Here is a 50,776-nt window from a genome sequence, read left to right as displayed (position 1 = left end):
CCACCCCAACCCCCCCGTCGCCCCCCCGGCCCCCCCCCCCCCCCCCCCACCCCCCCCCCCCCCCCCCCCCCCCCCCCCCCCCCCCCCCCCCCGGGGGGGGGCCCCCCCGGGGGGGGGGGCCCCCCCCGCGCCGGGGGAGGACAGACACAGCAATGACCGTCAGTGTGGAGCCGGGGGCACTGGTACCCGGCCCGGGGGGATTCGCCACCTCCCTCACGGGTGTCCCGTGCCAGGACGACACCCGGGAGTTCATCGATTACCTGGACCCGCAGGCGGAGCCGCGTCGGTTCGCGGCCGTGGACTCCGTACCCGTGTTCCCCGTGCCGCGGTTGAGCTCGGGGCTCCGCCTGCACGGCGAGTACCAGGGCTCCGGGTTCACCGAGCCCAAGTACATCGCGCGCCGAGGGGACGGCCAGGTGGTGCAGCTCTCCAGGCTGCTCCACCTGGTCGCCGGCGCCGTCGACGGCGTCCGCGACACCGAGCGCATCGCGCACCGGGTCAGCGGGCTGTACGGACGCGAGGTGAGCGAGGAGAACATCGCCTACCTGGTCGAGCAGAAGCTGCAACCCCTCGGCGTCACCGTCCCGTTCGGGCAGGAGGACGACGAGGTCAGCGGCGCGCCCCGGTCCGATCTGCTGCTGGCCCTCAAGGGCCACAAAGTCATGTTCGACGCCAAGCGCGCCAACACCATCGGCCGTTCGCTGGCCTGGCTGCACCGTCCGCTGATGGTGGTGCTGGTGCTGGCGTCCATGGTGCTCATGGACGTCTGGCTGTTCGGCTTCTACGGCGCGATCACCCCGGTGCTGGAGGTGCTCAACCAGCCGGTGCTGCTGCTGGCGGTGTTCGCGCTGACCGTCGCCTCGGTGGTGTTCCACGAGTTCGGCCACGCCTCCGCCTGCCGCTACGGCGGGGCCCGCCCCGGCTGCATCGGCTGCGGGTTCTTCCTGATCTGGCCGTCGATGTACACCGACGTCACCGACGTCTACCGGATCGGCCGGGGCGGGCGGATCAGAACCGACCTCGGCGGCGTCTACTTCAACATCGTCTTCATGCTCGGCATGGGCGGCGCCTACTTCCTGACCGGCCAGCAGTTCTTCCTCAGCGCCGTCTACCTGGGCCACTTCGAGGTGCTGGAACAGCTGATGCCGGCCGTCCGGCTGGACGGCTACTACATCCTGGGCGACCTGGCCGGGGTGCCCGACCTGTTCGGCAAGATCAAGCCGATCCTGCTCAGCATGGTGCCGGGGAAGCCGGTCCGCCCCGAGGTCGCCGGACTCAAGCGCTCCGCCCGGATCATCGTCACCGCCTGGGTCGTCACCATGGTGCCGCTGCTGCTGGGCGACCTGGGCTACGCCCTGTGGAACCTGCCGCGGATCCTGACCACCGGCGCACGCTCGCTGGTCACCCAACTCAGCGGCACCGCCTCGGAGTTCGCCGACGGACACCTCGCCGCCGGCCTGGTCGGCGTGCTCGGCAGCTTCATGCTGGTCTGCCCGCTCGCCGGGATGGCCTACCTCTCGGTCAGGCTGGGCGGACGGCTGCTGCGCACCGCGCTGCGGGCCACCGGCGAGAGCCCCCGGCTGAGGCTCGCCTTCTGCGCCGTCGCCGTCAGCGCGGTCGCCGGACTCGGCGTCGCCTGGGCCGGGGGCGCGACCCCGAAGCCGCTGCCGCAGCAGCCGCCGCTGGTGCCGGTACTGCAGCCGGGCGTCCCCACCACCGAGCCGGCCGCCCCCGGCCAGGGGTCCGGAAAGCCGACGTCAGGAGGGTCCGGCGGATCGGCCCAGCCCGGCGGCGGGATGAGCAGCGGGGCAGGCGTCATCCCCGGGGCCACCCCGTCGGCCTCGGCGACGGCCTCCGGCACCGCGTCCTCGGCCGCCTCGAAGCCCGCGGCCGGCCTCACCACCGCCCCGGCGACAGCGCAGACCACCACGGCAGGAAAGCCGGCCGGAACGCCGGCCGCCACCGCGGCACCGATCACACACGCGCCGAGCACGCCGGCGGCCACCACGGCCGCGCCCACCACCGCAGCACCGACCACCACCGGCCCGTCGACGACCGCCTCGGCGACGACGGCCCCGACAGCCACGACCAGCGCCGCAGCCTCCCCGGCCACGCCAACCAAGTGATCCGCTGCGCACGGTCGCTACCCGCAGAACATCCGTCAGTCAGGACATCCGTCAGGAGAGAACGCATGAATCTCAATGAGCACCGCAGAGTGACACGACGTACCGGCCCCGGCCGCAAGGCCGTCCGCCTCAGCCTGCTGGCCACCGTGGGCCTGGGCGCCATCGCCACGGCGGCGAGCGCGCAGGCCGCCGCACCCGGCACCTTCTCCAGCAACGGGCACGGCGTGGCCATCGCCGACGACGCCGCCCTGGCCTACGCCAACCCGGTCCAGCGGACCGCCTTCGACGACTCCTTCACCGTGCACCAGTACGGCACGGTGTTCGCGGCGGCGGCCCACAACGACGCCCACGCCACCTCCTCGGCCTGCACCGCGGCCTCGCCGTGCCGGTCGGTGGCGCTGTCCTTCCAGATCATCACCATGGCCGGGGAGAACATCCACCTCAACGCCCAGAACCTGAGCCGGGCGACCAACAACCACTGCACGGACTGCCAGACCTTCGCCGGGGCCTACCAGTTCGTCGTCTCGACGGCCAACCCGTTCACCCTCAGCCCTTCGGCGCAGCGTCAACTGGCGGAGATCCACCGCAAGTTGGACGCGCTTGGGCGTTCCAGCGCCTCGATCGCCTCGATCCAGGCCCAGGCCGACGCGCTGGCCGCCCAGGTCACCTCGATCCTCAAGGCCGGTGCCGCCACCGCCCCGAAGGGACCGGGCGTCGACGCCCTGGCCGCGATGGCCCCCACGGTCACCATGCACCGCATGCTGACGCACTGACGGACCGTCATTGAAGCACCGTCGCTGACGGGCCGTCGGCCCCCGGAGGGGCCGGTCGAGAATCCCTCGGCCGGCCCGTTCGGCGCGCATATATTTCATAAGTAAATTACCTGCTAATATTGACGGCATGGCGACAGAGACGGAGACAGGAACCCCCAGGCCGGCCCGACAGCTTCCGGTACGCAGCGCACTGCGGCTGAACCGCGTGGTGGCGGGCTGGCACCGGCAGGCGCTCAGCGCCGTGATCGCCCTGGGAGCGGCCGATCTGCTGCTGCTGACGCTGGGACGGCTCGACCTCGCCCTCTACACCTCCGCCGGCGGACTCTGCGCCCTCTACGCCCATGGACTGCCGTACGCGGCCCGCGCCCGCACCCTCGGATGGGTGGTGCTCGGCATGACCGCGAGTGTCGCCGTCGCGCTCAGCACCGCCGCTGCCACCGACTTCACCGTGGTCCGGGTCGCCGTCGCGGCCCTGCTCGCAGCCGTCCACAAGATGCTGTGCGACGTCACCAGGATCGGGCCGCCGGCCAATCTGATCCCCACCTTCATCGCCGCCAGCTGCGTCTTCGTCCCCCAGCGACTCGCCGACGTCCCCGCGCACCTCGCCCTGACCGTGGCCGCCGGGGCCTTCGCCTGGCTGGTCTGCATGGCCCCCGCGCTGCTGCGTCCGCAGGGACCCCAGCGGCGCGCGGTCGCTCGGGCGCTGGAGGCGGCCGCCGCGCAGGGAGCACCCGCGGCCCGGGCCGGAACCGCGGCCGCGGCCTGGCGCACCGTCCTGCTGGTGTCGGCCCGCACCGCCGAGGCCGCAGCGGACCGCGGACGGCTGGAGCTGCTGCTGATCCGCGCGGGGACCGGCACCGCCGACCCCCGGCAACTGCGGTGCTGGGCCCGCGCGCTGCGGCGCCGGGGTCCGCTGCCCGAGCTGTCCCCCACCGGCGCCGAGGTCGCCGAGCTCGCGGGCCACGCCGCCGAACAGCCGCCGGTCGACGCCCAGCTGCACCGCCGCGCCCCTGGCGCGGGCGGCCGGGTCCGGCTGCTGGACGCGCTGCGCCCCGGATCACCGCTGCTGACCATCGGCGCGCGGGTGGCCGTCGGCTGCGCCCTGGCGGGCTGGGCCTCGATGGAGCTGGGCGTCGGCCGCCCCTACTGGGCGGTGGTCACCGCCGCCTCCGTCTTCCAGGCCAACACCGCGCTCAGCTGGAACCGGGCGCTCAACCGGGTCCTCGGCAATGTCATCGGACTGGTCCTGTTCGCCGTCCTGCTGCCGCTGACCGGGCTCGGCGCCGCGGCCCTGGTCCTGGCCGCGCTGGCCTGCCAGTTCGCCACCGAGGCGACCATCACCCGCGGCTACTGGCTGGCCACCGTGTTCGTCACCCCGATGTCGCTGCTGATGGTCCAGTTCGCCCGGGTCCAGCCCGCCGGCGAGTTGATCGCGGACCGGGGCCTGGACACGGTGGTGGGCGCGGCGGTGGGGCTGGCCGCCTGCTTCCTGATCACCGACCGGCAGGTCTCGGACCGGGCCGAAAGGGCCCTGGCCAGGGTCTCGACCACCCGCGCCGAGGCCGCACGATTGCTGGACGCCCCGGGGCCGGAGGTCCCCCGGCACGAGCTGGGCTGGGCCAGGGACCGGCTGACCAACGCCCTGGTCGAGCTCCGCGAAGCCGCGGACACCGCAGGCGGCGAGTGGCGGCAACGGACCCTCTCCGAGGAGCGGATCACCGCCGCCGAGCAGCAGGGCCACCCGGTACTGACCGAACTGAACCGCAGGCTCGACCCGGCCGTCCTGCGGGCGCAGCCGGTCGCGGCCTGAGCGGGCGCATGACCTGAGCAGGCTGAACCCGGGCGTGCGCGTAGGATCGGCAGCCGAGCGAAAGGAGGCGGCGTGGAAGACGTGGTCGCAGGGGTACTCCGCCAGTGGCAGCAGCTGAACCCCAGCCTCGACACCGCCCCGATGGCGCTCATCGGACGGCTGAACCGCTGCTCCGCGCTGCTCCAGCAGGCCACCGACGCCCCGCTCACCGATGCCGGCCTGACCCGTCCCGAATTCGACGTGCTCGGCACGCTGCGCAGGGTCGACCGCGATCTGACGCCCAGTCGGCTGGCCCGGGAGACCTTCTCCTCCGGCGCCGCCGTCACCAAACGGGTCCGGCTGCTGGCCGAACGCGGCCTGGTCGAACGCCACCAGGACGCCCGCGACCGCCGCGTCGTCCATCTCTCCCTCACCGACGAGGGCCGCGCTCTGATCGACCGGCTGCTGCCGGAGCAGCTGGCCTACGAGCGTTCCCTGCTGTCCGGGATCGACGAGCTGCGGCAGGGTGAACTCTCCGAGGGGCTCAGCGAGTTGCTGGTGGTCCTGGAGGGCCGACTGGGCGGCCTGCTGCCGTACTGAACCGTTGGAGCTGAGCTACCCGGGGCTGCCCGCCCGCAGGCTGAACCCGACGATGCGATCCAGCTCGGCCTGGGTGGGCACGGCGCGTCGGAACACATAGTCGGAGATCTTGCCCAGGACCGCGTGGGTGGTCAGCGAGGCGTCCATCTCCGGGTCGGCGCTGCCCAGTTCGGTGTAGGGATCGACCAGCAGCGCGGCCAGCGGGGCGACATGCGCGTAGCGGGCCGAGGCGGGACCGTCGCCGAGGTTGCTCCCGTTCCACAGCAGCGCGCGGGTCGCCGCCGCCATCTCCTCACGGGTCTGGCAGAACACCGCTTCCAGCCAGCGGCGGACCCGGCCGGCCGGTGTCGTCTCCTTGGCCATCAGGTGGGCGGTGTAGCTCACCAGCTCCTCGGTGCCGTGCAGCAGCAGCGCGGCGACCAGGGCGTCCTTGGAACGGAAATGGCGGTAGAAGGCGTCGTTCGACAGGCCCGCGGCGGCCACGATGTCAGCGACCCGCGGCCGGGTGTCCGTCCCGCAACGGGTGATGACCTCATAGGCAGCATCGAGCAGGCGGCGGACCTCGCTCGCGTAGTCCGCCTCCTGCTTGGCCAACGATCGTCGGGCGATACGCGCGGCAACATCGTTTGCATGATCGGGAATCGTGCTCTCTATCATCAAAATCGTATTCTGCCACAGCCGGACCTGGATCGACCGGGGTTGGCTGCGAACGTCCCGGCTGATCAGGCTCGCCGTCGCGCCGTCGCGCCGTCGCGTGGTTCGCCGTACCGACCGGCGGGTCAGCGCCGCTTGGGCGTGGGGCGTGCCGCGTAGCGGTCCTGGAAGGGCTTGCTGGCGGCCGGTCCGGCGGTGAAGACAAAATCCGGTCCGTCCACCCGCTGCCCGGTGGCGCGGTCGACCAGCACCGGTTCGGCCTCGGCTCCGGTCGCGGCGTCCACCAGCACCATGCTGCGTTCCTCGGGTGCCAGGCGCGCGTTGCCCCAGGCGGCCAGGGCCACGATCACCGGTCGCAGGGACCGGCCGAGTTCGGTCAGGACATATTCGTGCCGCACCGGATTGGTCTGGTAAGGGCGCCGCTCCAGCAGGCCGTCGTCGACCAGGGTCTTCAGACGAGCGGTGAGCATGCTGGACGAGATCCCGAGGTTCTCCTGGAACTGGTCGAAGCGCGTGTAGCCGTCGAAGGCGTCATGCAGCAGCAGCAGCGTCCACCACTCGCCGACGTGCTGCGCGGCCCTGGACAGCGGGCACTCCCAGTCCTCCGGCCTGATCCGGCTCGCCATGGTTCGCCTCCACCGAGTTACTGCTAATCTAGAAGTTAGTAGCTTCTATTCTAGCAGTAACAAGCGGGCGGCCGAAGAGAGCCGACCCCTGGAGACGGAGGTCGACATGGCCAGCGACGCCGGCGCATCCCTGAAGGGCCGTCGTGCACTGATCACCGGCGGCACCAAGGGCACCGGCGCGGCCACCGCCCGACGGTTGACCGAGGCCGGCGCAACGGTGCTGGTCACCGCCAGGACCCGGCCGGATGACACCGATCCGGAACTGTTCATCCAGGCGGATCTGTCCACCGCCGACGCCACGGCCGCCGTAGTCGCCGAAGCCCTGGACCGCCTCGGCGGAATCGACATCCTGATCAACAACTTCGGCGGCTCTCAGTCGCCGACCGGCGGCTTCGCCGCGTTGAGCGAGGACGACTGGGCCAGCGAGCTGAACCACAACCTACTGGCCGCAGTCCGGATGGACCGCGGCCTGCTACCCGGCATGATCCAACGCGGCGAGGGTGCGATCGTGCACGTCGCCTCGATCCAGCGCCGGATGCCACTGTTCAACGGCACCCTGGCCTACGCCGCTGCCAAGGCCGCGCTGACGGCCTACAGCAAAGGACTGGCCAACGAAGTCGCACCACACGGAGTGCGGGTGAACACCGTCTCTCCCGGCTTCGTCCAGACCGCCGCCGCCGAGGCGCTCGTCGACCGGATCGCCCAAGGCGCCGGCAGCAGCCACCGACAGGCGCTGGAACAGCTGATGGACTCCCTCGGCGGCATCCCGCTCGGCCGCCCCAACCACCCCGAGGAGGTCGCCGAACTGATCGCCTTCCTCGTCTCCGACCGCGCCTCGTCCATCGTCGGCGCCGACTACGTCATCGACGGCGGCACCACCCCCACCATCTGATCCACCGGCCCCGGAGGACCGCCATGACCCAGAACCAGACCTCGCAGCCCATCGCCCCCGACGAACTCCCCGACGTCATCACCCGCTACCTCGCGGCCCACCGCGCCCGCAAAACCGCCGCCGCGCTCGCCACGTTCACCGACGATGCCATCGTGACCGACGACGGCACCATCTACAGCGGCCCCCCGGCCATCGAGAACTGGCTGAACCGATCCAGCACCGAGTACGACTACACCGTCGAACTCACCAGCGCCCACAGCACCGATGCGACTCACCACACCGCCACGAACCGCCTACAGGGCGACTTCCCCGGCGGGATCGTCGACCTGCGCTACCAGTTCACCCTCCGCGACGACCTCATCGAACGCCTCGTCATCGAACCCTGAGCCACCCCGGACCCGGAGTCCTCGACCCGCCAGTGCGGCCCATCGGTATTCGACGGCGGATTGGCTATACCTGTGGGGTGATGACTTCGCTTCCCACACTCATTGTCGTCAGCGGCCCTCCGGGGTCGGGCAAGACCACCCTCGCGCACCGGCTCGCCCGGGCAGTGGGGTGCCCGGCAACCTGCCGGGACGAGATCAAGGAAGGGATGGTGCACGCCACCCCGGGGTTCATGCCGGGGCCGAGCGACGCACTGACCATGCGCACGCTGCCGGCCTTCTTCGGCGTCCTGGAACTACTGCTCCGGGCAGGTGCGACGACCGTGGCGGAGGCTGCGTTCCAGGACCGGGTGTGGCGGTCCGGCCTGGAACCCCTGGCCGGTCTGGCGCGGATCCGTATCGTGCACTGCACGGTCGACCCGGATATGGCTCTCGCCCGGAAACTGCGCCGCCGAAAGACGGAGCCACTGCGCCGGGCGCACGCGGACCCCGAGCCCGGCGACCCGGCGGTGCACGCGACGACCCATATCGCGTTCGAACGGCTTTCGCTGGACGTCCCCTGGATCGAGGTGGACACCACCGACGGCTACCGGCCCGGCCTGGAGGCGCTCGCGGCGTTCGTCGACTCCCGGGCGGAATCGCCGTGGAACTGAGCAACACGTGCCTGACAAGGGGGAGCCCCGGCTGGACGGGGGAGGCCAGCCGGGGCAGATCGTGGTGGGCGGAGGTCTAGGCCTGTTCAGGCCCGGGAATTCAGTCCCCTGTCCGCGTCCACGAATGGTAGAACGGTCAACCACCCCACGGTGTTCCGCCCGCAGCCGATGCGGAAGTGTGACCTGCCCCACCCCGCCCACCCCGCCCACCCCGCTCGGCAGTTCAGGGCCTTTGCCGTTGGAGAGATCACTGTGGTGTCCGACTCTTCCCAAGCCCCCGACCACGACGCGGCCTTCGCGGCCTTCGTCCGCCGGGCCCGTGCGGATCCCGCCGTGCTCGGCCTGGTCCTGAGCGGCTCCCAGGCCCGCGAGTCCATGCCGACGGTCCACTCGGACTACGACGTCTATGTCGTCGTCGATGACGACCTGCCGGACGGCACACAACAACTGGACGCTTTGCGGACCGCCCAACTGGACCTGGCCGTCCTGCCTCTGACCCGGTTCCGGACGCGCGGACTACCGGGCGACCCGGCCTCGTGGGACCGCTACGCCTTCGTCCACTGCCAGGTCCTCTTCGACCGCGACGGCGCCACGATCACCGGGCTGGTCCAGCGGAAGGCGGCGCTCGACCCGGACGAGGCACGGGAACTGACGGACAGTTCACTGGACGCCTGGCTCAACGCCTACTACCGCGCGATGAAGAGCCACCGCGACGGCCGCCCCGAACTCGCCCACCTGGACGCGGCCGAGAGCGTTCCCTATCTGGTCACCGCACTGTTCGCGCTGCACGGTCGGGTACGCCCCTACAACAAGTACCTGCACTGGGAGCTGGAGCGCTTCCCGCTGAGAGAAGCCCACTGGAAGGCCGAGCAACTGATGCCACGGCTGCGGAGCCTCCTGGTCGAAGGAGACGCGCAGACCCTTCGGGGCCTCTTCACGGACCTGCAGCAAGCCGCCCGAACCGCCGGACACAGCAAGATCGTCGACTCCTGGGCCGACCACCTGGCCCAGATCCAGGGCAGTGGCGTTCGCGGCGATCTACGCAGGCCGCACTAGTGTCGTCGTCATGACCGACAACACCCTGCGCTCCGTCACCATCGAGCGAACCAGCACCGGCCACTTCACCGCGACGAATGCCCGCGGCGGCACGGTCAGCTTCGGCACCGGCTCCGGTCCCGACGGCGGAACCGACTTCACCCCGGTCGAGCTGCTGCTCGCCGCGATCGGGGGCTGCACCGCCGCCGACGTCGACGTCGCCACCAGCCGCCACGCGGAACCCGACGGATTCACCGTCACCGTGACCGGCAACAAGATCAGCGACGAGCTCGGCAACCGGATGACCGACCTCGCGGTCGCCTTCTCCATCGCCCTCCCGGACGGTGAGCCCGGCGACCGCGCCCGAGCGATCCTCCCCCGAGCGGTCAAGACCTCCCACGACCGGCTCTGCACCGTAAGCCGCACGGTCGAGATCGGCACGCACGTCACCGCAACGGTGGCGGACGTCTGACTCGATCGAAACCACCAGATCCGCCCGATCGATTGGACCGGACGGGATCTCTTGGTTTGGTCGGGCGTTCACGAGTACTGCTGACCTGCGACGACACGAGCGCCTGACCTTGCGGCTCAGCCAAGTACGTAGGACTCGTCGCCGAACTCGGCAACGATCTTCAGCCGACCGCCGAAGGCCTTGACGTAGGCGGCGAGAGTGTCCACCTCGCTGCGCTCCAGTTGACCCTTCTCAATACGCGAGACGCGGGCTTGGCTTATACCCATGGCAGCGGCCACCTGGACCTGCGTGGCATGCTGCCGCTTCCGCACCTCTGCAAGCCGGTGCGCCCGAACCTGGGCGATCATCTGATCGGCCCCGACACGGATCTGCTCCTGCTCATCAGAGGTGAAAGCGAAGTCCTCGACCAGGTCATCCCAGTACACGGCATTCGGATTGTTCAGCGGATCCCTGCTCATGGCTTCTCCTCCTCGTACTTGAGATGTTCCTGGTATGCCTGTTCGGCTTCCACGATCGCGGTCTCGTACCAGCCCTTCCAGTTCCCCGACTTGTCACCGCCGACCAAGAAGACCGCACGCCGCTTGGCCGTCTACGCGATCTTTCCCAGCCCCGTCGAGATCACTGCCCAGAGGCGAATGCCCCGCGTCCGCTGTCTCCTCATTACGGGGACGGGCTGCCAGGCTCGCAGACCTGGTGAGTCGACGTACTCCCCGCACCAGCTCCGCGAACCTGGCGACTCTCCCATGCGTTCAATGCGAGCAGGACCAGGGCTGCTGTCGCGAGGGCGGCGGCGCCGCTGGTCCGGACCGCGGCGGGCGTGACGAGTGCGGCGGCGGCGAGCGCGGCCGTGAGTCGGGCCGCAGGCCAGGTGCCGGCGAGTGTGCGGTGGAAGCAGGCGAGGCCGAACAGGTACAGGGAGATGCCGAGCGGCAGGAGCAGGGCGGAGAGATGGTGGGAGGGGTGGTGGAACTCGTCGATGGCCTTCTCCATACCGACCGCCGCGACCGCGATGCCGAGGATGATGACGTAGTAGGCGTAGCCGAAGGAGTAGACGGCGACGCGTGGTCGGCGCTCGGCCGGGACGCGTTCCAGTCGGGCTTCGCTCTCGCGTTCCTCGCGGCCGAAGTAGAGCCACCACATCTCCGCGCTGATCACCAGGGCCAGGAGCGCGCCCACGATGGAGGTGGTCACGCTGTTCTCTCGTGAGGTCACCGCACCGACCTCCGTGATCGACTCGCCCAGCACGATGATCACTGCGAGTCCGTGGCGCTCGACGAAGTGCCCGACTCCGACCGTGAATTCGCCGACTCCGGTGATCAGTGGCGTCACCCCCTCGAGCGCTGCGGCCAGGGCCCAGAGCCACAACCGTGCGTGTGGCGACACGGCCCCTGCGGCCAGTACGACGAGGGCGCTCGCCAGGTTCAGGGGTCCGATGCGCATGATGCCGCGGTGTCCTGAGGTGCCGATGAATCCGAGCATGTGGACCGCTACGACCAGGAGGTAGCTGGCGCCGAAGATCAGCGCCCAGGGACCTTTCCCGGTCGCTTTCGGGACGGTCATCGACATCAGGAAGAACCCGGCGGTGCCGGTCAGCAGGAGCAGGCGGGGGCCAGTGCGGTCCAGATCGAGTGCGTTGGTCAGCCAGGCGTAGCCGGAGTACATCCACCAGATGATCACCAGGAGCACGGCCACCCGCGCCAGGCTGAGCGGCGTGGGTGCGGCGGTGAGGATCGAGGCGACCTGGGTGATCGTGAAGACGAAGACCAGGTCGAAGAAGAGTTCCAGCGGGCGAACGGACTCTGCGGCGCCTGGGAGGGCTGTCTCATCGGTCACGGTCGGGATTGTCCCAGGCTGGTGATGACGCAGCAGCTGACAAGCCGGCGCCGCGTGTCGGCGCTGCTCACGGCCGATATCCGATCGCACGAGGGTCGGTGCGGTCCGGCGAGGCCCTCCGATCGCAGGCTCGCAGGGGTGCGGCGGCGGATTGCACTGCTCATCCAGGGCGACCGTGTCTAGGTTCGGGCGTTTCCGGGGGCGGGTCGTGCGGCGGCGTGGGGTGCGGTCATGTCGAGCAGAATCATGGCGTCGTGGTCGGGGGTGCCGGGTTCGGCGACGTAGATGCCCAGGCGGTGGCCGGGTGTTCCCTCCAGTTGCATGCCCTGGAAGGCGAGGGTGATCTCGCCGACCTGGGGGTGGTGGAAGGTCTTCGGCTTCTGGGCGTGGCCGGCTCGGGCGACGTCGTAGCGGTCCCAGAGTTTGGCGAAGTCGGGGCTTTTCAGCAGGAGTTCGCCGATGAGTCCGGCCAGGTCAGGGGCGTCGGGGTCGGTGCCGGCCAGGGCGCGCAGGCGGGCGACGCAGCCGCGGATCTGGGTGGTCCAGTCGGCGTACAGGTCCCGGGCCTGGGGGTGCAGGAAGAGGTAGCGGGCGAGGTTGCGCTGCCGCACCGGCCAGCTGTCGATGCCGGTGTACAGGGCGAGCGCGCCGGGGTTGGCGGCGAGCAGGTCCAGGGTGCGGCTGGTGACGTAGGCCGGGCTCGGACGCAGGTTCTCCAGCAGCAGCTTGACCTTGGCGCTCACCGTGCGACTGGGCGCGACCGGGGGCACCGACGGATGGTGGGCGGCGCGGACCGCGAGGGCGCGCAGGTGGCCCTGCTCGTCCTCGTCCAGCTTGAGGGCACGGCCCAGCGCCTCGACGACGGCCAGGCTGGGACGGGTCTCGCGGCCGCGTTCCAGCCGGGTGTAGTAGTCGATGCTGACCCCGGCCAGCGCCGCTACCTCCTCGCGGCGCAGCCCGGGCGTGCGGCGCACCCCGGCGCCGGGGGTGAAGCCGACCTCGGCCGGGGTGACCTGGGTGCGCCTGGCGCGCAGGAACCGCCCCAGTTCCGTACCGCCGCTGTCGTGCTGCCGCTCAGGTGCCATCCCACCAGTGTGGCCTGCGCGCGACGCCCCTGCCGAAGACGAGGGGGACCGTGCCACACCCCCCTTCGCGCTCACTGGAACAGCTCGCCCTGCCGCGTGGCCGCCGTACCGGGCACGGTTTAAAAAGAGGGCGGATCATCGATCCGCTCCGCCGTCCGGAACCGCCCGAAGGCGAAGTCCCTTCGACGGCCACCACCGCCGAGACGAAGGCATCGACCCATGACGGAGCAAGGCCCCAGCAGAGCCCGGCAACTGCTCGGCGACACCGCGCCCGAGCTGGTGCGGCTGACCGACGAGGTGCTGTTCGGCCAGGTCTGGGCCGACCCGGCGCTGTCGCCCAGGGACCGCAGCCTGGTCACGGTCGCGGCACTGACCGCGCTCCACCGCCCCGAACAGCTCAACTCGCACCTGCGCCTGGCCCTGGCCAACGGCCTGAGCAAGGACGAGCTGGTGGCCGCGATCACGCAGCTGGCGTTCTACGCCGGATGGCCCAATGCGATGTCCGCGATAACCCAGCTGAAGGCCATCACCGAGGAGTGAAGCGGCCACCGCCGCCGAACGGACGAGGAACCATGGAAATCTTCCACCGCCCGCCCACCGCGAAGGGCCCGGCCGCCACGTTCACCGGAGACGTCTGGGTCGACGGGATCTACGCCTGCCCCCAGCCCGAGCGGGCCCGCCTGGCCGTCGTCCGGTTCGCACCCGGTGCCCGCACGCACTGGCATTCGCACCGCCTGGGCCAAACCCTGCACGTCATCGAAGGCGTCGCGTTGCTGGGCAGCCGCGACGGCGCCGTCATCGAAGCCCACCCCGGCGACACCATCTGCACCGCGCCGGACGAGGAGCACTGGCACGGCGCCGCCTCCGACCGCTTCATGGCCCACCTGGTCCTGATGGACGGCGACACCAGCGACGCCCCCCAGACCGCCTGGGCCGAGCCCGTCGCCGACGACGCCTACCGGGCACCCCGGGCCCCCACCCACTGACCACAGCGAACACACCGAAGGACAGGAACCCCCTCATGCGCGCAACACTGCTCTACCAAGCCGGCGACGTCCGCGTCGAGAACGTCGCGGACCCCAAGATCCAGCAGCCCACCGACGCGGTCATCCGCATCGTGGCCGGCTGCGTCTGCGGCAGCGACCTGTGGCCTTACAAGTCCCAGCCGTACGCCGACCACCCCCGCCAGATGGGCCACGAGTTCATCGGCGTCGTCGAGGAGACCGGCGCCGAGGTGATGAGGGTCAAGTCCGGCGACCTGGTCGTGGTGCCGTTCACCTACTCCGACGGCACCTGTGAGAACTGCCGCCGCGGCCTGACCACCTCCTGCGTCCACGCCGGACAGTGGGGTGTCGGCGGCGTCGACGGCGGCCAGGGCGAGGCCGCCCGCATCCCGTTCGCGGACGGCACCCTGGTCAAGCTTCCCGTCGGCGAGGATTCCGAGCTGCTGCCCGACCTGCTGACCCTCTCCGACGTGCTGTGCACCGGCTACCACGCCGCCCGCACCGCCGGAGTGAAGGCCGGCGACAGCGTCACTGTCATCGGTGACGGCGCGGTGGGCCTGTCCGCGGTCATCTCCGCGAAGCTGCTGGGCGCCGAGCGGATCATCCTGATGGGCCGTCACATCTCGCGCACCGACCTCGGGCGCGAGTTCGGCGCCACCGACGTGGTCGCCGGACGCGGCCAGGACGGCGTCGCCGCCGTGCGCGAGCTGACCGGCGGTACAGGCACCGACCGGGTGCTGGAATGCGTGGGTCTCAAGGACGCCCTGGTCCAGTCGGCCGGAGTGGTCCGCGACGGCGGCGTCATCAGCCGCGTCGGCGCCCCGCAGTACCCCGAAGTCCCGTTCGGGTTCATGGAGTTCATGCGCAACATCACCCTCACCGGCGGCGTCGCGCCCTCCCGCGCCTACATCGAGGAGCTCATGCCGCACATCCTCAGCGGCGCCATCCACCCCGGCCGGGTCTTCGACCGCACCGTGGCCCTGGACGACATCGCCGAAGGCTACCGGCTGATGAACGACCGCGAGGCCCTCAAGGTCCTCGTCCGCCCCTGACACCGCACCTCACACCCCGCACTCCACACAGCAAGGAAGAGACCATGGAACGCATCACCTTCCAGAACAAGGGCAACACCGTCGTCGGCAATCTGTTCCGGCCGGACGGCTTCCAGCAGGGCACGCGGTACCCGGCGATCGTGGTGACCCACCCCTTCGGCGCCGTCAAGGAGCAGGTCTCCACGACCTACGCGAAGCTGCTGTCCGCACAGGGCTTCGTCACGCTGGTCTTCGACGCCTCCTACCAGGGCGAGAGCGGCGGCGAGCCGCACTTCTCGGAGTTCCCGGCAGCGCGGGTGGAGGACATCCGCTGCGCGGTGGACTTCCTGAGCAACCACCCCGACGTGGACGCGGACCGCATCGGCGCGCTGGGCATCTGCGCGGGCGGCGGCTACACCGTCAACGCGTCGCAGACCGAGCTGCGGATCAAGGCGGTCGCGGGCGTGAGCACGTTCAACATCGGCTCCGCGCGCCGCGACGGCGTCGGCCCCCTGGGCAAGCAGTCGGTCGAGTACCGCACCAGCCTGCTGGAGCGCTCGGGCCAGGCCCGCACCCGCGAGGCGGCCGGCGGTGAGGTCGAGATGTTCTCGCTGATCGCCGACAACCCCAGGTTCGACATGAGCGACCTGTCGACCATCCCGACGATGTACCAGGAGGGCTACACGTACTACTCGGAGATCGACCCCAACCCGCGGTTCATGGGCACGTTCGCCCTGTCCAGCCTCAGCCAGCAGATGGCGTTCTTCCCGTTCGAGGGGATCGAGCTGATCTCCCCGCGCCCGCTGCTGCTGATCGCCGGCTCCGAGGCCGACACCCTCTACTTCAGCCAGGACGCCATCGCGAAGGCGAAGGAGCCCAAGGAACTCCTCGTCCTCGACGGCGCCTCGCACATCGACCTGTACTGGAACCCGGAGTACGTCCCGCAGGTCGCCGAGAAGCTCGCCCAGTTCTTCACCAAGAACCTGTAAGCGACCCGGCAGCCGGCAACACCGCCTCAGCGCGACAACCGCCGTGAGCGCCACGTCCTCCAGGCGCCCCGGTCCAGGGGCTGACAACCCCCGGACCAGGGCGCCTGCCGCGTTCACTCGCCCCGCGCCGCCGCCGGATCGTTCCTGGCGCAATCCCGTCAATCACCAGCCCCTGTACTGGAGATCGCATGCTCACCGTTCCTGCCTACGGCGCGACGTCCGCGACCGAACCGCTCACCCCGATGCGCATCCAGCGCCGCGACCTCGGCCCGCACGACGTCCTCATCGAGGTCAAGTACTGCGGCATCTGCCACTCCGACATCTCCCACGCCCGCAGCGAATGGCGCCCCGAGCCCTACCCGCTGGTCCCCGGACACGAGTTCACCGGCATCGTCACCGCGACCGGCACGGACGTCACCCGGCACGCCGTGGGCGACCGCGTCGGCGTCGGATGCATGGCCAACTCCTGCCGCTCATGCGCCAACTGCCGCAAGGGCCAGGAACAGTACTGCCTGCGCGGCACCACCCTCACCTACGGCTCCGTCGACCGGGACGGCACGACCACCCAGGGCGGATACTCCACCCATATCGTCGTCGACCAGGACTTCGTCCTGGCCGTCCCCGACGCGATCGGGCTCGCCGAGGCCGCCCCGCTGCTGTGCGCGGGCATCACCGTCTACTCCCCGCTGCGCCGCCGGCACGCCGGCCCCGGCTCGAAGGTCGCTGTTGTGGGCCTGGGCGGCCTGGGCCACCTCGCCGTCAAGCTCGCTCACGCGATGGGCGCCGAAGTCACCGTGCTCTCGCAGACACTCAAGAAGCAGGAGGACGGACTTCGCCTGGGCGCCGACCACTACTGCGCCACTGGCGACCCGGACACCTTCACGGCACTGTCCGGCAGCTTCGACCTGATCGTGAACACCGTCAGCGCCACGATCGACCTCAACGCCTACCTGTCGCTGCTGGCCCTCGACGGCGTCCTCGCCAACGTCGGCGTCGCCACCGAGCCGCTCTCCCTCAACGGCTACAACCTCGTCGCCCAGCGCCGCACCGTCACCGCCTCCCTCATCGGCGGCATCCGCGAGACCCGCGAGATGCTCGACTTCTGCGCCGAGCACCACCTCGGCGCGGACATCGAGATCATCCCCGCCCAGAAGATCAACGAGGCATACGAACGGGTCCTGGCCTCCGACGTGCGCTACCGGTTCGTCATCGACGCCTCCACACTGGCCTGAAGCCCCTACGGTTCCGTCCATCTGCGACTGGGTCTGCCTGTCGGCCTCAGGAAAAGTGAGCCCTGTGACCTCTTCGGCATGACCCGACGGCATCAACCACGCGTCCAAGGGGCGAAAATCCGCCCCAGCAGAAGCCCGGGACCTCTCCCAGGCCCTGAAAGGGCCCAAAACTACGAGATCCCGTCCGATCAGTAGTGATCGAACGGGATCTCGTGAACCGCTCCTGAGCTAACTCAAGACCAGCTGTTGGGTGGAGCTGAGGGGATTCGAACCCCTGGCCCCCTCGATGCGAACGAGGTGCGCTACCGGACTGCGCCACAGCCCCAACGAGAAGAAACTCTATCAGGTCCGGGCGGGTGGTCCGGCACCGCTTTTGGCGCTGGTGGGGGTGCGTGTCATTCGTTGGCGGCGCGGGGGTGGGGGGCGGGTTCGTCCGCGTACTGGTCGAAGAGGGGGGTGGACGGGGGGCGCCGCTGTCCGGGGGCGGGTGGCTGCTGCGGCTGGAGGTGGGGCTGGGGTGGTGGGACGACCGCGCGGCCGGCGCTCCAGGTGTCGGGGGCGCCGAGGTCGAGGCCGCCGGTACGGCGGGGGGCGACCGGGGCGGTGACGTAGGTGGGGAGCGGGACCGGGACCGGGTCCCAGCCCTCGGGGTCGCCGGAGTGGTCGCGCGGACCGTCGTGCCAGTCCTCCGACTCCTCGGCGGCGGCCGCCGCCTCGACCAGTGCCCGGGTGTGGTGCAGGCCCGAGCCGGAGGAGGTACGGCCGGTCGGCTGTGCGGCCGGCGGGGGTGGCGCCGAGACCGCCTGGGTCTCCGGGACGGCGGCGGCCCGGCGGCGGTCGCGCTCCCGCTCGCGGACCCGCTGGGCCGCCTCGGCCGCGCGGCGACGGTCGATCTTGACCTCGAACCGGCGGCGCTCCTGGCGGCGCAGGTGCGCGATGTAGACGGAGAAGAGGACAGCCGGGATCGCCGGGGCCCAGAGCAGGGCGACGCCGCCCACCGCCGCGGCGATCATGCCGAGAGTGAAGACCGCGAACAGCAGGATGACCATGCGCCGGCGGCGGGCCAGCAGGGAGGCGCGCCGTTGCTGGGCCTCGGACCGCTGGGTCCCGGCGCGACGGTCCGCCGCAGCGGCGGCCGGACCGGTCCCGGGGGTGGGAACGGACGTCGGGGCCGGGGCGGGCGGCGCGGTCTGACGCTGCTGCTGACGCGGGGACGATCCGGCCCCGGCGGCCGGCTTGGCCGCCGAGGCCTCGGCCGGGGCGTCGTCCTCCCGGTGCCGGGAGACCTTGCGTTCCATCGCCGCGCGTCCGGACAGCAGTCGGATCGCGGTGCTGAAGCGTTCGGTGGGCCGGGCCTCGTTCAGTTCGTCCTGCCGGCGGAGCCACATCGGCACCAGATAGGCAGCCCAGGCCCCCACGATCACCGCGTAGATGAGGCCGCTACTGCTCACGCTTCACACCGTACGGGCGAGGAGGAGTGCCCCGTGGCAATTCCGGCCGGTGTGTCGCACGCTCATGCTCATCTCACCCTAATTTTGTCGCTTTGAATCACAGATTCAGGACACAGTCGAACACATTTGTGAATGTACGGCTAGGAATTGGCTGCCGAGGTACTGTTCCCGCGCCATCGACGCAGCAGGCCCTCCGGCACCTCGTCGGCCGTCAGCGCGAAGACCAGATGGTCCCGCCAGCCGCCGTCGATGTGCAGATAGCGCGGACGGATCCCCTCCTCGCGGAAGCCGAGCTTCTCGACCACCCGTCGGCTGGGCCCGTTCTCCGGACGGATGCACACCTCGATCCGGTGCAGGCCCATGGTGCGGAAGCAGTGGTCCACGACCATCGCCACCGCGGTCGGGATGATCCCGCGCCCGGCGACCGACTCGTCGACCCAGTAGCCGATGTTGGCGGAGCACATCGACCCCCAGGTGATGCCGCCGACGGTGAGCTGGCCGACCAGCTGCCCCTGGTAGGTCACCACGAACGGCAGCATCCGTCCCGAGTGGGCCTCGGACCGCAGGAAGTGCACCATCTGACGGTAGGTCGGCCGCGGCGTCGAGGGGTTGCCCGGCTGGGCCGGGGGGACGGTGGCCTCCCAGCGGCGCAGCCAGTGCCGGTTGCGACCGCTGACCTCCTGCCAGGTCCTGCGGTCGCGCACCCGGATCGGTCGCAGCCCGACCGGGCCCTCGTGCAGCTCGACCGGCCAGAAGGCGTTCAGTGCAGTTCTCCTGACGGGAGGTCGGGCCTGCCACCTGCGGGCCCCTCGGCGTCGGGGCGCCGGTGGTCTCCCCCGTGCACCTGGTCGACCGCGTGGGCCAGCAGCGGCTCCAGCACCGCCAGGCCGTCCTTGACCCCGCCGGTGGAACCGGGGAGGTTGACGATCAGCGTGTTCCCGGCCAGGCCGGAGAGCCCGCGGGACAGGGCCGCGGTGGGCACTCCGGCGGCGCGGCCCTCGGCGCGGATCGCCTCGGCGATGCCGGGCGCCGGGCGCTCGATCACCTGTGCGGTCATCTCCGGGGTGAGGTCCATCGGGGTGAGCCCGGTCCCGCCGGTCGTCAGCACCACGTCGTAGCCCTCGGCCACGGCCGCGCGCAGCGCCGCCAGCACCGGCTCGCCGTCCGGCACCACCCGGGGGCCGTCCACCTGGAAGCCCATCGCGGCCAGACCCTGGACCAGCAGCGGGCCGCCCTTGTCGGCGTAGACGCCGGCCGAGGCGCGGTTGGAGACGGTGACGGCCAGGGCGCGCTTCACCGGACCTCACCCCCGACCGCCCCGTAGCCTTCGCGGTGCCAGTCCCCGCTCTTGCCGCCGGTCTTGGACTCCACCTGCACGGCGTCGATCCTGGCGCCCTTGTCCACCGCCTTGACCATGTCGATGACGGTCAGCCCGGCCACGGCGACGGCGGTCAGCGCCTCCATCTCCACCCCGGTGCGGTCGGCGGTGCGCACCGTGGCCGCGATCTCCACGGCCTGGTCGGTCACGGTCAGCTCGACGGTCACCCCGGAGATGGCGATCGGGTGGCAGAGCGGGATGAGGTCGGGGGTGCGCTTGGCCCCCATGATCCCGGCGATCCGGGCCACCGACAGGGCGTCCCCCTTGGGCACGCCCTCACCCCGCAGCAGCTCCACCACCAGGGGCGCGACCAGCACCCGGCCGGTGGCGCGGGCGGTGCGCACCGTGGTGGCCTTCTCGGAGACGTCGACCATCCGCGCCGCCCCCGTCGCGTCGACGTGGGTCAGCCGGTCGCTGTGCGAGCTACTCAAGGTGTCGTCTCCTGGGGCCGATGCCGTGCGGGCACAGGCTATCGCTGCCTGGCGGCTGCGTCAGATCGGACTGTCCGCGGCTTCCAGCAGGACGACCTCGACCTGCTCCCCCGCCGCGACCGAGGTGGTGTCCTCAGGGACCACGATGACCGAGTTGGCCTGCGCCAGCGGCCCCACCAGATGCGAGCCGGCTCCGCCGACCGGTGCGACGCTCCCCGGCTCGCCGGGCTTCCCGACGACATACCGCGCCCTGGCGAACTGTCGTCGGCCGGACGGGGATTGCAGCCCAGCGGTGAGCACCGCCCGGACCACCGGCCGGTGCACCTCCTCGGCGCCCATCATGGCCCGGATCGCCGGGCGCACGAACAGTTCGAAGGAGAGGTACGCGCTGACCGGGTTGCCCGGCAGGGCGAACAGCGGGACGGAGCCGTCCAGCAGGCCGAAGCCCTGCGGCTTGCCCGGCTGCATCCGCAGCTTGCGGAAGGAGATCACGCCCAGCGGCGGCTGCTCGACGCCCTCCGGCGCCAGCGCCTCCTTGACCACGTCGTACGCCCCCACGCTGACACCGCCGCTGGTGACCACCAGGTCGGCACGGATCAGCTGGTCCTCGACGACCTCGCGCAGCCGCTCGGCGTCGTCGGGGACCCCGCCGACCCGGTAGGCGATGGCGCCGGCGTCCCTGGCGGCCGCGGTCAGGGCGAAGCTGTTGGAGTCGCTGATCTGCCCGGGGCCCACCTCAAGGCCGGGCTGCACCAGCTCGCTGCCGGTGGAGAGCACCACCACCCGCGGCCGCGGCCGCACCCGCACGGTGTCCTGGCCGATCGCCGCGAGCAGCCCGATCTGGGCCGGGCCCAGCAGGGTGCCCTCGGGCAGCACCACCTGGCCCGAGCTGATGTCGTCGCCGCGGCGGCGGACGAAGGCGCCGCCCTCGGCGGGCCGGAACACCCGTACCTCGCCGCCGGCGCCCTCGGGCGAGCTGCTGCGCGGGGCCATGCCCACCGCGGCTTCCTTGCCGCCGCTGCCGCCGTCGGTCCACTCGACCGGGACCACGGCCTCGGCGCCGGGGGGCAGGGGCGCCCCGGTCATGATCCGGGCGCACTGCCCGGGGCCGACCACCGGCAGGTTGGCGGCGCCGGCGGCGATGTCACCGACGACGGTGAGCACCGAGGGGTACGCGTCGGTGGCTCCCTCGACGTCGGCGACCCGGACCGCGTAGCCGTCCATGGAGCTGTTGTCGAACGGCGGCAGGTCGACCCGGGCGGTGATCCGCTCCACCGTCAGGCAGCCCTGGGCCTCCAGCAGTTGCAGGTCGAGGGGCGGCAGCGGGCCGACAGTGCCGAGGATGTCGGCGAGGTGCTCGTCGACCGTCCAGTAGCGCTCCGCTTCGCTGTCGGCGGCGCAGGGGTCGCCCTCGGCGGTGTGCTCGTGCTGGTGGTCGCTCACTGTTCTCCCCCTGCTGCCGCGCTGCGTCGTCGTCCGCTGCCTACCCCTCTGTCACCCGAAGATGTCCAGCGGATGACGTCCCGGTGCTACTCGGCCCCGGTGAGGGTGTCCAGCTCGCCGCTGCCGACGAGCTCCTTGAGCCAGGTCCGGAAGTCCGGGCCCAGGTCATCACGCTCGCACGCCAGGCGCACGATCGCGCGCAGGTAGTCGCCGCGGTCGCCCGTGTCGTAGCGTCGGCCCTTGAAGAGGACGCCGTGCACCGGACCGCCGCGGCCCGGGGTGCGCTGGGCGAGCACCCGGAGCGCGTCGGTCAGCTGGATCTCGTCGTTCTTGCCGGGCGGGGTCTCCCGCAGCACGTCGAAGACGGTGGGGTCGAGGACGTAGCGGCCGATCACGGCATAGCTGCTGGGAGCCTCGCCGGGGGCGGGCTTCTCCACCAGGTCGGTGATCCGGACGATCTCGTCGTCGCCGCCGACGGTGCCGTGCCACTCGGCCGGCTTGACCGCCGCGCAGCCGTAGAGGTGCGCCTGGTCGGGGTCGACCTCGATCAGCGCCACGACGCTGCCGCCGAGTTCGCGCTGGACCTCGATCATCTTGGCCAGCAGCGGGTCGCGCGGGTCGATCAGGTCGTCGCCGAGGAGGACCGCGAACGGCTGGTCGGCGACGTGCGGCTCGGCGCAGAGGACGGCGTGGCCGAGCCCCTTGGGGTCGCCCTGGCGCACGTAGTGCATGGTGGCGAGGTCGCTGGACTCCCGGACCCGGGCCAGCTTGGCCTCGTCGCCCTTGCGGACCAGCAGCTCCTCCAGCTCGTACGCGCGGTCGAAGTGGTCCTCCAGCGGACGCTTGTTGCGCCCGGTGATCATCAGCACGTCGGTCAGCCCGGCGGACGCGGCTTCCTCCACCACGTACTGGATCGCGGGCTTGTCCACGACCGGCAGCATCTCCTTTGGAGTCGCTTTGGTCGCCGGAAGGAACCGGGTGCCCAGACCCGCGGCAGGGATGACGGCCTTGGTGATCTGGCGCGCACGTGCTTTCGTCATACCGATGACTGTACTGGCCAGCAGTCGCAGGTCAGGCCCGACCCCGTGCATTCACTGTCAGGTCACAGAGAGGTCACATCCCTGGGCCAGCAACCGGTAAACGGGCTGTGAAGCGGGAGTTGCAGACGGGGAGTCGTTTCCGGTCCGGTGGGTGTCCTGGCTGGAGTCCTCCGCCGCACCCTCGGATTCGAGCATGGATTCGGTCACGGGTTCGGTCATGGATTCGGTCGTCGGCTCCGGTCCGGTTTCCGGCTCGGTGTCGCCCGGTGCCGGCGCCGCCGGGCCCCGGGCCGCGGCCAGCGCGCGGTCGGCGGCACGCAGCAGCAGCGCGGCGTGGGCGCCGTCCCTGGGCAGCACGGCGGTGCCGACCGCCGCGCCGAGCCCGTTGACCGGAGCCGCCCCCGTTCCGTCTGATCCGTCTGATGACGGCACCGGGACCGACGGCAGCGCCAGCGGATGCCTGCGGACCGTCCAGCGGAGCCGCTCGGCGACGTGCTCGGCCCCGGCGGCGTCCGTGTCCGGCAGCAGGACCAGGAACTCCTCCCCGCCGTAGCGCCCGAACACATCGGTCTCGCGGACCTCCATGGCCAGCCGCTGGGCCAGGTCGCGCAGCACCGCGCCGCCGCGCTGGTGGCCGTGCTCGCGACGGATCTCGTCGAAGCCCTCGATCTCCAGCAGCAGCACGGCGAGCCGCTCGGCCCCCTCCGGCTGGACCGGCTGCCGGGCGCAGCGGGCGATCTCCCGGTCCAGGGCGAGCTGGAGGTAGCGGTAGTTCCAGACCCCGGTGAGGGCGTCCGTGTAGGAGGTGCGTTCGAGCTCGGCCCGGCCCTGCTGCAGCCGCTGCAGTTCCTGGCGCAGGCTCAGCTCGCCCGCGGCGGCGCTGCTGCGGGCACGGCGCAGCCGGGCGTAGGCAGTGACGGCGGCTGCCGAGGCGATCAGCAGCAGCGTAGCGAGGGCCACTGACAATGCGGTCTGCCGGTCCATCGGCCTGCCCCTCCGTCGGCACGTGCATACTCGGCTTCAGCTGGCGGGGTTCGGCCGTCCCGCTCCCGCACGAAAGGCCCGCTCATCCCATGTTGAACGAGAAGACCGCGCTGAGGTCACGCCTGCTGGCCGCCCGCGCCGCAATGTCACCCGAGCAGCGGAAGCAGGCGGGGCTTGAGCTCGGGCGCCGGGCGCTGGAACTGCTGCCCGCCCGGCTGCCGGCGGTGGTGGCCGGGTATGTGTCGGTGGGGGCGGAGCCGGGCACGCAGGCGCTGCTGGACGCGCTGCGGGCGCGGGGCGTGCGGGTGCTGCTGCCGCTGCTGCAGGAGGACAACGATCTGGACTGGGGTGTGTACCAGGGCGCGGAGAGCCTGGTCGGGGCGCGCCGCGGACTGCGCGAGCCGGGGGGCGCGCCGCTGGGCCCGGAGGCGGTGTGCGCGGCGGACCTGGTGCTGATGCCGGGCCTGGCGGTGGACCGACGGGGCGTCAGGCTGGGCCGCGGCGGCGGCAGCTACGACCGGGTGCTGGCCCGGCTGGCGGCGGCGGGCTCGCGGGCGCCGCTGGTGACCCTGCTGTACGACGACGAGGTGCTGCCGGAGATCCCGGCCGAGGCGCACGACCGGCCGGTGGACGCGGCGGTGACGCCCTCGAAGCTGTGGCGCTTCGGGGCGTGACGCCCTGGCCCCCACGGGTTCGGTGGTTCTGACGGAGCTTGGCTGCGGGGTTGCAACCGGCCACAGCCCGCAGCCAAGATCCGTCAGATGCCTACGGCGTCAGCGTCAGTTTGTCGACCGTCGCCGCCGTCACCGCGGCCTTGCCGAACGGCCAGGTCAGCAGCTGGCCCTCGGCCCAGAGCTGGGTCTGGTCGTTGTAGTGGGCGCTGTAGGCGTGGCCCGAGGCGCCACCGATGGTGATCCAGCGTGAGGCGTCCAGGTCGGACAGGTCCACGACCATCCGCATCGAGGGCACCCAGTCCACCTGGTAACCCGCTGCGGCGTCCCACCCGGTGGCGTCCACCGCCGCGCTGCTGCCGTCCAGTTGGTACGGCCCGCGGTTGAGCAGCTTGTGCACCAGCCCGGAGAAGATCGAGGAGTCGTCCGTGCCGAGGGTCTGCTCCTTGAGGGTCAGCGTGTGGATCCGGCCCCAGCTCCAGGTGCCGATGTCCTTGCCCATCAGCGAGGTGAGCTGCTTGCGGGCGTCGACCATGGCCTTGAGCAGCATGTTGTCCAGGCCCTGGACCTGCGCGCCCTTGGTGTCGGTGTACGTCCACCAGTCGCTGCTCGGCTGCTTCAGCAGCGCGGTGACCGCGGTGGTCCACTGGTCGCCGCCGTCCGGCTGGGCCTGGTCGGGGCTGCGGGTGCCACAGACCGAGACCCGCTTGGGGGCGGCGTTCACCCCGTCCACCGGGACCTTGGCGGTGCCGGCCGGCAGCTGCAGCACGCAGTCGGTGGTGGCGCGGACCTGCGCCGGGAACTTCTCGTCGAAGGCGAGGTGCAGCAGGTTGCTCCAGACCGCGTTGTAGTACGCGGCGGCGGCCGATCCCGCGTCCTGCTTGTAGTTCCAGTCCTTGAGCAGCTGCTGCGCGTCCTTGTAGTAGGGATCGTTCAGCGGCACCTTGAGCAGGTAGGGGACCAGGGTCTGCGCCATCACGCTGGTGTCGTCGGTCTGCATGCTCTGCATGTCGTCCGGCGAGATCCTCCCGCCGTTCGCCAGCTTGGACCTGATCAGGTTGGTGATCTGCTGGGAGCGGGTGCCGTAGCCCCAGTCGTCGGTCAGCTCGTACGGGTACGAGCTGTCCACCACGGCCTGGTTGGCGGTGACGATGTACCCGGAGGAGGGGTTCTCCACGTAGGGCAGCGCCGCCTGCGGGATGAATCCCTTCCAGCTGTACTGCGAGGTCCAGCCCGGCATCGGGTAGGTGCCGTCGTCGCCCTTGGCCCGGATCGGGATCTGGCCCGGGGCCTGGTAGCCGATGTTCCCGGCGGTGTCGGCGTAGACCAGGTTCTGCGCCGGGACGGCGAAGTCCCGTGCGGCGGCCCGGAACTGGGTGAAGTCGGTGGCCCGGTCCAGCTCGAACACGGCGTCCATGGACTTGCCCGGGTCCAGGGCGGTCCAGCGCAGCGCGATGGCGTAGCCGCCGTTGCGGGGCGGCGCGGTGCCGTCGACCGGGGCGTCCTGGCCGACCGACTGCTGCTGGGTGTTGTGGTCGGAGATGATCGGCATGCCGTCGGCGGTGCTGCGCACGGTGATGGTCTGGTCGGCGCCCCCGGCGACCTTGATCACCTCCTGGCGGGTGGTGAACTTCGCGTTCTGGCCGTTGTACAGGTAGGTGTTGTCCCCGGTGACCTGCTCCAGGTAGAGGTCCTGGACGTCGGCGCCGAGGTTGGTGAAGCCCCAGGAGATCGACTGGTTGTGGCCGATCACCACGCCCGGCATCCCGGCGAAGGTGAAACCGGTGGTGTCGAACGGGCACGCGGTGCCGACGACAGTGCAGTGCAGGCCCATCTGGTACCAGATGGACGGCAGTCCGGGGCCGAGGTGCGGGTCGTTGGCCAGCAGCGGCTTACCGGTGGTGGTGTGACTGCCGGAAATCACCCAGGAGTTGGAGCCGATGCCCTGGCCCGGGTCTCCGAGCAGGGCGGGGATGCTGTCCAGGTTGGCGGCGAGCTGGGTGGCGGCCGTCTGTGAGGCCTGCACCGCACTCGACACCGAGCCGCTGCTGCCGGTCGTCGTGGTCGTGGTCGTCGAGGAGGCCTGGGTGGCGCCGGTGCTGCTTCCGCTGCTGCCGGAGGAGCTCGACGACCCGTCGCCGGCCGCCGGGTGGTAGGTGGCCTTGGCGGTGCCGGCGTCGCTCACCGTGCCGGTCTTCAGGATGGTGCTGTTGGTGCTGTACGGGTAGGACGGGTACAGCTCCGCGATCTGCTGCTTGCTGAGGTTCTGCGAGAGCAGCGAGCGGTCGATCTCCTGCTGCATGTTCCCGCTGAGGTCCCAGGCCATCGCCTTCAGCCAGGACACCGAGTCCACCGGGGTCCACTGAGCCGGCTTGTACCCGCTGTAGGCGGTGCCGAGCAGTGCGTACTCCAGCGAGGCGCCGGCCCCGCCGGGGTGCTCGGCGAGCCAGGCGTTGACGCCGTCCGCGTAGTCCTGGAGGTACTGCTTGGTGGTGGCGTCGAGCTTGGTGTCGTACTCCTGCTGCGCCACGTCGCGCCAGCCCATGGTGCGGATGAAGGCGTCGGTATCCACCTGTCCCTTGCCGAACATCGAGGCCAGGGTGCCCGAGGTGATGTGCCGGTCGACGTCCATCTGCCAGAAGCGGTCCTGGGCCTGGACGTATCCCTGGGCCTTGAACAGGTCCGCCGGGGTGTTCGCGTAGATCTGCGGAATGCCCTTGCTGTCGCGGTCGACGCTCACCGGCGCCGAGAGTCCGGCGAGGTGCAGGGTGCCGGTGGTCTGCGGGAAGGAGGCCTTGACGGTCCTCACCCCCAGCCAACCGCCGAGCCCTGCGCCGACGACCAGCAGCAGGACGACAAGGATCACCAGCAGTCGGAGCCGGCGGAACTTCTTGGTGCGGGGCATCAGGGTCCTTGTGGGGCAGGGGCTCATCCGCCGCCAGAGGGCGCGGTGCGGTGCGGCGGAGCCGACGCTAACACTTGAACCGAATGCCCTGTTGACTGGTATCGGCCTTGGCATCCGCCCAGATTCTTCACGCTGGACAGGCAATCCCCAAGGCAAGGTAAAATGTTAAACACGTATACATCTGACTGCTCGTCTGACGCCTGCTGCCGTGAGGTGCCCCTGAGTGACAGTCCACCATCTCGACACCCTGCTCCTGGCCTTCTCCCTGGTCCTCCTCGTCGCCGTGGCCGCCGTGCGGCTCGCCTCCCGGAGCGGCCTGCCCAGCCTGCTGCTCTACCTCGGCATCGGCGTCGCCCTCGGCCAGGACGGACTGGGCGTCGGATTCGACAACGCGTCACTCACCCAGGTTCTCGGCTATGCCGCGCTGGTGGTCATCCTCGCCGAGGGCGGCCTCAGCACCAGCTGGACCAGCATCAGGCCCGCCGCCCCCGCCGCCGCCGTGCTGGCGACCGTCGGGACCGGCGTCAGCGTCGCGGTGACCGCCCTGGGGGCGCACCTGCTGGTCGGCACCGACTGGCGGCTGTCGCTGCTGCTCGGCGCGGTGGTCTCGTCCACCGACGCCGCCGCGGTCTTCTCGGTGCTGCGCCGGGTCCCGCTGCCGTCCCGGCTCAGTGGGCTGCTCGAAGCCGAGTCCGGCTTCAACGACGCCCCGGTGGTCATCCTGGTCGTCGCCTTCGCCACCACCGGACCGATAGACAGCTGGTACGTCCTGATCGGCTCGATAGCCATGCAGCTGGCCATCGGCCTGGTTCTCGGCCTCACCGTGGGCCGTCTGGGCTCGCTGGCGCTGCGCCGGGTCGCGCTGCCCTCCTCCGGCCTCTACCCCATCGCCGTGACCGCGCTGGCGCTGCTCGCCTACGCCGGGGGCGCGCTGCTGCACGGCTCCGGATTCCTCGCCGTCTACATCGCGACGCTGATCCTCGGGAACTCCCGGCTGCCGCACGGGCCGGCCACCCGCGGCTTCGCCGAGGGGCTCGCCTGGATCGCCCAGATCAGCATGTTCGTCCTGCTCGGGCTGCTGGTGACCCCCCACACCATGGCGGACGCGATCGGCCCGGCGCTGGTCGTCGGCCTGGTGCTGGTGTTCCTGGCCCGCCCGCTGTCGGTGCTGCTGACGATGACCCCGTTCGGCATGAACCTGCGCGAGCAGACCCTGCTCTCCTGGGCCGGGCTGCGCGGCGCGGTGCCCATCGTGCTCGCCACCATTCCGGTGGTCGCCCAGGTGCCGGGCGCGCACCAGCTGTTCAACATCGTGTTCCTGCTGGTCGTGGTGTTCACCCTGGTCCAGGGCCCGACGCTGCCCTGGGTGGCGCGACGGCTGCGGATCAGCGACCCGGGCCACGCGGACCGGCTCGACGTGGAGTCCGCGCCGCTGGAGCGGCTGCACGGGCATCTGCTGTCGCTGACCCTGGCGCCCGGCTCCAGGATCGCCGGCGTGGAGGTCAGCGAGCTGCGGCTGCCCAGGGGCGCGGCGGTCACCCTGGTGGTCCGGGACGGCGCCAGCTTCGTCCCCGGGCCGACGACGGTGCTGAGGGCCGGCGACGACCTGCTGGTGGTCGCCACCGACGAGGTACGGGACCGCGCGGAGCGGCGGCTGCGCACCGTGGACCGGGGCGGCAAGCTCGCCGGATGGCTCGGACAGCGCGACACCTACTGACCGTGACGACTCGGCAACAGCTCGCATCGTCACAGCTCACAGTGGCCACGGTGGACTATCGCCGCGGAATACCGCATCATTGACCGTCGTTAGCACTCATCAGGCGAGAGTGCCAGCCAGGAGGAAAAGACAGTGCCGACGTACCAGTACCAGTGCACCGAATGCGGCAACGGCCTCGAGGCGGTCCAGAAGTTCACGGACGACGCCCTGACCGTCTGCCCGGCGTGCAACGGCAGGCTTCGCAAGATCTACTCCGCCGTCGGCGTGGTCTTCAAGGGCAGCGGCTTCTACCGCACCGACAGCCGCTCGTCGTCGAGCAGCGCGGTGGGGGCGGCCAAGCCGGCCGCTGCTTCCTCGACGTCCTCGTCCGGCGACTCGTCGTCGAGCTCGTCCGGGTCGACGGGTTCGTCGTCGTCCTCGTCGTCCTCGTCGTCCTCGGGCAGCAGCTCCGGTTCCGGCTCGGGCAGCAGCTCGCCCGCCGCCTGACCCGAGCGGTCGGGCGGCCGGGCGGCCGGGCGGCAGCCGAACGTCAGACGTCCGCGGAATGTAAGACCGTCTGGGCTACGGCGGACCCCGGCTCTTCGTATGCTGCCGCCCATGGCCAACTCTCAGCACGAGACACCCGCAGCCGATATCGGGATCATCGGCGGAACCGGTCTCTACGCCCTGGTGGACGATCTCGCCGAGGTCTCCGTCGACACCCCGTACGGGCCGCCCAGCGACTCCCTGTTCGTCGGCGACTTCGGCGGCCGTCGGGTGGCGTTCCTGCCCAGGCACGGCCGCGGGCACCGGATTCCGCCGCACCGCATCAACTACCGGGCCAATCTGTGGGCGCTGCGCTCGCTGGGCGTACGCCAGGTGCTGGGGCCGTGCGCCACCGGCGGACTGCGGCCCGAGTACGGCCCCGGAACGCTGCTGGTGCCGGACCAGTTCGTGGACCGCACCTCCGGGCGGACGCAGACCTTCTACGACGGTGAACGGCGCGGCGACGGACTGCTGCCCGAGGTGGTGCACGTCTCCGCGGCAGACCCCTACTGCCCCACCGGGCGGCTCGCCGCCCTGAAGGCCGCCGGGGCGTCCGGCTGGGAGCCGGTGGACGGCGGGACGCTGGTGGTCATCGAGGGCCCGCGGTTCTCCACCCGGGCCGAATCCCGCTGGTACGGGGCACAGGGCTGGGCGGTGGTCGGCATGACCGGGCACCCCGAGGCCGTGCTGGCCCGGGAACTGGGGCTCTGCTACACCTCGGTGGCCGTGGTGACCGACCTGGACGCGGGCGTCGAGACCGGCGAGGGGGTGACCCACGCCGAGGTGCTGCGGGTCTTCGCCGGCAGCATCGACCGGCTGCGCGGGGTGCTGACCGGCACGGTCACCGGGCTGCCGGACACCGCGGAACGGGACTGCGTCTGCTCGCACGCGCTGGACGGACTGGAGACCGGGCTGGGTTTCTGACCCTCCCTCACCCGTGGGCCTCACCCGTGGGGGTGAGGGAGTTTTCCACACCCCCCAGGTTGTCCACAGGAGGCGGCCGGGCGGCAGCGGAGAGCCGGGCGAAGGGACATCGTGGAGGCAGTCCGGTCGGGAACAGCCCGGCCGTCCCCGGAGGCGGTGTCCCATGTCCCTGATGACCGAATCCCCTGTGGCCGAGTCCCTGCTGAGCGGCAATCCGGTGCGCCGGGCCAACCGGCACCGGGCGCACTCGCTGCGCCCCGGCCCGGGCCGTGACCAAAGCCTGCCCGTCCATGAGCCTGAAGCATGGGACGAGGCGGGCTGGGACTACGGGGAGGACACGTCCGCCACCGCAGACCCCACCCCCACCCCCACCGCCGCTCCGGCGACGTCCGGCCCGCTCGCGCCCCGTCCCGCCGCGCTGCCCTGCGAGGCCCCCGCTGTGCCGCCCCGGCGCACCGTGGCGCCGTTCCCGCCGATCCGGGCCGGCGGCGGGCGGCACCGGCTGCCTGCCGCCGTGCGACGAAGGCCCGGGCCGATCGCCGCCGGGCTGATGGTCGCGGCGACCACCCTCGCCGCCGGCTCCCTGCGCGGCATCCCCGCCCCGGCACCGAGCCACCCGGCCGCCGCGGCGCCGCTGCGCATCGAGGTGGTCGACGATCCCCCGCAGGAGTGATGTGGCCGGGTGAAATCGGAGTACCGCGCCGGCCGTGAGCCCTCGCCGGCGTGGCTTCCGGAGGCGTGACGTTTCCGCAGGTGGGAGTCATGACCCCCGGACGGCCTGGAAGCCCCCGATGGGCCGTACGGGTGAACCCGGCGCGTACGGCCAGGACGCGCCGACTGCCGTAGGTTCCCAGGACCCATCGGCCATCACAGCATTGCGAAGGAAGACACCCCTTGAAGGGCTTCAAGGCATTCCTGCTGCGCGGAAACGTCCTCGACCTCGCGGTCGCGGTCGTCATCGGCGCCGCCTTCACCTCCGTCATCAACTCGATCGTCAACGGCGTCATCAACCCGGTCGTCGGCCTGTTCGGCACCTCGTCCCTGAACGCCTACAAGTCCTGCATCAAGGGCTGTTCCAGCGGCGCGGGCAGTAACACCGGCATCTACATCCAGTGGGGCTCGGTCCTGGCCGCCGTGCTGCAGTTCGTGATCACCGCGGCGGTGGTCTACTTCTGCATCGTGATGCCGGCCAACCACTTCATGGCCAAGTACATCGCCAAGAAGAAGGCCGAGGAGGAGGCTCTGAAGGCGGCCGAGCTCACCGAGGTGAAGCTGCTCGGGGAGATCCGCGACCTGCTCGTCCACCAGCGCTGAACAGGCACCCGGCCAATCTGCCCGGCCAACGGAGAAGGCCGGGGCGCTCGGCCCCGGCCTTCACTGCTCCGGTGTTGCTCAGTCGCCGTGGTGCGGCGGGGTCTCCCGCCGGTACCAGGCCTCGTCCCGGCCGCCGGACTCCTCGCCGCCCCAGCCGTTGTCCGTGTCGTCACGGCTCGGCCGGCTCAGCGGGTCCTCGAAGACCAGCCGCGCACGCGCGGACTGCGGCGGCTCCGGCTGCTGCTCCTGGGCTGCTGTCGCAGCGCTGTTGTCGTCCGTCATGGGTTCAGGATAGGTCGCGCGCTCACGCGGCCTCGAAGCCCGAGTGGTCGGCGATCTTCCGGAGCTCGGCCAAGGCGTGCTTCTCGATCTGGCGGATCCGCTCGCGGGTGAGTCCGTGCTGCTTGCCGACCTCGGTGAGGGTCCGCTCGCGGCCGTCCTCCATGCCGTAGCGGGAACGGATGATCGACGCCGTGCGGTTGTCCAGACGGCCGATCAGGCCCTCCAGCTCCTCGCGGCGCAGCATGACCATGACCGCGTCCTCCGGAGAGGTCGCCCCGGTGTCCTCGACCAGGTCGCCGAACTGGGTCTCCCCGTCGTCGTCCACGGTCATGTTGAGGCTGACCGGGTCACGGGCCCAGTCCAGTACGTCCTTGATGCGCTCGACGGTGGTGTCGAGTTCGGCGGCGATCTCCGCGTGCTCCGCGTCGCGGCCCAGCTCCTTGGACTTCTCGCGCTGGACCCGGCGGATCCGGCCGAGCTCCTCGACCAGGTGGACCGGGAGGCGGATGGTGCGGGACTGGTCGGCGATGGAGCGGGTGATCGCCTGGCGGATCCACCAGGTGGCATAGGTGGAGAACTTGAAGCCCTTGCCGAAGTCGAACTTCTCGACGGCGCGGACCAGCCCGGCGTTGCCCTCCTGGATCAGGTCGAGCAGGGGGAGTCCGCTGCGCGGGTAGCGGCGGGCGACCGCCACCACCAGACGGAGGTTGGAACGGATGAACACGTCCTTGGCACGGGCACCGTCGGCGGCTATCGCACGCAGTTCCTCCTCGCTCGCCCCGCCGGCGGTGTCGCCGGTCGCGAGCAGGTGCTCGGCGAAGACACCCGCTTCGATGCGGGTGGAGAGCTCGACTTCCTGGGCGGCGTCGAGCAGCGGGGTCCGGGCGATCTCGTCCAGGTACATGCCGACGAGATCGCGGTCGGCCTCACCGCTGGTCGGACGCGCGTTGCGGGTCCGGTCGGCCTTGTCGCGGACGACGGCACGGGTGGCCATGCTTACTTCCTCTCGGAGGACGTGACGGGCCTGGCTGACCCGTTCGTGGCTGCTTCGTGGCTGCCTTTCATAACGATGCAACGACCAGAATCCGGACATCATTCCCAAGGTGAGGATTTTTCTCCGGAGTTGCAGTATGCTGGCGGATTTTCCCGCGTTCGCATGCGGAGCGTATCCGGTCGCTCACGGAGTCCGTCGCGGTGAGGTCCGGTCACGATGGGGTCGGCTGCTTGAACACTGCGCGTGTACCCCGTATGCCCGCCGTATGCCGGGGGCGTCCTGTACTGGGCGTCCTGTACTGACTGAAACGATTGTCCGCCGGGCCCTGGTTCCCCGCCCGTCGGAACGCAGCAGCTCCCGCCCCCTGTGAAGGGGACGGGAGCTGCGGGAACAGACCGGCTTGCGGCTGTCAGGACTTGCAGTAGTACAGCTTCTCCGTGGAGTTGGCGGTGTCGCTGGTACTGGTGGTGCTGCTCGACGTCGAGCTCGTGCCGCCGTAGGCGGAGGCGCTGACGACGGTGCAGGTGGAGGTGACGTAGGCGGTCGCAGCCGAGTTGGCGTCGCCGCCCATACCGCCGCCGCCACCGGCCAGGACGTAGTGCAGCTTGCCCGAGGAGATGTACTCCTTGATCTGGGACACGCTCATCGCGGGGTCACTCCCGGTGAAGCCGCCCATGGCGATGGCCGCCTTGCCGCCGCTCGACAGGATGATCCCGTCGGCCGTCTGGGCGCTGGACGTGGCCACCAGCCAGGTGGCGCCGTCCTGGTGGGCTTCCAGGTAGCTGAGCATCTGGGTGCTGACGCCACCGCCCATACCGCCGCCGCCGAAGCCGCCGCCCGTGGGCGCGCCACCGGCCGTACCGCTACCGGTCGGCGCGCCGTCACCGGTCGGCGCGCCGCCGCCGGCCGCCGCACCGCTGCCGTCGCCGCCGCCCGGGAAGCCGCCGGTCGGCATCTCGCCGGCCTGGCCGCCGCCGGGGAAGCCCTGGCCGCCTGTGGTGCCCGTCGGGCGCTCACCGCGCAGGCCGCCGCCGAAACCGCCGCCGCCGGGCGCACCGCCGCCGCCGAAGCCGCCGCCCGTGGAGGGGCCGCTGCTCGGGTTGGTGCCGTTGACCGCGCCGGCCGTGGCCGTGTCGGCCGCGTACGCGGCGGGCCCGGCCAGCAGGGCGATCAGCGCGGCCGCCGCACCCACGGTGAAGAGCGGCCCGGCCACCCGCCCGAAGCGGGCGACCAGCAGGAAGACCACCGCCGCGACCGCGAGCACCGCGATCGTCGGCCAGAGCCAGCTGTCGAAGCTGGTGGAGCGGCGCAGCAGCACGATCGCCCACACCGCCGACACCGCGATGCCCAGCGGGAGCACCCAGGCCCAGGCCGCCGAACGGACCCGGAAGGCCCGGAAGATCGCGAGCCCGCCGGCTCCGGTGAGGGCGGCGATCGCGGGGGCCAGCATGGTCGTGTAGTAGGGGTGGAAGGTGCCCGAGGCGAAGCTGAAGGTCACATAGTGCGTCAGCAGCCAGCCGCCCCACAGCAGGTAGGAGGCGCGCTGCAGGTCGGTGCGGCGCCTGCGGCCGCGCAGCACCAGGGCGCCGACGAGGGCGATCGCCGCGAACGGGATCAGCCAGGAGATCTGGCCGCCGAGGATGCTGTTGAAGAGGCGTCCGATCCCGGCCGTGCCACCGAAGTTGGCGCCGCCGCCACCGCCGCCCGCGCCACCGCTGTTGCCGGTGATGCGCGCCAGGCCGTTGTAGCCGGTGACCAGGTCCCAGACGGTGTCCTTGGTGCTGGAGCCGACGAAGGGCCGGTCGGCCTTGGGAATGGAGTCGACGATGACCATCCACCAGCCGCTGGACACCACCAGCGCGACACCGGCGATCAGCAGGTTGCGCACCCGCTTGAGCACACTGCCCTGGGCCGCCCACGCATAGGCCAGGAAGAAGGCCGGCAGCACGATGTAGGCCTGCAGCATCTTGGTGTTGAAGGCGAAGCCGACCAGCACCGCGGACCAGACCAGCGGCTGCAGCTTGCCGCTGCGGATCGCCTCCAGGCAGCACCAGGCCGCGGAGACGGTGAGCAGCACCAGCACCGGGTCGGGGTTGTTGTCCCGGGTGATCGCCACGGTGATCGGGGTGAGCGCCATGACCAGTGCGGCGACGGTCGCCGCGGTGTGCCCGAAGACGCGGCGGACCGCGCTGTAGAGCACGCCGACGGCGGCGATGCCGCAGGCCGCGATGGGCAGCAGCATCTGCCAGGTGCCGAAGCCGAAGATCCGGCAGGAGACCTCCATCACCCACAGGGCGAACGGCGGCTTGTCGACGGTGATGAAGTTCCCGGTGTCCAGCGAACCGAAGAACATCGAGGACCAGCTCTTGGTGCCGCTGAGCACGGCCGCGGCGTAGTACGTGTTGGCGTTGCCGTTCTCACCGAGCCCGTAGACGTACACGGCGGTGGCGAGCAGCAGCACGCCCCACAGTGCGGGGCGGGCCCAGCGGGGAGCGGTCTCCCGGCCGAGGAAGATCCGTTGCAGCAGTGATCGTCCCTGGCCGCGGAGCTGGTCGCTCCCGGCCGTCGGAGGGGCGGTTACATGCGCGCTCATCAGTGGTTCAGCTCCTGGTTGGGCGAGGAGGAGGCCGCGTGTCGGCGGCGGGCCTGCCGCTTGGGGTTGAACACCCAGACCCGCATCAGCAGGAAGCGGACGACCGTGGACAGTGCGTTCGCACCCACCAGTGCGGCGAGTTCGACGACATGGGAGGCCCCCGGGGCGGCGACCCTGACGACCGCGAGGGTGGCAGTGCTGAGCACCAGCCCGATGATGAAGGCGATCCCGCCTTCGACCTGGTGCTTGAGGGCGTCGGCGGTGCCGGTGACGCCGAAGGTGAAGCGCCGGTTGGCGGCGGTGTTGGCGATCGCGGTGGCGAACAGGGCGACCGCGTTGGCCAGCACCGCCGGGGCGAGTTGACGCAGGATCAGGTAGAGCGCCAGATAGGCGATGGTGCTGATGACGCCGATCACCGCGAAGCTGGACAGCTGCCAGCGCATCGCCGGCGGCAGCTGGGCCTGCTGGACCCGCGGCGGCACCGGCAGCCTGGTGGCTCCGGAGAGCGTCTTCCTGGCCACCCGCCACATCCCCTTGAGGTCGTCCTTGACCGTGCGGACGATGTCGACGCGGCTGTCCGGGTCGTCGACCCAGTCGACCGGGACCTCGTGGATGCGCAGTCCGCTGCGCTCGGCGAGCAGCAGCAGCTCGGTGTCGAAGAACCAGGTCTGGTCCTCGACCGAGTCGAGCAGCGCCTTGACCACGTCGGTCCTGGCGGCCTTGAAGCCGCACTGGGCGTCGGAGAACTTCGCCGCCATGGTGGTGCGCAGCATCAGGTTGTACGTACGGGAGATGAACTCACGCTTGGGACCCCGGACGACGGCGGAGCCGCGGTGCAGGCGGCTGCCGATGGCGAGGTCGCTGTGGCCCGACAGCAGTGGCGCGACCAGGGGCAGGAAGGCATCGAGGCCGGTGGAGAGGTCCACGTCCATGTAGCTGACGACATCGGCGTCGCTGCTGCTCCAGACCTGGCGCAGGGCCCGGCCCCGGCCCTTCTGGTCGAGGTGGACGGCGCGTACCTGGGGAATCTCATCGGCCAGCCGGGTCGCGACCTGCCAGGTGGAGTCGGTGCTGGCGTTGTCGGCGACGGTGATGGTGAAGCGGTACGGGAAGGTCTCGGACAGGTAGGCGTACAGACGCCGGACGCTCTGTTCGAGGACGTGCTCCTCGTTGTAGACGGGGACGACGATCTCAACCAGTCTGGCCCGGCCTCCGGACTGCGGGGCCGGCTCCGGGTCCACGGCGGGCTGGGCCGCCAGCGCTGTCGGTTGGCTCATGTACGACAGACTTCGGCACGGATCTGTGCGGAAGCTGTGTCTGGGATAGGGCGGTGGTGAGAGTTCCGCACCAGTTAGCCAGCAGTCAGCCCCTGAGCTGGCCCTTCAGTATCTTGCCCGAGGCGTTCCTGGGAAGTTCGGAAATGAATTCGACCTGCCGCGGCACTTTGTAGTTGGCCATCTCCCGGCGGGACCAGGCGATGAGCTCGGCGGCCGCCTCCGGATCCGCCCCTTCGGCAAGCCCTCCGCGCGGGACGACGAAGGCCTTGCCGACCTCCCCGAGCCGCGGGTCGGGGACGCCGACCACGGCGACGTCGGCGACCAGCGGATGGCGGGCCAGCACCCGCTCGATCTCCGCCGGGTAGGCGTTGAAGCCGCCGACGGTGTACATGTCCTTGAGCCGGTCGGTGATCCGCAGATTGCCCTCGTCGTCCAGCACGCCGATGTCGCCGGTGCGCAGCCAGCCGTCGCGGGTGAAGGCCAGCTCGGTCTCCTCCGGGTCCTCGAAGTACTCGCGCATCACGGTGTAGCCGCGGACCTGCACCTCGCCGGGGGTGCCGGCGGGCTGTTCCTTGGACTCCTCGTCGGCCACCCGGACGGTGACGCCGGGCACCGCGCGTCCCGAGGTGGCGGCGATCAGGCCGGGGTCGTCGCCGCGCCGGCCCATGGTGACCAGGCCGCAGGACTCGGTGAGCCCGTACGCGGTGAGCACGGTCCGGAAGCCCAGCTCCTCGCGGATCCGGGTGACCAGTTCCAGCGGGACCACGGCGGCGCCGGTCACCGCCAGCCGTAGAGTGCGCAGGTCGTACGAGCCGCGGGCCGGGTGGTCCAGCAGCGACTGGTAGACGGTGGGCGCGCCCGGCAGCACGGTGACCCGTTCGCTGGAGACCTTGGCGAGCACGGCCTCAGCGTCGAACACCGGCTGCGGCAGCACCGTCGCCCCGCGCATCAGGGCGGCCAGCACGCCGGCCTTCCAGCCGAAGGTGTGGGTGAACGGGTTGACCACCAGATAGCGGTCGCCCTCGACCAGTCCGGCGATGTCGGCCCAGGTGGCGAAGGCCCGCAGGGACTGGGCATGGGTGGTGACGGCGCCCTTGGGGCGTCCGGTGGTGCCGGAGGTGAACATGATGTCGGCGGGGTCGTCCGGCTGTACCGCGTCGGCGCGCTCACGGACGGCCCGCGCGGGGACGTCGGCCGCGTCGGCGAGGAAGGAGCGCCAGTCCTGGAAGCCCTCGCCCGCCTCGGCACGGTCGCCGAGCAGCACCACGGTGCGCAGCTCCGGCAGCTCGCGCAGCGGACCCCGGTTGCGGCCGCCGGCCGCTCCCACTCCCCCGGCCGCCGCACGCAGCGCGGAGACATAGCTGACGCCGAGGAAGGCGTCGGTGACGAAGAGCAGCCGGGTACGGGTGCGCCGGAGCAGTTCCACCGCCTCGGCGCCCTTGAGCCTGGTGCCCAGCGGGACCAGCACGGCGCCCGCGCTGACCGCGCCGAGCGCGGCGACCACGTAGTCCGGGGTGTTCGGCGCCCAGATCGCGACCCTCTCGCCCGGCCCCACCCCGGCCGCCATCACCGCGGCCGCGGCGCGCTCGACCCGCGCCCCCAGCTCGCGGTAGCTCAGCCGGGTACGGGGTCCGACCACGGCCTCGCGCTCGGCGTGGCTGACCGCAGCGTCCCTGACCAGCCTGGGGATGGTCCCCCACTCCAGATCTCCTCGCACGGCGCCCTCCGATTAGACCCGTCACTCCAAGCCGCGCACTTCTCCGGTTTTTCCCTTATGACGCCACGTCAGATTAGATCGGCAACGGCCTTCCGGCCAGACCCCCGGACACCTATTCTGACGCCACGTCAGATCCGGCGACGCCGTCGGGGCCGCTCCCTGCCCCGCGCCCGAAGCAACGGGGGAAGCCATGCTCAAGGACCGTACGGCGATCGTCGGCATCGGCCAGACCCGCTTCGCCAAGAGCCTCGACGAGCCCGAGAAGACCCTCGCCTGCCGGGCCGTGCTGGCCGCCCTGGACGACGCCGGGATCGACCCCGCGGAGGTCGACGCCCTCGCCTCCTACACCATGGAGGAGACCGACGAGGTCGAGCTCGCCAAGTCCATCGGCGCCGGCGACATCACCTTCTTCAGCCGCACCGGCTTCGGCGGCGGCGGCTCCTGCGCCACCGTCGCCCACCTGGCCATGGCCGTCGCCACCGGACAGGCCGGCGTCGGCGTCGCCTGGCGCTCCCGCAAGCGCGGCTCCGGCGTCCGCCCCTGGACCAACACCGGCGTGCAGCTGCCCACCCCGGCGCAGTGGACCCGTCCCTTCGGCCTGCTGCGCCCCGCCGACGAGATCGCCATGCTGGCCCGCCGCTACATGCACGAGTACGGCGCCACCCGGGACCACCTCTTCAACGTCGCCCTGGCCTGCCGCAACCGCGCCAACCAGAACCCGGCGGCGGTGATGTACGAGCGTCCGCTGACCCGGGAGATGTACATGGACGCCCGCTGGATCTCCGAACCGCTCTGCCTCTACGACAACTGCCTGGAGACGGACGGCGCGCTCGCCTGCGTGGTGGTCGGCGCCGAGCGGGCCCGCGACTGCCGGCAGCGGCCGGTTTACGTCCACTCCGTCGCCCAGGGGCTGCCAGCCCAGCACCACGGGATGGTCAACTACTGGAACGACGACCCGCTGACCGGCCCGGCCTGGACCGCCGCACGCCAGCTGTGGAAGACCGCCGACCTCGGTCCACAGGATGTGGACACCGCCCAGATCTACGACGCCTTCACCCCGCTGATCCCGCTCTCCCTGGAGGGCTACGGCTTCTGCGGCCGCGGCGAGGGCGCCGCCTACACCGAGGGCGGCGCCCTGGAACTGGGCGGACGGCTGCCGATCAACACCGCCGGCGGCGGCCTCTCCGAGGGCTATGTGCACGGCTTCAACCTGATCAACGAGGGCGTCAGGCAGCTGCGCGGCAGCTCCACCTCCCAGGTCCCCGACGCCGCGACCTGCCTGGTCACGGCCGGCGAGGGCGTCCCCACCTCGGCCCTGCTGCTGCGCAACTGAGGGAGTCCCATGTCTGTCACCGGAACGTCTGTCACCAGAACGTCTGTCACCGAAACGGTCCACGCGGCCGGGGGCCTCGTCGACGGCCTGCTGCTGCCCTGGCCCGACGCCGACGGCGAGCCGTTCTGGCAGTACGCGCTGCGCGGCGAGCTGCGGGTGCAGGCCTGCGCCGACTGCGGGCTGCGGCGCTTCCCGCCCCGGCCCAGCTGCCCGCGCTGCCACAGCTTCGCCGACGAGTGGCAGCAGACCTCCGGACGCGGACGGATCTGGTCGTTCGTCATCGCCCACCCGCCGCTGCTCCCCGCCTACGCGGCCCAGGCCCCCTACCCCGTCGCGGTGGTCGAACTGGACGACGACCCGGCCATCCGCCTGGTCGGCACGCTCACCCCCTCGATCCGCCAACCCGACGCCCCCTGGAACGCCGTCCCGGTCTCCAGGCTGCGCATCGGCGCACCGGTCCAGGCCGTCTACCAGATCCTCCCCCCGGGCGTGGCCGTTCCCCGCTGGGCGCTGACAAGCCCTTGAAGCCCGTCCGGGCTGACAGCGGCGGCTCATAGAATGCGGTCCATGACTTGGTTGATCACGGGCGGGGCAGGCTTCATCGGTGCGCATGTGGTGCGGGCCATGGTCGAGGCGGGCCGGGAGGTCGTGGTCCTGGACGACCTCAGCACCGGCGACCCGGCCCGGCTCCCGGCCGGCGTCCCGCTGGTCGAGGGCTCCACCCTGGACCGCCCGCTGCTGGACCGGGTCATGAAGGAGCACCAGGTCACCGGGGTGCTCCAGATCGCCGCGAAGAAGCAGGTCGGCGAGTCCGTCGAGCAGCCGCTGCGGTACTACCACGAGAACGTCGAGGGCCTGCGCGTCGTGCTGGAGGCCGCGGCCGTAGCCGGGGTCCGCCGGTTCCTGTTCTCCTCCTCCGCCGCGGTGTACGGCATGCCGGACGTGGACACCGTCACCGAGTCCACCCCGTGCGCGCCGATGAACCCCTACGGCGAGACCAAGCTCGCCGGCGAGTGGCTGGTCCGCGCGGTGGGACGGGCCCACGGCATGGGGACGGTGGCGCTGCGCTACTTCAACGTCGCGGGCGCGGCCACGGCCGAGCTGGCCGACCCGGGGGTCTTCAACCTGGTGCCGATGGTCTTCGAACGCATCACGGCGGGCAAGCCGCCGCTGGTCTTCGGCGACGACTACCCCACCCCCGACGGCACCTGCATCCGTGACTACATCCACGTGGACGACGTGGCCACCGCGCATGTCGCGGCGGTACGGCGGCTGGAATCCGACCCGGACGGGACCGAACTGGTCCTCAACATCGGCCGCGGCGAGGGCGTCTCCGTCCGCGAGATGCTCGACGCGATCGGCGCGGTCACCGGCCTCGACACCACCGGCGAAGTGGTCTCCCGCCGACCGGGCGACCCGGCCCGCGTGGTCGCCTCCGCCGAACGGATCACCCACGAGCTGAACTGGTCCGCCCAGCTCGACCTCACCGCGATGGTCGCCTCCGCGTGGAAGGGCTGGCAGCTGCGTCACCCGTGACTACCCAGGGGCGCGGGGAACTGCGCTGCCAACCATGCACCTCCGTAGGGGGTTGATCGCGCGTGCAGTTAATCAAGCAGAGCCCCGCGCCCCTTAAAAGCGTCAGTCCCGCGTCGCGGTGCCCCGTGCGGCGTCCAGGGCGTAGACGCAGCGGTCCTTGCTGCAAGCAAACACCCGGCCGTCCACCGCCACCGGGGACCCGGTGATCTCTCCGCCGGTGTCGAGCTTCCAGCGGAGCCGTCCCGTGGTCAGGTCCAGGGTGTAAAGCGAGTGGTCCCGGCTGCCGAAGTGGACCAGTCCGCCGAACGCCGCCGGAGACCCGGTGAGCTCGCCACGTGCGGTGTGACGCCACCGCTCCTCGCCGTCGCGGGCCGCGAAGGCGTAGACCGTGTCGCCACTGCCCACCAGGACGGTTCCGTCCTCGTGGATCACCGGGTCGATCCCCTGGCGGCCGCCGGTGCGGGCCTGCCAGCGCAGCGCACCCGTGCCGGTGTCCAGGGCGAAGACCGCGCCGAGGTAGTCGGCCGCGAAGAGGTTGCCCTGGTCGTCCAGGGTCGGCGGGGTGAACAGCACCACCGGGGCCTTGAAGCGCCAGCGCTCCTCCCCGGTCTCCTCGTCCAGGGCCAGCACCCGGGCGCCCGACGTCAGGTGCAGCACGCCCTGGCGCAGCACCGGCCGTGAGGGCACGTCCTCGCCGACCGGGAACGCCCAGCGCGGCCGACCCGTCGTCAGGTCCAGGGCGCGGAGCATCCCGCCGCCGTAGTAGTAGACCGAGTCGCCCACCACGCAGGGGCCGGACTGCGGGCTCTCGTACTCCTGCTGCGCGTCCCCGACCTGCCACATCTGGCTGCCGTCGATCGCCGAGCGGACCTGGACGCCGCCGCCCCTGGTGCCGGCCACCAGCGCGCCGCCGCCCGCGTCCAGCGAGTACGTCCAGCCGTCCAGGGTGACCCGCCAGCGCTCGGCGCCGTCCGCCGCGGCGAGGGTGAACAGGCTGGGGCCGTCTGCGGCGTGGACCTGGCCGTCGGCCACGGACATCGCCCAGGCGACGTCGCGGGTCTTGAAGCGGCGGCGACCGGTGGCGATGTCGAGGGCGTGCACCTCGAAGCTGGTCACGTACAGGACACCATCGCTGACCTGCGGCACTCCCCAGACGTCATTGGACATCCGGAACCGCCAGGGCCGCCAGCGCGACCCCGAGGTGGGCGGCGCGGGCACGGCGGCAGCGGACTCGGACGTCGCCGCGCCCTGCCGTTCAGAGCTCTGGTGCGTGGCATTCTGCTGCCCTGGACCCTGCTGACCAGGGACGCGCCGCACCCAGCCGGTGGCGGCGGGCGGCAGCGAGTCGTCCGGCCTGGGGCCGCCGCTCTCGCCCGCCTTGACCCCCGGGCCGATGGCGACGGAGCCGCCGAGCAGCTGCACCACCGGGGTGGGCGTGGTGGACGGCACCGGACCCGGCACCGGACCCGCCACCGGCACCGGCGCCTGCTCCGGATCGGGCGCACCGGCGTGCCGGCGGCCACCGCCCGCGGCCGGGTAGACCTTCTTCGTCGGCGCGTGCTCGTCCAGGGCGGACGGCTGGACGGCCGGCGCCGGATGCGCGGTCCTGGGGTCGTAGCCGGCGGACGGCGCGGCCACCGGAGCCGCCACCGGGCCCGCCAGGGGGGCCGGCGCGGGGACGGGCACCGGGACCGGCGGCGGGGGTGTGTTCCGCCGCCCGCGCCTGCGGTCGATCAGCTCCAGGGCGGACGGCGGCAGCCAGTCGCGGGAGTCGTCGTCACCGTCGCCGTTGGAGTAGAGGTGCGGGGCCAGCTCGGACTGGATCTGGGCCGGGGTCAGCCGCCGCTCCGGCGCCGGGCGCATACAGGCCTTGACCAGCGGGGCCAGGTCCGGGGCCAGCCCGGACAGGTCCGGGGACTCGCGGAGCAGCATGAACACCGTCTCCACCGGGTTGGCCCCGTGGTACGGGGCGTGCCCGGTCGCCGCGTAGACCAGCATCGAGCCCAGCGAGAACACGTCGCTGGCCCCGGTCACACTGCGGCTGTCCCTGGCCTGCTCGGGCGACATGTAGGCGGGGGTGCCGACGGCGACGTTGGTCATGGTCAGCCGGGTGTGCGAGACCCCGGCCGCGATGCCGAAGTCGATCACCCGCGGTCCGTCCTCGGTGACCAGCACGTTCGAGGGCTTGAGGTCGCGGTGGACCAGTCCGGCGGCGTGGATCGACTGCAGCGCCTCGGCGATCCCGGCGACCAGCCAGCGCACGGCGCCCACCGGCATCGGACCGCACTCGGCGACCAGGTCCTCCAGCGAGGGCGCCGGGATGTAGGCGGTGGCCAGCCAGGGCACCGGGGCGTCGGCGTCGGCCTCGACCACGGCCGCGGTGTAGAAGCCGGAGACGGTGCGGGCCGCCGCGATCTCGCGGGCGAAACGCACCCGGAACAGCTGGTCCTCGGCCAGCTCCGCGCGCACGGTCTTGATCGCCACCCGTCGGCCCGCGGAGGACCTGGCCAGGTAGACCAGCCCCATTCCGCCCGCGCCGAGGCGCCCGAGCACCTCGAAGGGGCCGATCCGCCTGGGATCGTGCGCCGTCAGCTGGTCCACTTCCTCAGCCACCTCCCCGTAGTCCCACGCCCGCACCGTGTTCGTCGCTGCACCGTGGCGTCGCTGCTGTGCCTGATTCTCCAACGTCGACCGCCGCTGTAGCCAACCAGCCCCGAAAAATCGTTCCCGCCGAGACATGGCACAGGGGCCCGGCGGGGCAGTAGGCCATGCGTGTGGACACATTCGGCTGAGTCCTACGACTCGGTAAGGAATTCGGGACGCCGTCGTTAGATGTGACGAAGGCGGAGGCGCACGGGAGGCGCGGGATGGGTGGCAAGGTGACAAAGACACAACAGACAGAGCTCCGGAAGGCGCTGCCGGGGCAGGGCACGGCCGGCCAGCTGGTCCCGGTGCTGGAGGACCTCCTCGGCGCCGAACTGCCGATCCGGCTCCGCACCTGGGACGGCGGGGAGGCCGGGCCGGCCGGCGCCCCCGTCCTGGAGCTGCGGAACCGGCGGGCGCTGCGGCACCTGATCTGGCGTCCGGACGAGCTGGGACTGGCCCGGGCCTATGTCTCCGGCGATCTGGAGATCCCCGAGGACAGCGACCTCTACGAGGTGCTCGACGCGGTGGTGCGCCTGGTCGAGCAGACCGACGCGACGAGCCTGCGCCCGGACCCCCGCGAGATCTTCGGCCCGCGGGGCCGCCGGCTGCTCCGTACCGCGATCGGCGCCGGGGCGATCGGCCCGCGGCCGCCGCTGCCGCCGGAGGAGGCGACCCGGGTCAAGGTCGCCGGCAGCCGGCACTCGCTGATGCGCGACCGCAAGGCCATCAGCCACCACTACGACGTCGGCAACGACTTCTACCGGCTGGTCCTGGGCCCGTCCATGGTCTACTCCTGCGCCTACTGGCCGGCCGGGACGCACACCCTGGAGGCGGCCCAGGAGGCCAAGCTCGACCTGATCTGCCGCAAGCTGGGCCTGCACCCCGGCATGCGGCTGCTGGACGTCGGCTGCGGCTGGGGCTCGCTGCTGCTGCACGCCGCCGAGCACTACGGCGTCGAGGGCGTCGGGGTGACGCTCTCGACCGAGCAGGCCCGCGGCGCCCGCGAACGGATCGAGGAGGCCGGGCTGTCCGACCGGCTGACGGTCCGCCTGCAGGACTACCGCCTGGTGGACGACGGCCCGTACGACGCCATCTCCAGCATCGGCATGGCCGAGCACGTCGGCTCCGAGCAGTTCCGCCGCTACGGCACCCAGCTGTACGGGCTGCTGCGCCCGGGCGGCCGCCTGTTGAACCACCAGATCGCCCGGCGGCCCAACCTGCCCGGGGAGCACTACCGGATCAGCCCCTTCATCGCGGCCTACGTCTTCCCGGACGGGGACCTCGCCCCGGTCGGGCACACCGTCAGCCTGCTGGAGGAGTCCGGCTTCGAGATCCGTGACGTGGAGTCGCTGCGCGAGCACTACGCCCTGACGCTGCGGGCCTGGGTCACCAATCTGGAGGCCGACTGGGACCGCGCGGTCAAGCTCTCCACCCGGGGCCGGGCCCGCGTCTGGCGGCTCTACATGGCCGCCTCGGCGCTGGCCTTCGAGGAGAACCGGATCGGGGTGAACCAGATCCTCGCGGTACGCACCGGAACTGACGGCGACAGCGGGCTGCCGTCCAGCCGGGAGGAGTGGCTGGACCGGGTCGTCCTGCCCGCAGCGGACGGGTCCTCAGACCCGGGATCCGGCGGTCCGTCCGGCGGTCCGTCCGGCGGTCCGTCCGGCGGTCCGTCCGGCGGTCCGTCAGCCTGACGGACCATTCGAGCCACTGCCGAATAGCGCGGAGATCTTGCCACGGTAAACTGACGGCATGACAGGACAAGTTCGCACCGTCGACGGGCGTGTCGCCGGGCGACGCGGGCAGGCGACGCGGCAGAAGCTGCTCGAATGCCTTAGCGAGATGCTCAGCACATCGCCCTACCGGGACGTCAAGGTCATCGACGTCGCCCGGATGGCCGGTACCTCCCCCGCAACGTTCTACCAGTACTTCCCCGACGTCGAGGGCGCTGTCCTCGAGATCGCGGATGGAATGGCTCGGGAAGGCGCCGCCCTGAAGGACCTGGTCGCCGAGAAGTCGTGGGCCGGCAAGTCCGGCTACCAGACGGCTGAGGAGCTGGTGGAAGGCTTCCTCAACTTCTGGCGCGACAACGAGGCCATTCTCCGCGTGGTGACGCTGGGATCGGCGGAAGGGGACAAGCGGTTCTTCAAGATCCGCATGAAGATCCTCAACGCCGTGACCAACTCGCTCACGGACTCCCTCAAGGCCATGCAGGACACCGGGAAGGCGGACAAGTCGATCAGCGCACCGGCTGTCGCCGGCTCCCTGGTGGCCATGCTGGCCGCCGTCGCCGAGCACCAGAAGGGCTTCGACTCCTGGGGCGTCAAGGCCAAGGAGCTCAAGCCGAGTCTGGCGCTCCTGGTCTACCTCGGCATGACCGGCAAGAAGCCGCCGAAGTGACGCGGTAACGCGGAAATGCGGTAACGCAGTAGCAGCACCGTCCTGGGTCGCGGGCCCCGGCCGCCTGTCCGGTCGGGCCGAGCTGCCGGGCGTGCCTCGGGGGAGGTACTCCGGTTCGAGCCCCGCGCCCATGCCCACCCGTCGCCCGCCGCCACCCTTGTTCGGGTCGCCACGCGACACAACCCCTTGAGGGCGGTCACCCCAGCGATGGGGTGACCGCCCTTCGCTCTGCCTCAGCTGTCCCGGCCGGCCGTTCCCTGCTGCACCGGCGTGAGCCGGAAGATCCGGATCTGCCGTTCGATCCGCGCCTGGTAGGTCGCGTACGGCGGCCACATCCGCAGCAGCGCCGCCCAGGCCTCGGCCCGCGCCTCGCCCTCCAGCAACTGGGCGGTCGCCTCGACGGTACGGCCCCGGTGCTCGACCAGCGCCTTGCCGTCGGCGATCAGGTTGCCGGTCCACGCCGGGTGGTCGGGGCGTCCGAAGTTGCTGCCGATCACCAGGAAGGTGCCGCCGGACTCCGGCAGGCAGGCCATCGGGGCCACCCTCGGCTGCCCGGTGCGGCGGCCGGTCGTCGTCAGGAACAGCGAGGGCAGCATGTACTGGCTGATCATCACCTTGCCGCCGGTGATCCGGTGCACCAACTTGTCCATCGGCGGCAGCACCCGGGGGGCGATCCTGGCGAAGACCGGGCTGGAGGAGACCTTCTGGACCACCGCCTCCAGCCGGGAGCCCGGTGGACGCAGCTCGGGTCCCGGAGCGGGTGCGGATGCGGGTGTCGATGCGGGTGTCGCCATGTCAGGCCTCCTGGCGGATGGGGAACAGCTGCGCGCACTCGGCGGCGCGGGCACGGAGCAGGTGCGGCGGACCGAACAGCAGTTCGTCGGCGGCGGCCCGCTTGAAGTAGAGCTGGGCGTCGTGCTCCCAGGTGATGGCGATCCCGCCGTGCAACTGGATGGCGTCGGCGGCGGCGGTGCGCAGCGAGTCCAGGGCGTGCGCCAACGCGAGCGGGACCGCTGTGCCGGGCAGGTCGCCCTCGTTCTCCCTGCCCTCCCCGCGCTCCCTGTCCTCCCCACGTTCCAGGGTCCAGGCCGCGTAGTACACCGCCGAGCGGGCCGTCTCCACGGCCACGTACACGTCCGCGAGGCGGTGCTTCACCGCCTGGAAGGAGCCGACGGCGCGTCCGAACTGCTTTCTGACCTGCACATACTCCACGGTCCTGGCCAGGCACTGCTCGGCCGCGCCAACCGCCTCGGACGCCACGGCGAGCGCCGCGAGCAGCCCCGTGCGGCCGAGCGCGGGCGCCGCGTCGGACGCCGGGTCGCCGAGCGGCACGGCGGGGGTGTCGCGCAGCTCGACCCTGGCCAGGGTCCGGGTGTCGTCCATCGCGGCGAGGCGGGTGCGGGTCAGACCCGTCACCCATTCCTGCGCGTCGGCCTCCACCAGGAACAGCACCGTACGGCTGCGCGGGAACCCGCCGGTATGGGCGGCGACGACGAGCAGGTCGGCGCGGGCTCCGTCCAGTGCCTGCCCGGCCTCGCCGTAGAGCAGCCAGCCGTTGCCCTCCCGGGCGGGCCGCGCCTGGACGCCGCCGGCCCGGCCGCCGCCGGCCGGAGTGCCGTCCGGAAGTCCGTCACCGGCGCCGACCGGGATCAGCCCGAGGGCGAGGGCGGGCGGAGCGGCGGTGACCAGCGCGCCGGTGCGGGCGCCGCTTGCGAGGGCGGGCAGCAGATCGGCGCGCTGCTGCTCGGTGCCGAGGACGCGGATGGCGGTGGCCGCGAGGACGGAGGAGGCCAGCAGCGGCGACGGCAGCAGCACCCGTCCGCTCTCCTCGCAGGCCAGCGCCAGCTCCACCGGCCCGAGCCCGACACCGCCGTACGCCACCGGGAGGGCGAGACCCGGCAGACCGAGCTGCTCAGCGAGCCTGCGCCACAGCTCGGGGTCGTAGCCCTGCGGGCTCGCGGCAGCCGCGCGCACCTCGTCGGGACCGCAGTGCTTCGCCAGCGCCTCCCGCAGGGTGCGGCGGACGGCTTCCTGTTCCGGGGTGAGCGCGGGGTCCATGCCGTCTCCAGGGTTCTGTGGTCCAGCAGGCGTTCTCGGGGTTCTTTCGATCTGACGATCCGTCATACTAGAAGCGCCGATGCGCAGGGCACAGGGGCACGGGGCCACAAATCTGATGTACCGTCAGATGACGTTGCCGAGACCGAGAGAGGCGGTCGCCCGTGCCCGCGCCGTCACTGCACGCCCCCGTCCCGGACAGCTCGCCGCGCCGTCGCAGGGTCGCCGTCGTCGGCGTCGCCCTGGCCGACTGCGGCCGGGTGGACGAGGCCACCCCCTTCCAGCTGCACGCCCAGGCGGCACGCCGCGCCCTCGCCGACTCGGGGCTGCCGCGCGGGGTCGTCGACGGCGTCGCCTCGGCCGGCCTCGGCATCCTCGCCCCGGTGGAGGTGTCGGAGTACCTGGGGCTGCGTCCGAGCTGGACCGACTCGACCTCCGTCGGCGGCTCCACCTGGGAGGTCATGGCCGCCCACGCCGCCGACGCGATAGCCGCCGGACACGCCGAAGCCGTCCTGCTCGTCTACGGCTCCACCGCCCGCGCGGACCTCAAGGCGCGCCGCCGCACCGCCGGAATCGCCCTCGGCGCACGCGGCCCGCAGCAGTTCGAGGCCCCGTACGGACACACCCTCATCTCCAAGTACGCGATGGCGGCCCGCCGCCATATGCACGAGTACGGAACCACCCTGGAACAGCTCGCCGGCGTCGCCGTCCAGGCCAGGGCGAACGCGGCCGCCAACCCCGACGCGATGTACCGCACCCCGCTGACCGTGGACGAGGTTCTCGCGGGACCGGAGATCGCCTCCCCCTTCACCAAGCTGCACTGCTGCATCCGCTCGGACGGCGGCTGCGCGGTGCTGCTCGCCGCCGAGGAGTACGTTCCCGACACCCTGCACGACCCGGTGTGGATCCTCGGCACCGGCGAGCACCTCAGCCACAACCTGATGTCCGAGTGGGAGGACTTCACCGTCTCCCCGGCCGCCGTCTCCGGCCGCCTCGCCTACCAGCGGGCGGGCGTCACGGCGGACGACATCGACCTGGCAGAGATCTACGACGCCTTCACCTACATGCCCCTGGTCGCCCTGGAGGACCTGGGCTTCTGCGCCAAGGGAGACGGCGGCCCCTTCGTCGACGCCAAGGCCGGCCGACTCCTGCGAGACGGCGAGCTACCCATGAACACCGACGGCGGCGGCCTCTCGGCCTGCCACCCGGGGATGCGCGGCCTGTTCCTGATCGTGGAGGCGGTCCGGCAGCTGAGGGGGGACTACGCGGCGGCGACGGACCGTCAAGTATGGCGGATGCGAAGGAAGAACGCGGCCCGCAGCCTCCCGCAGCTGGCGCTGGTGAGCGGGACGGGTGGGTGGTTCTGCTCCTCGGCGACGATGGTGCTGGGGCGGGGGTGAGGGGCACCGTGCGGGGCGGTCGGCGGGGGAGGCGGGACGCCGCCACAGGCGCGGCGGAATCCCTCTCGCTGCCGAGCCCCCGTCCCGCTCCCGTCTCTGACGTGCGTGTTCGCTCCCGCTGAACCACCGTCACCTCCCTGGGGCACGCCGGTCCGTGCGTGGCTGGGGTGGCTCGCTCCGCTCGCTGGCCAACCACGAGGAGCGGGGCGGCTGGCGGGGCGTGCGTTGCCGGGTGGCGCGCCGGTGCCGGGGGGCGCGCCGGTGCCGGGGGGTGAAGAAACGTTCCTTCATATGTCCTCGGCTGAACCGGGGTCACTTTTGGTACGCGATTCTCGGGATGAATCGGGCATAACGGCAAGATCAAATGACACCTTGTCCCAAAAGTGACCCCGGTTCGCCCGAGCCATCCGGTTTTGGGGTCACTCGACCTACTTTTGGGTCACTCGTCCGACGAAATGTGACCGCTATGTCCGATATGACGTCAAGGCAGTGACAGTGATGATGTTCTCGGTGATGCTTCTGGTGGGTCTGACTCGCTAAGTGACTGACGCTTCGGCTGTCCTGTTGGGGATGTGTCGGCCTG

47 protein-coding genes and 1 tRNA gene are annotated in these 50,776 nt (G+C 71.4%); 26 read left to right on the top strand and 22 right to left on the bottom strand.

What is annotated here, in order from left to right; genetic code table 11:
* Nucleotides 1-152 precede the first annotated feature (152 nt).
* The 4 genes from ABH941_RS39090 to ABH941_RS39075 all read left to right on the top strand — a co-directional run bounded on the left by ABH941_RS39090 (nucleotide 153) and on the right by ABH941_RS39075 (nucleotide 5,288).
* A complete protein-coding gene (locus tag ABH941_RS39090; protein ID WP_370136154.1) occupies nucleotides 153-2,126 on the top strand; it encodes a hypothetical protein in 1,974 nt (657 codons plus the stop codon).
* 89 nt (nucleotides 2,127-2,215) lie between these two features.
* Complete coding sequence (locus ABH941_RS39085) at nucleotides 2,216-2,899, top strand: hypothetical protein (RefSeq protein WP_370136151.1); 684 nt, start codon at nucleotides 2,216-2,218, stop codon at nucleotides 2,897-2,899.
* Between the two features lie 127 nt (nucleotides 2,900-3,026).
* Complete coding sequence (locus tag ABH941_RS39080; RefSeq protein WP_370136148.1) at nucleotides 3,027-4,709, top strand: FUSC family protein; 1,683 nt, start codon at nucleotides 3,027-3,029, stop codon at nucleotides 4,707-4,709.
* Between the two features lie 72 nt (nucleotides 4,710-4,781).
* Nucleotides 4,782-5,288 carry a MarR family winged helix-turn-helix transcriptional regulator gene (locus tag ABH941_RS39075; RefSeq protein WP_370136146.1) on the top strand — a complete coding sequence of 169 codons (507 nt, stop codon included), beginning with the start codon at nucleotides 4,782-4,784 and terminating at the stop codon, nucleotides 5,286-5,288.
* 15 nt (nucleotides 5,289-5,303) lie between these two features.
* On the opposite strand, the gene ABH941_RS39070 is transcribed toward ABH941_RS39075, so the two are convergent.
* Together ABH941_RS39070 and ABH941_RS39065 are read right to left on the bottom strand one after the other, a co-directional pair.
* Nucleotides 5,304-5,882: a TetR/AcrR family transcriptional regulator gene (locus ABH941_RS39070; RefSeq protein WP_370136143.1), complete on the bottom strand. Its 579-nt coding sequence runs from the start codon at nucleotides 5,880-5,882 to the stop codon at nucleotides 5,304-5,306.
* A 185-nt stretch (nucleotides 5,883-6,067) separates the two neighbouring features.
* On the bottom strand, nucleotides 6,068-6,568 hold the full coding sequence (locus ABH941_RS39065; RefSeq protein WP_370136140.1) for a winged helix-turn-helix transcriptional regulator: 501 nt from the start codon (nucleotides 6,566-6,568) through the stop codon (nucleotides 6,068-6,070).
* 106 nt (nucleotides 6,569-6,674) lie between these two features.
* Between ABH941_RS39065 and ABH941_RS39060 the strand changes: the two genes are divergently transcribed.
* The 5 genes from ABH941_RS39060 to ABH941_RS39040 all read left to right on the top strand — a co-directional run bounded on the left by ABH941_RS39060 (nucleotide 6,675) and on the right by ABH941_RS39040 (nucleotide 10,003).
* A complete protein-coding gene (locus ABH941_RS39060; protein WP_370136137.1) occupies nucleotides 6,675-7,460 on the top strand; it encodes an SDR family oxidoreductase in 786 nt (261 codons plus the stop codon).
* 23 nt (nucleotides 7,461-7,483) lie between these two features.
* A complete protein-coding gene (locus ABH941_RS39055; RefSeq protein ID WP_370136134.1) occupies nucleotides 7,484-7,846 on the top strand; it encodes a nuclear transport factor 2 family protein in 363 nt (120 codons plus the stop codon).
* 80 nt (nucleotides 7,847-7,926) lie between these two features.
* Complete coding sequence (locus ABH941_RS39050; protein WP_370136130.1) at nucleotides 7,927-8,496, top strand: AAA family ATPase; 570 nt, start codon at nucleotides 7,927-7,929, stop codon at nucleotides 8,494-8,496.
* Nucleotides 8,497-8,751: 255 nt separating this feature from the next.
* Nucleotides 8,752-9,552: a hypothetical protein gene (locus tag ABH941_RS39045; RefSeq protein ID WP_370136128.1), complete on the top strand. Its 801-nt coding sequence runs from the start codon at nucleotides 8,752-8,754 to the stop codon at nucleotides 9,550-9,552.
* A gap of 10 nt (nucleotides 9,553-9,562) precedes the next feature.
* Nucleotides 9,563-10,003: an OsmC family protein gene (locus ABH941_RS39040; RefSeq protein ID WP_370136125.1), complete on the top strand. Its 441-nt coding sequence runs from the start codon at nucleotides 9,563-9,565 to the stop codon at nucleotides 10,001-10,003.
* A 116-nt stretch (nucleotides 10,004-10,119) separates the two neighbouring features.
* Here the strand turns inward: ABH941_RS39040 and ABH941_RS39035 are convergent, their stop codons facing one another.
* The 3 genes from ABH941_RS39035 to ABH941_RS39025 form a co-directional block, all read right to left on the bottom strand.
* Entirely contained in the window at nucleotides 10,120-10,461 is a 342-nt protein-coding gene (locus ABH941_RS39035) for an XRE family transcriptional regulator (protein WP_370136122.1), read from the bottom strand.
* 202 nt (nucleotides 10,462-10,663) lie between these two features.
* Complete coding sequence (locus tag ABH941_RS39030) at nucleotides 10,664-11,836, bottom strand: low temperature requirement protein A (RefSeq protein ID WP_370136119.1); 1,173 nt, start codon at nucleotides 11,834-11,836, stop codon at nucleotides 10,664-10,666.
* A gap of 179 nt (nucleotides 11,837-12,015) precedes the next feature.
* Nucleotides 12,016-12,921 carry a helix-turn-helix transcriptional regulator gene (locus tag ABH941_RS39025; protein ID WP_370136116.1) on the bottom strand — a complete coding sequence of 302 codons (906 nt, stop codon included), beginning with the start codon at nucleotides 12,919-12,921 and terminating at the stop codon, nucleotides 12,016-12,018.
* A gap of 219 nt (nucleotides 12,922-13,140) precedes the next feature.
* On the opposite strand from ABH941_RS39025, the gene ABH941_RS39020 reads away from it, so the two are divergent.
* The 5 genes from ABH941_RS39020 to ABH941_RS39000 all read left to right on the top strand — a co-directional run bounded on the left by ABH941_RS39020 (nucleotide 13,141) and on the right by ABH941_RS39000 (nucleotide 17,177).
* Nucleotides 13,141-13,461 carry a carboxymuconolactone decarboxylase family protein gene (locus ABH941_RS39020; RefSeq protein ID WP_370136114.1) on the top strand — a complete coding sequence of 107 codons (321 nt, stop codon included), beginning with the start codon at nucleotides 13,141-13,143 and terminating at the stop codon, nucleotides 13,459-13,461.
* Nucleotides 13,462-13,493: 32 nt separating this feature from the next.
* Nucleotides 13,494-13,907 carry a cupin domain-containing protein gene (locus ABH941_RS39015; protein WP_370136112.1) on the top strand — a complete coding sequence of 138 codons (414 nt, stop codon included), beginning with the start codon at nucleotides 13,494-13,496 and terminating at the stop codon, nucleotides 13,905-13,907.
* A 35-nt stretch (nucleotides 13,908-13,942) separates the two neighbouring features.
* Nucleotides 13,943-14,977: an alcohol dehydrogenase catalytic domain-containing protein gene (locus tag ABH941_RS39010; RefSeq protein ID WP_370136109.1), complete on the top strand. Its 1,035-nt coding sequence runs from the start codon at nucleotides 13,943-13,945 to the stop codon at nucleotides 14,975-14,977.
* A 44-nt stretch (nucleotides 14,978-15,021) separates the two neighbouring features.
* Nucleotides 15,022-15,945, top strand: a complete 924-nt coding sequence (locus ABH941_RS39005; RefSeq protein ID WP_370136106.1) for an alpha/beta hydrolase — start codon at nucleotides 15,022-15,024, stop codon at nucleotides 15,943-15,945.
* Between the two features lie 188 nt (nucleotides 15,946-16,133).
* Entirely contained in the window at nucleotides 16,134-17,177 is a 1,044-nt protein-coding gene (locus ABH941_RS39000) for an NAD(P)-dependent alcohol dehydrogenase (protein WP_370136103.1), read from the top strand.
* 251 nt (nucleotides 17,178-17,428) lie between these two features.
* On the opposite strand, the gene ABH941_RS38995 is transcribed toward ABH941_RS39000, so the two are convergent.
* The 8 genes from ABH941_RS38995 to ABH941_RS38960 form a co-directional block, all read right to left on the bottom strand.
* Nucleotides 17,429-17,502 (bottom strand) — tRNA-Ala (locus tag ABH941_RS38995).
* Between the two features lie 70 nt (nucleotides 17,503-17,572).
* Nucleotides 17,573-18,628 (bottom strand): gephyrin-like molybdotransferase receptor GlpR, encoded by a 1,056-nt coding sequence (gene glpR / locus ABH941_RS38990; protein ID WP_370136100.1) that lies wholly within the window; start codon nucleotides 18,626-18,628, stop codon nucleotides 17,573-17,575.
* 140 nt (nucleotides 18,629-18,768) lie between these two features.
* On the bottom strand, nucleotides 18,769-19,392 hold the full coding sequence (locus ABH941_RS38985; protein WP_370136162.1) for a GNAT family N-acetyltransferase: 624 nt from the start codon (nucleotides 19,390-19,392) through the stop codon (nucleotides 18,769-18,771).
* Entirely contained in the window at nucleotides 19,389-19,925 is a 537-nt protein-coding gene (locus tag ABH941_RS38980; RefSeq protein ID WP_370136096.1) for a molybdenum cofactor biosynthesis protein B, read from the bottom strand. The genes ABH941_RS38985 and ABH941_RS38980 overlap by 4 nt, the downstream gene beginning before the upstream one ends.
* Nucleotides 19,922-20,380: a cyclic pyranopterin monophosphate synthase MoaC gene (gene moaC, locus ABH941_RS38975; protein WP_370136159.1), complete on the bottom strand. Its 459-nt coding sequence runs from the start codon at nucleotides 20,378-20,380 to the stop codon at nucleotides 19,922-19,924. The genes ABH941_RS38980 and moaC overlap by 4 nt, the downstream gene beginning before the upstream one ends.
* A 117-nt stretch (nucleotides 20,381-20,497) precedes the next feature.
* On the bottom strand, nucleotides 20,498-21,880 hold the full coding sequence (gene glp, locus ABH941_RS38970; protein ID WP_370136094.1) for a gephyrin-like molybdotransferase Glp: 1,383 nt from the start codon (nucleotides 21,878-21,880) through the stop codon (nucleotides 20,498-20,500).
* Between the two features lie 86 nt (nucleotides 21,881-21,966).
* Nucleotides 21,967-22,920, bottom strand: a complete 954-nt coding sequence (locus ABH941_RS38965; protein ID WP_134001617.1) for a UTP--glucose-1-phosphate uridylyltransferase — start codon at nucleotides 22,918-22,920, stop codon at nucleotides 21,967-21,969.
* Between the two features lie 57 nt (nucleotides 22,921-22,977).
* Nucleotides 22,978-23,904 (bottom strand): GGDEF domain-containing protein, encoded by a 927-nt coding sequence (locus ABH941_RS38960; RefSeq protein ID WP_370136091.1) that lies wholly within the window; start codon nucleotides 23,902-23,904, stop codon nucleotides 22,978-22,980.
* An 89-nt stretch (nucleotides 23,905-23,993) separates the two neighbouring features.
* Between ABH941_RS38960 and ABH941_RS38955 the strand changes: the two genes are divergently transcribed.
* On the top strand, nucleotides 23,994-24,578 hold the full coding sequence (locus ABH941_RS38955; protein ID WP_370136088.1) for a 5-formyltetrahydrofolate cyclo-ligase: 585 nt from the start codon (nucleotides 23,994-23,996) through the stop codon (nucleotides 24,576-24,578).
* A gap of 91 nt (nucleotides 24,579-24,669) precedes the next feature.
* On the opposite strand, the gene ABH941_RS38950 is transcribed toward ABH941_RS38955, so the two are convergent.
* Nucleotides 24,670-27,480: a penicillin acylase family protein gene (locus ABH941_RS38950; protein ID WP_370136085.1), complete on the bottom strand. Its 2,811-nt coding sequence runs from the start codon at nucleotides 27,478-27,480 to the stop codon at nucleotides 24,670-24,672.
* A gap of 223 nt (nucleotides 27,481-27,703) precedes the next feature.
* Here ABH941_RS38950 and ABH941_RS38945 point away from each other — a divergent pair, with 223 nt between their 5' ends.
* The 5 genes from ABH941_RS38945 (at nucleotide 27,704) to mscL (ending at nucleotide 31,960) form a co-directional block, all read left to right on the top strand.
* The gene (locus ABH941_RS38945) at nucleotides 27,704-29,197 is read left to right on the top strand and encodes a potassium/proton antiporter (RefSeq protein ID WP_370136082.1); all 1,494 of its coding nucleotides are present in this window, start codon (nucleotides 27,704-27,706) and stop codon (nucleotides 29,195-29,197) included.
* Between the two features lie 132 nt (nucleotides 29,198-29,329).
* Complete coding sequence (locus tag ABH941_RS38940; protein WP_370136079.1) at nucleotides 29,330-29,683, top strand: FmdB family zinc ribbon protein; 354 nt, start codon at nucleotides 29,330-29,332, stop codon at nucleotides 29,681-29,683.
* Nucleotides 29,684-29,794: 111 nt separating this feature from the next.
* Nucleotides 29,795-30,646, top strand: coding sequence for an S-methyl-5'-thioadenosine phosphorylase (locus ABH941_RS38935; protein WP_370136077.1), 852 nt, complete (start codon nucleotides 29,795-29,797; stop codon nucleotides 30,644-30,646).
* A 172-nt stretch (nucleotides 30,647-30,818) separates the two neighbouring features.
* A complete protein-coding gene (locus tag ABH941_RS38930) occupies nucleotides 30,819-31,319 on the top strand; it encodes a hypothetical protein (RefSeq protein WP_370136074.1) in 501 nt (166 codons plus the stop codon).
* 221 nt (nucleotides 31,320-31,540) lie between these two features.
* Nucleotides 31,541-31,960, top strand: coding sequence for a large conductance mechanosensitive channel protein MscL (mscL, locus tag ABH941_RS38925; protein ID WP_370136071.1), 420 nt, complete (start codon nucleotides 31,541-31,543; stop codon nucleotides 31,958-31,960).
* Between the two features lie 78 nt (nucleotides 31,961-32,038).
* Here the strand turns inward: mscL and ABH941_RS38920 are convergent, their stop codons facing one another.
* The 5 genes from ABH941_RS38920 to ABH941_RS38900 form a co-directional block, all read right to left on the bottom strand.
* Nucleotides 32,039-32,242, bottom strand: coding sequence for a hypothetical protein (locus ABH941_RS38920; RefSeq protein WP_370136068.1), 204 nt, complete (start codon nucleotides 32,240-32,242; stop codon nucleotides 32,039-32,041).
* A 22-nt stretch (nucleotides 32,243-32,264) separates the two neighbouring features.
* Complete coding sequence (locus ABH941_RS38915) at nucleotides 32,265-33,236, bottom strand: sigma-70 family RNA polymerase sigma factor (protein ID WP_134001636.1); 972 nt, start codon at nucleotides 33,234-33,236, stop codon at nucleotides 32,265-32,267.
* Nucleotides 33,237-33,645: 409 nt separating this feature from the next.
* Nucleotides 33,646-35,829, bottom strand: a complete 2,184-nt coding sequence (locus ABH941_RS38910; protein WP_370136065.1) for an ArnT family glycosyltransferase — start codon at nucleotides 35,827-35,829, stop codon at nucleotides 33,646-33,648.
* Nucleotides 35,829-37,106 carry a glycosyltransferase gene (locus tag ABH941_RS38905; RefSeq protein ID WP_370136062.1) on the bottom strand — a complete coding sequence of 426 codons (1,278 nt, stop codon included), beginning with the start codon at nucleotides 37,104-37,106 and terminating at the stop codon, nucleotides 35,829-35,831. The genes ABH941_RS38910 and ABH941_RS38905 overlap by 1 nt, the downstream gene beginning before the upstream one ends.
* 85 nt (nucleotides 37,107-37,191) lie before the next feature.
* Nucleotides 37,192-38,823 (bottom strand): FadD3 family acyl-CoA ligase, encoded by a 1,632-nt coding sequence (locus ABH941_RS38900; RefSeq protein ID WP_370136059.1) that lies wholly within the window; start codon nucleotides 38,821-38,823, stop codon nucleotides 37,192-37,194.
* Nucleotides 38,824-39,013: 190 nt separating this feature from the next.
* On the opposite strand from ABH941_RS38900, the gene ABH941_RS38895 reads away from it, so the two are divergent.
* The 3 genes from ABH941_RS38895 to galE are packed head-to-tail and all read left to right on the top strand — an operon-like array spanning nucleotide 39,014 to nucleotide 41,692.
* Nucleotides 39,014-40,156 carry a lipid-transfer protein gene (locus ABH941_RS38895; protein WP_370136056.1) on the top strand — a complete coding sequence of 381 codons (1,143 nt, stop codon included), beginning with the start codon at nucleotides 39,014-39,016 and terminating at the stop codon, nucleotides 40,154-40,156.
* Between the two features lie 9 nt (nucleotides 40,157-40,165).
* Nucleotides 40,166-40,681 (top strand): Zn-ribbon domain-containing OB-fold protein, encoded by a 516-nt coding sequence (locus tag ABH941_RS38890; RefSeq protein WP_370136053.1) that lies wholly within the window; start codon nucleotides 40,166-40,168, stop codon nucleotides 40,679-40,681.
* Nucleotides 40,682-40,723: 42 nt separating this feature from the next.
* On the top strand, nucleotides 40,724-41,692 hold the full coding sequence (gene galE / locus ABH941_RS38885) for a UDP-glucose 4-epimerase GalE (RefSeq protein ID WP_370136050.1): 969 nt from the start codon (nucleotides 40,724-40,726) through the stop codon (nucleotides 41,690-41,692).
* A 102-nt stretch (nucleotides 41,693-41,794) separates the two neighbouring features.
* On the opposite strand, the gene ABH941_RS38880 is transcribed toward galE, so the two are convergent.
* Nucleotides 41,795-44,293, bottom strand: coding sequence for a PQQ-binding-like beta-propeller repeat protein (locus ABH941_RS38880; RefSeq protein ID WP_370136157.1), 2,499 nt, complete (start codon nucleotides 44,291-44,293; stop codon nucleotides 41,795-41,797).
* A 278-nt stretch (nucleotides 44,294-44,571) separates the two neighbouring features.
* On the opposite strand from ABH941_RS38880, the gene ABH941_RS38875 reads away from it, so the two are divergent.
* Entirely contained in the window at nucleotides 44,572-46,032 is a 1,461-nt protein-coding gene (locus ABH941_RS38875; protein WP_370136048.1) for a class I SAM-dependent methyltransferase, read from the top strand.
* 58 nt (nucleotides 46,033-46,090) lie between these two features.
* Nucleotides 46,091-46,738, top strand: coding sequence for a TetR family transcriptional regulator (locus ABH941_RS38870; protein WP_134001653.1), 648 nt, complete (start codon nucleotides 46,091-46,093; stop codon nucleotides 46,736-46,738).
* A gap of 233 nt (nucleotides 46,739-46,971) precedes the next feature.
* Here ABH941_RS38870 and ABH941_RS38865 read toward each other — a convergent pair whose 3' ends face one another.
* Both ABH941_RS38865 and ABH941_RS38860 read right to left on the bottom strand, forming a co-directional pair.
* Nucleotides 46,972-47,532 carry a nitroreductase family deazaflavin-dependent oxidoreductase gene (locus ABH941_RS38865; RefSeq protein ID WP_370136045.1) on the bottom strand — a complete coding sequence of 187 codons (561 nt, stop codon included), beginning with the start codon at nucleotides 47,530-47,532 and terminating at the stop codon, nucleotides 46,972-46,974.
* Between the two features lies 1 nt (nucleotide 47,533).
* Nucleotides 47,534-48,796, bottom strand: a complete 1,263-nt coding sequence (locus tag ABH941_RS38860) for an acyl-CoA dehydrogenase family protein (protein WP_370136042.1) — start codon at nucleotides 48,794-48,796, stop codon at nucleotides 47,534-47,536.
* Nucleotides 48,797-48,957: 161 nt separating this feature from the next.
* On the opposite strand from ABH941_RS38860, the gene ABH941_RS38855 reads away from it, so the two are divergent.
* The gene (locus tag ABH941_RS38855; RefSeq protein WP_370136039.1) at nucleotides 48,958-50,193 is read left to right on the top strand and encodes an acetyl-CoA acetyltransferase; all 1,236 of its coding nucleotides are present in this window, start codon (nucleotides 48,958-48,960) and stop codon (nucleotides 50,191-50,193) included.
* Nucleotides 50,194-50,776 lie beyond the last annotated feature (583 nt).

Origin of the sequence: Streptacidiphilus sp. EB103A, from assembly GCF_041261405.1 — a bacterium.
Taxonomy (GTDB): Bacteria; Actinomycetota; Actinomycetes; order Streptomycetales; family Streptomycetaceae; genus Streptacidiphilus.
Note: the sequence above shows the minus strand (reverse complement) of the source record. Positions and strands in the feature narration are given on the sequence as shown.

Coding starts and splice junctions, on each gene's coding strand:
- ABH941_RS39040 (WP_370136125.1), top strand. CDS start 9,563: ATGACCGACAACACCCTGCGCTCCGTCACCATCGAGCGAACCAGCACC.
- ABH941_RS38935 (WP_370136077.1), top strand. CDS start 29,795: ATGGCCAACTCTCAGCACGAGACACCCGCAGCCGATATCGGGATCATC.
- ABH941_RS38865 (WP_370136045.1), bottom strand. CDS start 47,532: ATGGCGACACCCGCATCGACACCCGCATCCGCACCCGCTCCGGGACCC.
- ABH941_RS39065 (WP_370136140.1), bottom strand. CDS start 6,568: ATGGCGAGCCGGATCAGGCCGGAGGACTGGGAGTGCCCGCTGTCCAGG.
- ABH941_RS39010 (WP_370136109.1), top strand. CDS start 13,943: ATGCGCGCAACACTGCTCTACCAAGCCGGCGACGTCCGCGTCGAGAAC.
- ABH941_RS39090 (WP_370136154.1), top strand. CDS start 153: ATGACCGTCAGTGTGGAGCCGGGGGCACTGGTACCCGGCCCGGGGGGA.
- galE (WP_370136050.1), top strand. CDS start 40,724: ATGACTTGGTTGATCACGGGCGGGGCAGGCTTCATCGGTGCGCATGTG.
- ABH941_RS39035 (WP_370136122.1), bottom strand. CDS start 10,461: ATGAGCAGGGATCCGCTGAACAATCCGAATGCCGTGTACTGGGATGAC.
- ABH941_RS38955 (WP_370136088.1), top strand. CDS start 23,994: ATGTTGAACGAGAAGACCGCGCTGAGGTCACGCCTGCTGGCCGCCCGC.
- ABH941_RS38870 (WP_134001653.1), top strand. CDS start 46,091: ATGACAGGACAAGTTCGCACCGTCGACGGGCGTGTCGCCGGGCGACGC.
- ABH941_RS39020 (WP_370136114.1), top strand. CDS start 13,141: ATGACGGAGCAAGGCCCCAGCAGAGCCCGGCAACTGCTCGGCGACACC.
- ABH941_RS39050 (WP_370136130.1), top strand. CDS start 7,927: ATGACTTCGCTTCCCACACTCATTGTCGTCAGCGGCCCTCCGGGGTCG.
- ABH941_RS38860 (WP_370136042.1), bottom strand. CDS start 48,796: ATGGACCCCGCGCTCACCCCGGAACAGGAAGCCGTCCGCCGCACCCTG.
- moaC (WP_370136159.1), bottom strand. CDS start 20,380: ATGGTCGACGTCTCCGAGAAGGCCACCACGGTGCGCACCGCCCGCGCC.
- ABH941_RS39060 (WP_370136137.1), top strand. CDS start 6,675: ATGGCCAGCGACGCCGGCGCATCCCTGAAGGGCCGTCGTGCACTGATC.
- ABH941_RS38930 (WP_370136074.1), top strand. CDS start 30,819: ATGACCGAATCCCCTGTGGCCGAGTCCCTGCTGAGCGGCAATCCGGTG.
- ABH941_RS38905 (WP_370136062.1), bottom strand. CDS start 37,106: ATGAGCCAACCGACAGCGCTGGCGGCCCAGCCCGCCGTGGACCCGGAG.
- ABH941_RS38920 (WP_370136068.1), bottom strand. CDS start 32,242: ATGACGGACGACAACAGCGCTGCGACAGCAGCCCAGGAGCAGCAGCCG.
- ABH941_RS38890 (WP_370136053.1), top strand. CDS start 40,166: ATGTCTGTCACCGGAACGTCTGTCACCAGAACGTCTGTCACCGAAACG.
- ABH941_RS38915 (WP_134001636.1), bottom strand. CDS start 33,236: ATGGCCACCCGTGCCGTCGTCCGCGACAAGGCCGACCGGACCCGCAAC.
- ABH941_RS38950 (WP_370136085.1), bottom strand. CDS start 27,480: ATGCCCCGCACCAAGAAGTTCCGCCGGCTCCGACTGCTGGTGATCCTT.
- ABH941_RS39015 (WP_370136112.1), top strand. CDS start 13,494: ATGGAAATCTTCCACCGCCCGCCCACCGCGAAGGGCCCGGCCGCCACG.
- ABH941_RS39025 (WP_370136116.1), bottom strand. CDS start 12,921: ATGGCACCTGAGCGGCAGCACGACAGCGGCGGTACGGAACTGGGGCGG.
- ABH941_RS38960 (WP_370136091.1), bottom strand. CDS start 23,904: ATGGACCGGCAGACCGCATTGTCAGTGGCCCTCGCTACGCTGCTGCTG.
- ABH941_RS38910 (WP_370136065.1), bottom strand. CDS start 35,829: ATGAGCGCGCATGTAACCGCCCCTCCGACGGCCGGGAGCGACCAGCTC.
- ABH941_RS39080 (WP_370136148.1), top strand. CDS start 3,027: ATGGCGACAGAGACGGAGACAGGAACCCCCAGGCCGGCCCGACAGCTT.
- ABH941_RS39055 (WP_370136134.1), top strand. CDS start 7,484: ATGACCCAGAACCAGACCTCGCAGCCCATCGCCCCCGACGAACTCCCC.
- ABH941_RS39000 (WP_370136103.1), top strand. CDS start 16,134: ATGCTCACCGTTCCTGCCTACGGCGCGACGTCCGCGACCGAACCGCTC.
- ABH941_RS38895 (WP_370136056.1), top strand. CDS start 39,014: ATGCTCAAGGACCGTACGGCGATCGTCGGCATCGGCCAGACCCGCTTC.
- ABH941_RS39005 (WP_370136106.1), top strand. CDS start 15,022: ATGGAACGCATCACCTTCCAGAACAAGGGCAACACCGTCGTCGGCAAT.
- ABH941_RS38965 (WP_134001617.1), bottom strand. CDS start 22,920: ATGACGAAAGCACGTGCGCGCCAGATCACCAAGGCCGTCATCCCTGCC.